Raw genomic sequence first — 57671 nt, 5'->3', positions numbered from 1 at the left:
ACCTAGTATTGCTGGTATTGTGGCAGGCTAACGAGCAGGGACAGTTGCCTTTAAGCTTAAAGGCCCTGGGTTCACGTTTGCATCTCGACTCGGGCACTCTAACGCCTTTATTAAAGCGCATGCAGCAGCTTGGCTTGCTCAGCAGAGTGCGCAGTGAACAGGACGAGCGGCAATTGCAGATTGCCTTGACGGAGCAGGGCATAGCCCTGGCACCTAAGGTTAAAAAATGGCGGGAAACACTCAGTGAAGGCCTGGCCTGCCAGCAGCAGGCGCTAACCCAGATGGCCCAGCAGCTCGATCAGTTTATCGGCCTGTTAGAAACCGAATGACCCCACTACGTCATTTAAAAAAATGAAAAATGCTGGTAGTAATGGGGCGGTGCTTACAAACTTAGGTGAACCTTGTTGTGCGTTATTTTTTTATCGGCATACTTCTTTAACGCAGCATTTAGGAATTTGTTTTGCTTTGCGCATGGAGGGCAAGGATTTGCGGCTTCCATATTAATGGAGTAGACGGTGTAATCTTGTGCACCAGAAACGAGCGGCTCCCCTAATATTTTCTCTAGTTTTTCTACGATATTCTGCGTGTCTGCAAAGTCTGATTGCTGCTTGAATTCAGTGACTATCTGCTTATTAAGCTCAGTGCTGTGGTGTACCAGCTTACCTTGTTGATTAAAGATAAGTACTTGTGGTCCACCCGGCATCAAGCCCGCTTCATACATCTCTACGGCATTAATTGTAAACTCTTTTGCAAACGAAGATGTGCTAACCAAAACAAGTGCCATGAATATTAGTTTTTTCATGCGAATTTCCCTTTTACTTTATTAACTTAAATGATGCCATGATTGGCGTATGGTGTTGTGAAACTGGTATAAAATTGTCGCGCTGAATATAAGGGCGCATATCCCGCCGCTGAAAAGAAAGTACAGCGGTACATAGGTAGCAAGATCAACTAAAAGCTCTTGCAAAAGGTGTATAAAATTCGCGAAAAGTATAAAAATCGCCGCGAATATCGGTATTGCAACAAGCATAAAACGTTTTATCTGATTGCCTAACTGACGATGAGTTGGAGCCCCGACGCTAAAACGTAGCGCCAGCTCTTGGGCGTCTTTGCGGCAGAGTTGAGCCAAACTGGTTATACAGAAGGAGATTGTCGCTAATAAGATGATGATGGTGATCACCAGCATAGTCAGCGTAATAGATAAGCGAGTTTGATTCTCTTGAGCAACGATGCGCTCTAGGCTGTCCAAGCTAAATTCATTTATGCTTGTGTCATAGCGGCCAATAGCGTCGGATAAAATATATTTTAAATCTGCCATATTAGCACCGGAGGAAATGACTAAATTAATGATGCTGTTGAACGTAGTTTGCAGCTCATAAACCCTGGGCACTGGTGCTGAATCTGCACTTTGATAATGAACATTGTCGACTACGCCAATCACGCTGTATTCTGTGTATTTTTCACTGTAAGGGTCGTATTTCAGAAGCTTGGCTTGTGCTAACGAGCTGTTTTGAAAATAACGTTGCCATAAACTGCGATTAATAATCACGGCGTTGGTATGGTTAAAAGAGAAGTTGTTGCCATAGATAAAAGGGATGTTGAGCGTTTCAAAATAGTTGGGAGAAACCAGGTTGCTATGGGTGTTACTGAATTGGCCGCTGCCAATTTTTTCGCCTGATGCTAAAAACCAGTTTGAAAAGTAATGGCGATTAGTCAGTGGAAGGTGATTGCTGCCCCGGCCTGGTTAATTTCCTCTTTAGCCATTAACATCTGCTCTAACTGTGCCAGTGAAAACTGCGAGTACATTCTTATGTCATGCTGCTCGGGAAATTCAAAACTCACATAGTATCTTTGTGTGGTGTCAAAGCCTAAATCGGTGTGGTAAATATTATATTGGCTGTGTAACAGCAAAGTAGCCGAGTAAAGCGTAACAAACGACAGGCTGAGCATCAGGGCTAACAAGGTGTGACTTTGTAATATCTGGCTTTTACTTGCGCTTGCACCCCGTCCAATGGGTGTTTTAATCCATTTGCTTTGAATTGTATAAAACACATTCATGATCAGTATGACAAGTATCAACATACCCACACCTAACCGGCTGAAAGTGAGCTTGTCCGTAGCAGATAACCCCGTTTTTAAACTGGGTAACAGCATGTCTGCGAGGGCGTTGCTCACAGGGGTGAGCAAAAACGCGATTAGCACAATCAATAAGGCCGTCGCGGTAGACTCCAGATAACCTTGCCAGGTGATCTGTTTGTACGATGCACCACATAATTGCCTGACGATTAACTCTTCTTGCTTGTAGTGGCACTGGGCATTAAAAACGGTCAAAAATGCGATAAAGCAAAACAGTAACAGCAGTGAGAATGCCGCCATAAGTATGTTCACTCGGGTGACTATCATCTCAAACTGTTGGGGATGGATCCCGAATACGGCGGTAATGCTGATTTTATCCTCTTCCAGCAGCAAGCCTTGCTCTATAAGGTGAGCGCTCAGAGATTGGGCTAGCTCTTCGTTAGAGCGCGTCGGCTCGGTAATAATATAGCTATAGGTGTCCGGGGTAAGTTGGATGTTTTCCGTATCAAGGATAAAGCTTTGTTGATTAAAAGCCATTAGCAGGTCCAATGGCACCCCTTTACGCAAAGACTCCATTTCAGGCGGCAAGATGGCAACAATCTTGACGGCCTTGCCGTTAACAGCGATATACTTGCCAATAACCTCTTCGCCGGAGAGTTGCTCTTGCCAAAAGTGATAGCCTATTGCAGCGCTGGCTTCAGCGCCTGTTTTTGGAAAGTCCAAGCTGCTGAGCGAGCCCTTTAAAGCCGTTAAATTAAGGCTTTTGTAAGCACCGGAAAAGAAACTAATGTTGGTTTGATATTGCCGCCCTAAATAGTTCAGCGACAGTGGCACCGTTCTTTCATAGAGAATGGGGTGCGCCAGCGTTTGCGCTATTTCTTCTGCTAGATAGGGCTCTAAGGGGCTTTGTGATTCGGCTTCTTTAAGCACTATGTGGTGAATCGGCGTATTCGCTTCGAGCCCAGCAAAAGTGGGGCTTAGATAAGTGGCCTTTATGCTCGAAAAACTAACCAAAATACTCAGGGGGAGCGCCACTAACACAATAGCGAGAAGTAGCTTCTTGCTTTGGTAAGTTTGCTTACTCCAATTAATGAGTAAATCGATGAGCAGTGATTTCGTCATAAACCGATTTGACCATCTTTAATGGGGATCTGCCTGTGCGCCAGTGCCGCGTGCTGTTGGTCGTGCGTTATTACACAGATGGTACGCCCTTGCTCGTTGAGCTTCTGCAAAATGTTAAAAACCAACTCACTGTTATATGAATCAAGATTTCCAGTTGGTTCATCCGCTAATATGATGGAAGGCTGGTTGATAAGGGCTCTTGCGATTGCGACCCTTTGTTGCTGACCGCCCGACAATTCACTGGGCAAACGATTATGTAGCTCTGCAATCCCCACAAAGTTAAGCGCTTCCATCACATACTGACGGTAGTCAGCGCGTTTAATCTCGTCGTTGTAGTTTAGCGGCAGTGCCACATTGTCAAAAACATTAAGTCTATTTAACAAATTAAAGTTCTGAAAAATAAAGCCTATTTCTCTATTTTTAACTTTCGATAACGACTTATTGGTTAAATTTGTCGTATCCCTTCCCAATAACAAATATTTACCGCTAGTGGGTTGCTGCAAAAGCCCCAAAATAGACATGAGTGTACTTTTGCCACTGCCTGATTTACCGACAATTGCCACGTATTCGCCAGATTGAATAGTGATATTGATGTTTTCTAAGGCTTTTTGCTTTGACTTCGTGTAGCTAAAGCAAACATTTTTCAATTCGATTAAATGTGGTTTCATCATCTGCGTTATAGCGTCAATCGTTCGTCAGTGACCACCGCTTGTGGGATCAACAGTAACTTATCTCCTGCTTCAAACGCATTTGAAGTGAGAATAAGTTGTTGGTTGCTAAGCTTAAAGTCAGCTTCTAGTTTGTCGGCCGTATTGGCACCCGGGTTCAACTTATAAACCTGCCACCTTTTATATGTTGTAAAGTTGTTCGGCTGGTCGATAAACATGTAGTTGGTGCGTTTGCTGAGGGCGATACTCGCTTCAATACTCTGTTTACTGCGCAGCCAGCTGGGCGGGGTCTGATCGAAGGCGATATATATATTGACACTTCCCTGTCTGACAACGGTATCAATATGCTCTATCTTGCCCGCTAGTTCGCCATTGGGGGTTTTGATGGTGGCTGGCAATCCCGTGCTTAATTGTTCCGATGAATACTGGGCTATGGCGACCTGAGCAATAAAATGCTGCGGTTCGATGATCTTAAAAAGAGGATCACCCTGTAATACTTGTTGGCCAAGCTCAATACTAATATCGCTGATTATGCCGTCTGATTGAGCTGTGATAGTGAGCGCGTCGAGTCGGCTTTCTAGATAGCGGATCTGCTCTTGTTTGGCTTCGTACTTTGCATCTAATGCAGCTTCATGCACTTGATACGTTCGCGAAAATTCTTCTTGTTGCTGCTCTAGCAAACTCACTTCAATTCGTTGTTGTTGTAATTGTATTTTGGCTTGCTTATACCTGATTTGCGAAACAACGCCTTGTTTTACCAGTATTTCATAGGCTTCGAGCTCTAATGCCTGGTTTTGTTTTGCGGCGATTGCTTTTGCAAGTTGTGACTCCAGACGGTATTTTTCGGTTAATAGCTCACTTTTGCGCATAGCAACATCAGATTTAAGCGTGATTAATTGCGCTTTCTCTAATTTATATTCTTGCTCTAATTCGTGATTTTGGATTTTAGCGAGCGCTTGCCCTTGCTCAACGGCTTGTCCTAAACGCACGGATAATTGCGTTATTCGCCCCGGATCCTGGGCATCAATTAAGCTGGTTTCTCTTACTGTAATAGCACCTAAGCCGTTGATCGTCTCACTTTTTATGCCTTGTTTTACTTGATGGATCAGTGAAAATTCACCGGGCACCTTGCTAGTAGCAAACCAGGTAAGTTTTACAACAAGTACTATGAGGCCAAGAGCGACTGCAATTAAGAATAAATAAGTCGTGGGTCTATTTTGCTTTTCTTCTAGATGCTGTTCCATGCATTTCTCGATAAGTGACTGCTAAATGCAATACAATAATAGGCGGCATGTCAATTATTAGCATGCCGCCAAAAACCTCTAAAAGAAGCTTTTATTTTTCTTCACAAACCCAAACACCTACACAGTAATTGTCAAAGCAAACGTATCCTGCATAGCGACAACTAGCGTAGGTGGCTGTTGAGGTTGCGACTAGCGCAAGAGCTAATATGATATTTTTTGTTTTGGTTTTTATAAAATTTCCATTTTAAGTTTATTTGATTATGTGGCAGGTACCTTGCCGAATGAAAGCGCGACCGAATTAAATCATTTAAACTATTAGTTATCAATTGTTTATATTTTTTTAACAAGTGGCCGGTGATATTACTGTGAAATTGGTAAAAGAGTGGATGAGAGAATAGACAGCATCAAAGGTCGCCAGACCCTACAAACCGAAAAGCCTGAATCTGTCATTTAACTAAATGAAAAATATGATATGTTTTTAACCAGTTGCATTGAATGAGCACTCGCTTATGAACAGCGTCTGGCTATTAATTGGTTTGGCTGTGGCCCTTATCATCATGATTACCTTCGCACGGCGTGGGCTTTGGGCCAGTCGAAAGGGTTATCCCCTGTTGCTTGCCAGCTTCCCCCTTTATTACTGGCTTTTTGCTCTCTGGGCCATGGACTTTCAGGCGTTGCTCTATGAAGCGGCCACCGCCGTGGTCTTTTTTCTGCTCGCCGGGTGGGCCATTAAAAGTCGTAATCCGGCCCGTTGGTGGCTGGCGGGGATAGGCATGCTATTGCACGCTGGCTATGACTTCTTTCACGATACCCTCTTTAGTAATGCCGGCACGCCCACCTGGTGGCCAGAATTTTGTGGCATGGTGGATCTTGTCTTGGCCCTGTACTTATGTGCGCTGGCGACCAGTAGCGGCGCGCTCAGGCTGCCGGGGCAGCGCCTGACCTACAAAGAATAATGACGACGCGCCACTACAAGGCGGCAAAATAAGCTAAGGTTAATAAGGGAAATTAACCTTAAAGAAAAAGGACTTATGATGAAAAAACTATTCCTAATTTTAAGCCTGATGGTGATCAGTCTAAGTTGGGCCGGGCAAACGCCGAGCGTGGAAGTGGCTAAATCCTGGTTAGGCGGTATAGATGCAGGTCAATATGAGCAAAGCTGGGATGAGGCTGGTGCGCTTTTTCAGGAGCAGGTCACCAAGGATCAGTGGCGGGACATTATCAAGGCGGTACGCTCGCCCTTGGGAAGGGTAATCAGCCGCGCCGAACTTGGCCGTCAAAACTTTACCTCTTTGCCCGGTGCCCCCGAAGGTGAATACCTGGTGGTGCAATTTCAAACCGAGTTCGCCAATAAGGCGGGAGCGGTAGAGACCCTGACCCTAAGCAAAACAAACGATAAATGGCAGCCGGTGGGCTACTTTATCAAGTGATCCGGTACAAGATCATGGCCCACGAATAAATCAAGGAAGGAGTATGAAGGCAATATTAAGCATTGATGGTGGCGGTATTCGCGGAGTGTTGCCGGCCTTGGTACTGGCGCAAATAGAATCTCGCGTTGGTCGCCCCATTGCCCGGTGCTTTGATCTGATCGCCGGCACCTCGACCGGAGGAATTCTTGCTTTGGGCCTGGGTAAGGATAACGGACAGGGGGTACCGCAATACAGCGCCCAGGCGCTGGCGGATATGTACGAACAGCACGGTAAGGAAATATTTTCACGCTCCCTGTGGCGCGGTGTGTCCTCGGTCGGTGGTTTACTCGATGAAACCTATACCCATAAGGGTCTGGAGCGTCTGCTTGAACATTACTTTGACGACGAGCCCCTGGGGGCGTCGCTAACCCGCTTACTGCTGACCAGCTATGATATTCATAACCGCAAACCGTTGTTCTTAAAGAGTTGGCGTCAGGAGCATCGCGCCGTACTGATGCGCCATGCGGCGCGAGCCACCTCTGCCGCGCCCACCTATTTTGAACCAGCCCATATTCCCGTCGATGGTGCCAAGCGCGCTCTGGTCGATGGCGGCGTGTTTATCAATTCACCCTCGGTGTCGGCCTATGCCGAGGCGCAGCGTATTTTTCCCGAGGAAGAAGACTTTATGCTGGTATCTATCGGCACCGGTGAGCTCAATCGACCCATTGAACTGCGCGACGCCAAGGATTGGGGCAAGGCTGGTTGGGTGGCGCCCTTGCTTAGTTGTATCTTCGATGGGGTGGCGGACGCCGCCGACTATCAAATGGATAAGATCTTGGGGGAAAATTACATTCGCCTGCAAACCACCCTGGACGTGGCCTCCGACGATATGGACGATGTTACTCGTGGTAACATCGCCAACCTAAAGTCCGAGGCCGCCAGGCTGTTAAAAACCCATAAAACAGAGCTAGACCTCGTTTGCCAGCGCCTTGTTGATAAAGTCAATTAACAGCAGGTTAAAGGCAGTTAGCTTATTCACTTTCGCTCTTGCTTTCGGGCTGCATTGAACTGCCGATGGAGGCGATGATCACCAAGGCAATGGCAAGCCATTGCAGTGGCGAGAGTAATTCGCTGAGGATCAAAAAACCCGGCCAATGCGGCGATGGCGGGCTCCATACTCATCATGACGCTAAAGCCTTGTGCCGGCATATTGCGCAGCGCCACCATCTCTAGGGTATAGGGCAGGGCACTGGACATAATCGCAACTAACAAGCCGAGTGGGATCACTTCCCAGCTGAGCAGCGCCATGCCTTGATGCGCGGCGCCATAGGGCACCAACACCAGGGCCGCCACCGTCATGCCCAAGGCCACGGTGCGTCCACCTGAGCTTTGCGTGCCGGTGCGCTTGCCAAATAAAATATACCCGGCCCAACAGGCACCGGCGATTAGCGCCAAGGCGACACCCACGGGATCAAGTCCGGTTTCAGCATCAATTTCGGGCAATAACAGAATGATACCTGTGATGGCAAAGGCCACCCACAGCAGATCCCGTTTACGTTTTGAGCTTAAGAGCGCCACCGCTAAAGGCCCGGTGAATTCCAAAGCCACGCCGATACCCAAGGGAATACGCTCGATGGCGTAATAGAAGGTGATGTTCATGCCGCCTAAACACAGGCCATAGACGATAATGCTGCGCCATTGCTGGCCCTCCGGCAGCGCCTTCCAGGGACGAAAAACAAGACACAACACTAGGGCGGAAAAACCCAGGCGCAGCGCCGTGGTGCCCTCGGGGCCTATCAAAGGAAATAGTTGCTTGGCGATGGAGGCGCCGGACTGAATGGTAACCATGGCCAGTAAAACACAGCCGATGGCGGTCAGTAGCACACGGTGGTGAGCGAAAAACATGTTGGAAACCCGTGTTTGGTGAAGTGGCGCTAGTGTAGCTAAGCCCCTTGTTTGGGTAAATACTACAAAGTGCCACTGGTCGTATTTTTATTGGTTTTGGTCTAAACCACTTATGCCCCGGTGCTTATCAAGCTATCGGCACTACCATAGCGGCGACAGCGTTGTTACACTCGTGAATTCGTTCTTGGTTTGCGCTGCGGGAGAAATTGGGTGTCGCGTCAGTTAATAAAATTTGCCACCTATTTGGTGTTGTTTGTGCTTGGCCTGGGGCTGACCCATACCTTAACGCAGGAGCAGTTACTGGAGCAAAACCAAGAGCGCACCGCCCGCCATGCAACGGCTTTGAACGATTATATTCACAGTGAATTTACCCGCTTCAGTACCATTGTTTCGTTTTTGAGTAGTAGCGCCTTGGTGCACCAGGCACTTCAATATGACCAACAGGATAACGCCGTAGATCGCTACCTAAGCGATGTGCAACGGGCCAGCGGCGCCTCCGATGTCTATCTGTTAAATGCCCAGGGTACTGTGGTGGCCAGCAGTAACTGGCACCTGCCGCACAGCTATAAGGGCAATAATTTTGCCTTTCGCCCTTATTTTGCCCGCGCCATGGCCGGGGAAACGGTGACCGATTTTGCCCTTGGCCAACGCTCCATGCGTCGCGGCTTTTATTTTTCCAAGGCGGTTGATTTTGCCGAGAATGGCCGAGGCGTGATCGTGCTTAAGGTCAACGCCAGTAAATTTGAAACCGATAAAGCCCGTTTAGATACGGGCGAAGAAAGTCATTTTGTCCTGCTTGATGCTAATGATGTGGTGCTGCTCTCCGATCACCCCGACTGGCAACTGCATGCCACTAAAGCGCTCAGCGGCGAGAAGCAGCAGCAAGTCGCACAGTCGCAGCAGTTTTTAGGGCAGACGATTAATCCCCTAGGGTGGCACTGGCTGGCCAACGATGGTCAAATTATCGCTGAGCAGCGGCGTTATTTGGTCAGCGCCTCGACCTTGGAGGGGACCTCCTATCGGCTGCTGATGCTCAGTCCTATCGTTCCCTTTAACGAGGTGCACGCGGCGCGTTTAGGTCTGGCCATGTTACTGCTGCTACTGGTGATTGCGCTTGTCGAATACCTGTCGGTCAAGGTCGCAGGCTATCGGCAACTGTTATTTAGTCAACGCACGCTGGAAGAGCAGGTGCAGGAGCGTACCCGGGAGTTAGAGCAGGCCCAGGACGCGCTGATCCGTGCCACCAAGCTGGCCACCATAGGCCAGTTGAGTGCCAGTGTGAATCATGAAATCAATCAGCCGCTCAGTGCCATGAGCGCCTATGTGGCCGCGTGCAAACGCCTGCTGATGCGCTCTGAGCCGGAGAAGGCGATGGAAAACCTGCAGTTGATAGAGCAGTTGATCCGCCGCGTGCACGCCATCGCCGGCCAGCTTAAATCCTTTAGTCAAAAGCGTCCGGTGAAGATGCAAAGCATCTCGCTGCAACAAAGCGTGCAAAATGCCCTCTTGGTAGTTGGCCCCGAGCTCAATAAACATCATGTCAGTGTGCATGAATCCGGGCTCGAGGTGTCGGTGTGGGTCGACCCTTATCAGTTTGAGCAGGTGCTGGTGAATCTGCTGTCCAATGCCTGCCATGCCATGGAGCACTGCCAGAACAAGTGGCTGCGCCTGGAGGCAAGCAGCAACGAGAGTAAGGTGTACTTGTCCATTATCGATAATGGCCCGGGCATAGACCAGCACGCCCTCAGTACCATTTTTGAGCCCTTCTATACCACTAAGTCGGAGCATGGTTTAGGCTTGGGGCTGTCAATTTCAAAACAAATTATCGAATCCTTTCAGGGTAACCTCAGCGCCCATAATCATCGTGATGGCGGCGCCGAATTTTTGCTTAGCCTGCACCAACAAGAGCCACAATCATGAGCCGAGAACAAACCATTTATGTTATTGATGACGAAGCCAGCATTCGTCATTCGCTACAACAACTGCTCGAGCTTGAGGGCTATCGGGTGCAATGTTTCGACGATGCTAGCAAGGCCTTGCATAGCCTTAATCGCCGCTTTGATGGCGTGGTACTCAGCGATATCAGCATGCCAAATATGGATGGCATCAGCTTTTTGCAGCAGGTGCAGCAATTTGACTCCGAGCTGCCGGTGATCTTTTTGACCGGTTATGCCGATGTCAGTACCGCGGTAAAGGCCATGCAACTGGGCGCCTATGATCTGTTTGAAAAGCCGATTACCGAGCAGCTCCTTGATTGCCTGGCGCGCGCCCTAGATAAGCGCACCCTGGTGTTGGAAAACCGCCAACTAAAACGCCAGGTGCAAAAACAATCGGCACCCGGGGTACGGATTTTGGGCGAGACCCAACAAATGCAGCAGATGATGCAACTACTTGATGCGGTAATAGACACTCCGGCGGACGTGCTGATTGAAGGGGAAACCGGCACCGGCAAGGAGCTGGTCGCCCGCTACCTGCATGAGCAAAGCCAGCGTGCCAATCATCACTTTGTCGCCATTAACTGTGGCGCCATTCCCGAGCAGCTGATAGAAAGCGAACTTTTTGGTGCCGCCAGTGGCGCCTACACCGGCGCCAATCAGGCCCGCGAGGGGAAGTTCACCTATGCCAATGGTGGCACCGTCTTTTTGGATGAAATCGAAGCCATGTCGCCAAGCCTGCAGGTGAAGCTGCTACGGGTGTTGGAAGAGCGTCAGGTGACGCCGGTGGGCAGCAATCAGGGCATTGAGCTCGATATTCGCGTGGTGGCCGCCACCAAGGTCGACCTGCAAACCCTGGTCGATGCCGGGCAGTTCCGCGCCGATCTGTATTTTCGTCTTAATCTGGTGAAGGTGCCGATCCCGGCGCTGCGCCAGCGTAAGGCGGATATTCCTTTGCTTTATCAGCATTTTTTATCCATCGCCGCAACCCGTTTTCATAAACCAACCCAGCCGCTCAGTGATGCGCTGCGGGCGCGGTTAATGCAGTATGACTGGCCAGGCAATGTGCGCGAGCTGCGTAATCATGCCGAGCGCACCTTGCTGCTGGGAGAGCAGTTGGCGCAGCAATCCGTTGGCACACAGGAGCAGGAAGTGTTAAGTCTGGCGCAAAAGGTGGCCTATTACGAGCAGTCACTGATCGAGGATGCCCTGGCGCAAAGTCAAGGCAGTATTAAAGAGGCGATGGCCTTGTTGCAGATACCGCGTAAAACCTTGTACGACAAGATGGCCAAGTATGCACTACAGCGCACCATGTACACCTAAACTGTGTGTGGGTTTGGTGATAAATACGTAATTCTGTGTGCGGAAATCCGCACATTTATCTTGGTCTTTTTCGCTGGTTTATTGCTAAATCATTGTAAAATAGCGTTTTAAAAAGTTGGTTAGGTTTTTGTATGTGTCTTTGTTAACAACAAGTAGGATACAGCAATGATAAAACAACTTACATTTACCAGCGCCGCCATGCTTATGGCCGGAGTCACCACGGCCCATGCGGCCGACTATGATATTTATGGCAAGGCCGAGGTGCAGATTGCCCACACCGACAAAGGGGTGATGCGCTATACCGAGGAAGGCACCCAGATAGATGCACCTTTTTCGCGCATCGGCGTCAAGGGTCAGCATGCCCTCAACGACACCACCCAATTAGTTTTTAAATACGAGGTACAGGTGAAGGGGTTTGATGGCGACTCAACCAATGATCCATTTTCCGCCCGTAACACCTATGTCGGCGTGCAATCTCAATATGGCACAGTGCTGGTGGGACGCAACGACACCCGCTTTAAATACTCCGAAGGCAAGGTTGATCAGTTTAACGAAACCCAGGGCGATATCGCTCAGGTATTGGCCGGGCAATCCCGGGTGGGCGACAGCATCACCTACAGCACGCCGAAGTTTGGGCTTTGGGCGGCAGCGGTAACCTGGGTTCCTAAAGATGACAGCAACAGCGAAGACAATGGTGTTGCGGCGCTATTAAGCTATGGCGACCGCGGCCTTAAGCGCACCCCTTATTTTGTTGCCTTGAGCTACTCCGATGCTTTGGGTGATTTACAGGCCTCTCGGGTAACGGCCGCCTATCGCTGGCAGCAGCTGCAACTGGGCGCCATCGTCCAGCGCAGTGAAAACCTGGCTGGCGATAAAGAGGGCGATGGCCTGGTACTGAGTGCGCGCTACTGGCTCAGCGACGCCTGGCAGCCCAAGTTGCAATACAGCCGCGATGACAGCGGCCTGCGCCATGAGGGCGATGCCGAGCAGTTTACGGTGGGCGTCGACTACGTGGTCGACAAGCAAACCACCTTTTATCTCCTTGCCAGCCAATTGGAACTCGATACCAGCGATGACACCAGCACCGCTTTGGGTCTAAAGTATATGTTCTAAGGGGAGCGACAAATGACCGAAAACAAACCAAATAAAATCAATCGCCTGGTCTTCTTATGGCTAGGGCCCCTGGTGATGCTGCTGACCTGTTTAATCGACCCGCCAAGCGGCATGTCGGTGGCGGCCTGGCGCACAGCAGGTTTAACCGTGTGGCTGGCCTCTTGGTGGGTCACCGAGGTGGTGCCCATTCCGGCGACCTCCCTGTTGCCTTTGGTGGTGGTACCCCTGGCCGATATTGCCTCCATTAAGGCCGTAGCCGCGCCCTATGCGCATCCGCTTATCTATCTGTTTTTAGGTGGCTTCTTGCTTTCCATCGCGATGGAGCGCTGGGGCCTGCATAAGCGTATTGCTCTAACTACTTTGTTGTTGGCGGGCAGCAAACCCAGCATCCAGATCATGGCCATGATGCTGGTTACTGCGTTCTTATCCATGTGGATGTCGAATACCGCCACTGCGGTGATGATGTTGCCCATAGCGCTTTCTGTCGTTCATTTATTGCGCGATAACGGCAGCGAGTGCGATAACTTTGGCAAGGCGCTGCTCTTATCTATCGCCTATGGAGCCAGTATCGGCGGTATTGCCACGCTGATCGGCACCCCGCCTAATGCGCTGATGGCCGCTTATTTGGCCGACAGCTATAACATAGAAATTGGTTTTGCCACCTGGATGTTGATTGGTGTGCCGCTGTCTGTGGTAATGCTGGCCTTGACCTGGCTGTGGCTCACCAAGGTGATGTACAAGGTGGATAAAACTGCGGCCCAGGTGGAAACCCGAGGCATGTTTAAGCAACAGCTTGCAGCACTGGGTAGCATGTCACGGGCGGAGAAAGGCGTATTAGCCGTGTTTGCACTTGCCGCCGTCAGCTGGGTATTGCGCCCCTTGCTGGCCAAGGCCACCGGGCTGGCTATTTCTGATACCGGTATTGCCATTGCCGCAGCGCTGTTGCTGTTTATTTTGCCCGCCAAAAAAGACAGTGAGGAGCGTATTCTTGACTGGGACAGCGCCGCCAAGGTGCCTTGGGGGATCTTATTGTTGTTCGGCGGGGGCTTAACCCTGGCTGCCAAGATTAAATCATCGGGCCTGGCCGATTATATTGCCAATATGCTCAGTGGTGCCGGAGCCATGGAACTGGCATTGGGGATTTTAATCGTTACCGCGCTTATCACCTTCTTAACCGAGATCACCAGTAATACCGCGACCGCCGCTGGTTTCTTGCCGTTGCTTGGCCCGGTGGCCGAGTCGATTACCGGCACGCCTTTGGTGTGGGTGATCCCCGCCGCCATCGCCGCCAGCTGTGCCTTTATGATGCCCGTGGCCACGCCACCCAATGCCATCGTCTTTGGCTCGGGTGAGCTGAAGATCAAGGACATGATACGCGCCGGTTTTGTGCTTAACCTGATCGCCATCGGCCTTATCACCCTGGTGACCTTAACCCTGGCCCCCTTAGTGCTGGGCTTTTAAAGGCAAAGGCTTAATAGACACATATCTTTCCTAACCAAGGGCCGCCTAGCGGCCTTTTTTATTACTTGATTTTAGGGCGTTTTTGTTGTCCTCTGTTTCTTTATTTAGCGTGACTAGTTTGATGGAAACGCCAAAATATCCGGCATGAGTGCTTATCAGCCTTTGCCTAAATACAAAAATAATCCCTTTACCTAGTGTCGACAGGAAGTTCCGTGAATATACATTTAGTTGTAGCCCATCCAGAAAAACAGTCTTTCAATTTTGCCCTGCATGAACTGGCGGTCAGGGTATTGACAGAGCAGGGGGCGACCTTACGGATCACTGATTTATATGGCGAACAATTTGACCCTGTGGCCGGCCATAATGATGTTATCAATTTGCCTGAGTTGGGAGCTTTCAACCTTGCTAAGGCTCAGCGCTGGGCCCTTGAGCATCAGGCCTTTTGCGCGGATATTTATCAAGAGCAGGAAAAACTAATCGTAAGTGATGTCCTAGTGATGCAATTTCCGCTTTGGTGGTGGTCATTTCCGGCGGTGCTCAAAGGCTGGATAGACAGGGTGCTGAGCTCAGGTTTTGCCTATGGTGAGGGGGCTAGTTTAGCGCCTAAAAAGGTAATGTATTCTATCACCACAGGCGGAGCCAGCGATCAGGCGGAGCTTGATTACTACCGCGATAAAATAGCCGGCTTATATCAGGATATTTTTGGCTTTATCGGTTGGCAGGCATTGCCGCCATTTATTGCGCACGGGGTGCAGAAAAAATCACTGCCCGAGCGTCGGTCGCTGCTTGAGCAGTACGAACGGCACTTGCTCACGCACTTAGTCGAAAGCCAAACCACAGGCGTTGCTGAGCATGCCTGACTTTTCGATAGACTTTCTCGCACCGAGGGATTGTCTCTAGGCGATAAGTTGGCGATATTGCGCCGGGGTTAGGGTGGTAACTTGCTTAAAGGTGCGCCGAAACGAGGTTTCATCGCCATAGCCCAATCGATCCACCACTTCCTTCACCGACAACCCCTGGTAGGTGATGAGATCGCACGCCTGCTGAATTTTTACCAAACGCATAAACTGCGCCGCCGACAACTCCGTGCTGCTGGCGAGACGCCGCGCCAGGGTTCGGGTCGACATATTCATGGCTGAAGCAAAATTGCTCAGGGTTAAATCCTGCACCGGCGTTTGTTCAACCCAGCGATAGGCTCGCGCCACTTCCGGAGATTTCGATTTGATCATTTCGATACGTTGCCACGGCAGGGAGGCTTTTTGAGGTCTGGCAATCACCATCAGCTTAGTGATATCGGCGAGAATAGCGGCGCCGCAATGACTTTGGATCAGCGTGTTGGCAATGGCCAAATAGCCCTGTACGCCACTGCTGGTGGATAACTGCTTGTCCTGAACCAGGGTGTCATTAAATTGCCAGTTAACGCCTGTAAAAGCGGTGCTAAGGTATTGGGCTAACCACCAGGTAGCGGTGGCGCGGCGGCCCTCCAATTGTTTGCTGGCGGCCAGCAGACACACCGCGGAGCAATAGCCCCACAGCTGGGTCGTTGACGGCAGCCGACTGAGCGTGTCGATCAGCTCGCGATTTACCGCCAGCGCTTTTGTGCAATCCTGCTCCGAGCTGGCCCAAAAGCCGGGCAATAAAAGGGCATCAAACTGGCCTTCGGCAAGGCTGGTTTCGGGCTCGATAGTGATGCTCGGGCCCTGAGAGGCTAAGGTCAGGGTAACGGCAGCGCCGTCGACGCTGGTAAAGACACATTCGAAGGTGCGCTGTTGTGTTCTTTGATTGCACGCAGTGAGTATTTCGGCAAAGGCCATCAGGCCCGAGGGGATACAGCCGGGGTAAACAACAAGACCTATACGCATAATTGGCAATAATTGTATTAATTGTGACTTAATTAGCCATATTAGGTGCCGCGATGGCGAAATACAATAAGGTCATTGTTACTTTTTCGAGCACCTCAATGAAAATTACCCAGTTACGCAATGCCACAGTGATCATTGAATATAAACAAGTGACCTTATTGGTGGACCCCATGCTGGCGCCACAGGGCAAGGCGCCGGCGCTAAAATACCTGGGGGCAAAACGGCGCAAAAACCCACTGGTAGAGTTGCCGGATAACAGCGAGGAGTTACTGGCCAAGGTCACTCACTGCTTGATCACCCATTGCCAAAAAGGTCATTTTGATCATTTGGACCGTGCCGCGGTGCGCTGGTTACGGCAAAGGCAAATTCCGGTGCTGGCCGCTAACGCCGATGAGGCGTTTTTGCAAAAACGCGGTTTGCATGTGATGCCCCTGTCGTCAAAAATGAGCAATGCTTTTGCCGGTGGGCTTATTGAGCTAGTGCCTTGTGTTCATGGTCATGGCATAGTGGGGAAGCTGATGGCCCATGGCGTTGGTTATTACATTGAAATGCCAGGGGAGCCCAGCGTGTATATCACCGGCGATACCTTGCTGACAGAGACCATTATCGATTTTGTGCAAGCCCGGCAGCCCGATGTGATTATCGCTCCGGCGGGGGGAGCGCGCTTTGATTTTGGTGGCGAAATTATTATGGGTGCCGAGGATGTGTTGGAGCTGGCATCCATCGCTTACGGGCAGGTAATAGCCAACCACTTGGAAGCGCTGGATCATTGCCCGGTAAGTCGCCTACAGTTGGGCGAAGCGGCGTTGGATGCCGACCTGGGCGAGCGCGTGCTGATCCCCGATGATGGTCAGACATTGGCATTTTAATGGCGATTAACGCCGAGCTTTATTTTTGGAGGCAGTAGGGTGACTCATATTCTTTGTTTTGGCGATAGTATTACCCGAGGCGAAAACGACGCGGCAGCAGGCGGCTGGGTCGACAGATTAAAAGCACGGGAAATTTGTCGGTTTGTTACCGGTTCACGGGCTGAAACCTGCGTGTTCAATATGGGCATAGGCGGAGAGACCAGCGATGGTCTGGTGCAGCGCTTTGCTAATGAGCTTGCGCCGCGTATGGCTTCGCCGCAGCGTACTTTTGTTACCCTGGCTTATGGCGCTAATGATGTGGCGATCACGGCGCAGCAGCGCAGCGTACCCCTAGCGCGTTTTATTAGCAATTTGCACATCTGTATCGAGCATGCCCTGGATATGGGCGTCCAGCCGATTTTGATCAATATCCTGCCCGTTGCCCAATGCTTGGATGGTGTGACCAATAACCTGGGTAAGCGCCGCCTGAATACGGATATAGCCAGTTATAATCAGGCCTTGGCGCAGTTGGCCGAGGAGACCTCGGTGCCGCTTATCGATGTTGCGGCCTTGTTTTCCAATAGTCGGGGTGGATTCGGGCTATTGACCGCCGATGGCGTACACCCCAACAGCGCCGGACACCGGCTGCTGTTTGAGTGTATTGATAGCCATCTCGAGAAAATCACCCAGGGAGAGCCTGTGGCACTAGTGGATATGCAGCTCTAGCTTATTATCCAGTATGGGCAGCAGGGCGCGCTCGCGACGCAAGTCGTCCTGTTCATGCTCAAGGCGATGACGACGGTGTTTAAGCTCGCGGCGCTGCTCGCGGGTCAGTTCTTCTGAGTGCAGTTGCCAGTGAATGTGTTTCAGTTCGTCGTCAATCTGGTTGAGTCGCGAGGAAATTTCATTGCGATGGCGATTCACCACGTATCTGTCATGGCCTTGCTGCCAGGCGAGGCGAAATTCTTCGCTGCGACAAATGGGGTTGTAGTCTCTGCCATTGAGGCCTTGGGTAAAGGCGTTTTCCGGCTCGCAATAATCTTTTAAGCCCTCCTGGTGGCCGCGCTTATAGTCTTCCAAGGTCGGGCGCACACCGTATTCGAGGCAGTCATAAATAATGTTTTTACCATTGGCTAGGGTGCGACCTTGCTGGCCATGACCAAAGCCGATATCAAACCAGTCACCCCGTTCACATTGTTGCTGCGATATGCTTGAGCAGCCGCTGAGCAAAGCCAGCATCATTATTATTAATCCGCTTTGGACTAAACCCATAGTGATATCCTGTTGTAGTTATTATTGAAATACCGACTTGAAGCAGTATCTAGCGCCGTCAAAATGGCACAAATTAGGGGTAATTTACCCAAGTTCAGTGAGTTATTAAAGAGTAGTGAGGATGAACAAGCGCTGTTTTTGAATCAACAGCGCTTGCTAGACGCGTTCCGAGTGAGGCGCCAAAACACCTAAGTTAGCGGGCAAACAACAGGCTTAAGCGTCGTTTCAGCTCGGGCTTGTCGAGCTGGCCATAATAGAGCAGCAGATCACTTTTGCCGTCGTCGTTGATATCCGTGCTGCTAATATTGCTGCCGGATTGCGGCAGGGCGAGCTTTTGTTTTTGGCTGCGGGCAAAGGCCTGCTGGCCCTGATTAAGGCGATAGACCAGGGTGTCGTTATCTTGTGAAAACAGCAGATCCTTGCGGCCATCGCCATTGATATCGGCGAGCATGACCAGGGGTTGACTGGCGCGACCCTTACTGATGCTGAAGTTCATTTCCGTTTCATAATCCAGCGACGGCTTTTTCGGGAACTGCCCTTGCTGATTTTGCCAATACAGCAGAATATCCTGATCTATGCTGCTGGCCAGCAGCGCCGAGATCACTTGCGAGACCCCGAGCTCAAAGCTGGCGACCATCACTTCCAGGCGACCATCGCCGTCGATATCTTGCAGTTGCAGGTCTGTTAAGGTGCCCTCGGCGCTGACCGTGGTATCGGCCTTATTGGCGTAGCTAAGCTGGCGCTGCTTATCCAGGCTACCGTAATAAATTTCGTAATCATTGCTTCTATCGAACACCCCGGAGCTCTTGGTGTAGCGCACCACTAAATCGGGGATGGCATCGCCATTAATATCCTCAAAGCGCTCTAATTTGCGGTATCTAAGGTCGCTTTGGTCCAGGGGCTGGCCGTCATCATCGAGCTGATCCCACCAGTCTATGCTGTAGATGCCACCGCGGATCGCCAGTTGCTGATGCTCAAAATGCCGTTTATGGGCGTAGTAAAGGTGCAACTTACCTTCATGCAAATTGGCAATATCCAGGCGACCATCCCGATTCAGATCCAGCGTAAACACCTGTGCCGGCGAGGCATTGAGTTCAACGCCTTTAAGCACGCTGTGGCTGCCAATATCCAGGCTGACCTTTTTATGGCCACCTTCGTGTTGTGAAAGCCACACGTGCAAGTCGGTGAAATCCGCCAGCATGATGTCGCTGTCGCCGTCGTTATTAAAGTCATGGATAAAATCGATTTGGCGCATAAAGTTACTGCGCTTAATGCGATAAATGGAAGACACATCGGCAAACGCAAACAGGCGCGCCTCGCCTTGTTGCTGCGGATACTGATAGCGGCCCACATGATCATGGGCTAAGAAGTAAAGCGTTTGCTCGGCCTTTTTCTGCTCACTGATATCGTAAGCAAAATACTCTTCGCCGATGGCAAAGCGGTCAACCTGTTGCAGCTTGCCATCGACCACGGCCAGCACCGCCACCTGATGGGCCTGGGCTTCATTGCGACCAAAGACCACAATTTCCTTGCCCGGATGAGGCGTGAGATCGGCGCTTAGCGGTGTGCGACTGATATTAAAATCAAGATCTATGCTCAGAGCCTGGAATGGTTCGGCCTGAACGGGCGTTGCCATCAGGCCCAAAGGCAGGCTGGCCAACAGTGCTGTTTGTAGAAATCCCTTCATGGTCAACTCTAATAGTTCGCATTATTTCTACTACAGTGCCAACAGCAGCACTCGAGTGCAAGGGTCAATATGTAAGCAAGTGTTCGTATTATGCAAGCAAGCGTTAACACCATACGAGCAAGTGTTAGCACCATGCTGGCAAGCGTTGGCACCATGCGAGCAAGCGTTGGCACCATGCGAGCAAGCGTTAGTTGCTAATCTGTGTTTTTATGAAAGTCCGCCAGCCAGCGTTGCCATTGGCTGTCATAGCCCTGCATATGGCGATGTTGTTTGGAGTTCATGTGGCCCTCGCGGTCTCGCTCGCTTTGAAATGGGCCGGCGCGGCACAGTAGACAGCAGTGCGGGTCATCAAGGTGATGGCGTCGGTGGCAATGCGTGCTCATCTCACTCTCGGCGTTGAGGGCGTAGGTGTAGGTAATGCCCAAGGTGTCTTTAACATGCTTGTCGCGGTCAACATTGCGTACCTTGTAGCCGGGAAAGCGACGTAAATCGAAGGGCTGCTCGCCTAAGAAGTTCATCGGCGTACGCGATGTTAAGGCATGGTCTAACCCCCAATGGCTATAGGGTTTAACGTCTTTGGAGGTGATATAGCACAGGCCCGCGCCTTGTGGTTCGAGGGCATAACGGGCGCTGTTAAGTAAATACCGGTGTAACAGGGCGCGATTGAGAATATTCAAGCCGCCGTTTTGTTTTGCCGCGGTAAAGGCCTGCTCTGAGCCGAGCTGGCTTAACAGCGGAAACTGGAAAATAACCAGATCGAAGCGCTTTTCACCCAGGCGCTGCCAGCTTTCGGTGGCGGTGACGTCAAACTCAAAATCAAGGCTGACCTTTGCAGCGCGCAATGCGTCTATGCCGTGGTGCTGATATTTATCGCGCAGCGTTGTTTCGCTGTCGTACACACTGCCGTGTAACTGCGACGCCGGGTAGAAATCCAATAAGGCCTTGGTGAAGGTGAGGTCACCATCGCCTACGCTTAACACCCGCCAGGTACGCTGCAAATACATGACTACTTATTCGCCTTGTAGCGTCGTCTCGTCGCGGCGCAGAGCTCCGGCGGCATACAAACGTGCCTTTAGAGATTCGATGGCGATTTGGCGAATAAGCACGTGCAGGGCAATCAGGGCGGCAATGGCAAAATGCACCGGCCCATGGGTGAAGCCCAGCTCCGGGTTGTAAATGGTGGCGCCAAACATGATAAACAGCAAGACCAGGGCAATTTCCAGCAGCTGGTTACTGTAGAAGGTCAGTTTGCCTTCGCGCTTATGGTCTTTTTTAATGTTCACAGCGCAGAAAAACGGGATCACTTTAACCTTAAATGCGGCATTCTTCTCAACATAAATCTCACCTATTTCATCCAAGGCGCGGCGCAGGGCATCTATCATAATTTTGCTCGTGTTCTGTTAGGCCGGCGCAGTGTAAAGCAAAGGCGCCGGACTGTCTAAGGGTTCAGTCGAGAAGGCTGGCGATCATCAGCAGGTGGGTGACAAACACCACGGAAGTCAGCACAAAGCGCATCTTGCGATAGTCCTTATGGTACTCCTGCCAGGCGGGCGCCTTGACCTCAAAGAGTAACACCAGCCAATAGCTGGCACTGAGCCAGGCCAGGGTGAAAATGCTGTTGCCTAACGGCAGCAGCGGAATGGGTAAAATAGGCACTATGGCGGCAATGGCGCGGCCCTGGGGCTGGTTGCCCGGGCGCCACAGCTGACCGGCTAAAAAGCTGACAATGGCGATGCTGTAATAGATAAATAAAGGCGCCACAGACTCGCCCTGGCCGGTCAACAAGGTCCAGCCCTGCATGGCCAAAAATGGCAACAAACCCAAATAACCCAGTTGAATATGATTTACATAGCGCTCAATAGCCACAAATAACTCCGCAAATTAGCAACCTACCAATTGTACGTGTCAGCGGGCATTAAGTTCAATAAACTTTCCACCTGCTTTTTTAGGGTAATTGCCTGCGGTTCGAGGTGCTGATAGCTGAAGGGTTAATCATATTCATTAAGAAGCGAGCAGGGACATGCAGGTTAAGTTCTTAACAGAGGATCAGGATCACCCCGAGGTACTCTCTGAGGTACTTGAAGTCTTATGGCAGTGCGTGGTCAATACACGCCTGAGACCCTGACCGAGCAGGTGAAAAAGCAACAGGCCCAGGGCTATCTGCTGGTTTAAGGGCTACGCTCAGGCCAATCAATGCACGCAAATCCACCTCGACTCCGGTGTGCAGCGCTTCCCCGCCCACCGTTTTTATCTGCGTGAGTGCTTTGATATTGCCAGCCATCATTTTTCTTTGCTTGATGTCTAATCGCCGCTGAGGCACTCTGTAACTAAAAGAGAAATAAGCTATTTATACCCTCATTGATATCAAACGGTGAGGGGGCTTCCGGCTAATAAGGAAAAGCGATGTACAAAGGAAGTTGTCTGTGTGGTTCAATCCAGTTTTTGTTGCATGGCAGTGTGACGGACATCATTCACTGCCACTGTTCGTTATGCCGCAAGGCCAGTGGCAGTGCCTACGCTACCAATGGCTTTATAAATGCCGATGAGCTGGAGCTGACGGATAATAACGGTATGCTGACTTTTTTTGAAAGTAGTGAGGGTAAGCGAAAATACTTTTGTAAAACATGCGGCGCGCCCATCTATAGTGCAAACGCGCAATCCCCAACAAGATACCGTCTTCGTCTAGGAGCCCTGGACAGTGCTATTTCCGAGCGTCCCATTTCCCATAATTTTGTAACTTCTAAGGCAAACTGGGAAGACTTGGATCTGATGCTTCCCCGTTATGAGAAGCACGAGCCCGGACGAAAATAGGCGCAGTTGGTAGCTTGCCAACTTAGGTGTTTGATACCCACCGTTTACTCGGGACTTTTGGTTGCAAAAGTGTGCAGTATGTCGATGCACCTTTTCGTAATAAGTTGTTTTTTCCCGCCCAGATGAGCACTGACAATGGCTCCTTCCTTCATAAGGCAAATGGCATCAAGCAATAGGCCATCGGCGCTCTTGAGGTGGCGAGCGATGATTTCGCGAGTCGCTTCTTTATGGTGATGACAAAAGCGAAGGATATCGCTGTTAACATCACTAAACTCCGCCGAGGTATTGATAAAAAAACAGCCCCTAAAGTCTCCGAGTTGGGATTCTCCATCGTTAAACCAACTTTCCAATGCCGAAAATAATTTCAGGACAACTTCCTCATCTGATTTAGCTCCCGTCAACACTGTTTCTAACCAGGCGGCAAAAGTATCGTGTCGTTGCTGCAAGGCGGCTAACACCAAAGCCTCTTTACTTTGAAAATAAGCGTAGAGTGTGCGCTTGGCAACGCCGGAAACATTCAGTATTTCATTGATACCAATAGAGTTAATTCCATTTCTATAAAAAAGCGTGAGGGCTGTATCTACCAGCAATTGACGTTTTTGGCTCATGGGATGCCTCCTTTATATGCATATTGACAAAGGTAGACCGAATTGTCTACATTAATGCGAGGTAGACAGAGTGGTCTACTTTTTTTGGGAGTTTTAAATGAACAATCTAGTGTTATCGGTTATTGCGGGTGTTGGCGCTTTCCTGGCCATAGGTTTACTTTCTTTTTTTGACGCCACAATGAGCAACGTGGCCTTGCTTATGGCTCCGTTTGGAGCGACGGCGGTACTCGTTTTTGGCGTGCCGGAGAGCCCACTAGCGCAACCAAAAAACGTGATTCTGGGTCACTTAATTACTGCATTTGTTGGTGTATTCTTCAGCCAATATCTGGAGGTATCACCCTTAACATTATCTTTAGCAACTGGCATTGCCGTCAGTGCCATGCTGGTAACCAAAACCACCCATCCGCCCGCAGGCGCTAACCCTCTGCTGATTATGTTGTCGGGGCAAACTTGGTCGTTTCTTTTTACTCCGGTGCTGGTGGGGGCGATTTTGATCGTTTTGGTCGGTAAAGGTATGCAGATGGTGCTGAAGCAATACCAAAAAACGGCTAACTGACAAAGGGGAGCTGAGGCTGGCTGACAACGGCGAGGTTATCAGCCAGTGCTGGCAAAAGGTTAAGCTATTTGTTATCAATGGAGCAATAAACGAGCAGGGAAGCTTTTAAACGCACTCACGTGATACCTTTCCCGCCACTAAGCTATTAGCTACTGCCTAATATTCGAGGTAACCCAATGAGGCATGTATGTGAAACCGAGCGCTTGACCATCAGGCAACTTGATTTAAGTGATGCCGAGTTTATTCTGCGCTTACTCAATGACGAGTCCTTTCTACGTTATATTGGCGATAAGAAGGTTCGTACCTGGGAAGATGCGATTAACCATCTGACAAATGGCCCCATGGCCAGTTACAAAAACCATGGTTTTGGCCTGAACCTGGTGCAGTTAAAAGGTGAATCAACAGCCATAGGCATGTGCGGGTTATTAAAAAGGGAAGAGTTGGATTATCCGGATTTGGGCTACGCGTTTTTACCCGAATTTTGTGGCAAGGGCTATGCTAGGGAAGCGGCCGAAGCTATGTTAAAACAAGCGGTGGTCAAGCACGGCATGCAAACAGTGCTGGCCGTTACCGCCCCAAATAATCTAAGATCCATGCACTTGTTGGAAAGTATCGGCTTTAATTTAAAAGGGACCCAGGAGCTGTATGGCTTAGAAAATAACCTCTTTGAGTACCGCAGCTTGTAAGCAAGTACCTATAAAATAACGCAAGAATATATCTTAACGTCACAGGCTTCATGGAGGCATTTTGAACGGACCAAGCCCAGAAGATAAAGAGCCCATGAAAGGGTTTCCCCAAGTAGGGTATTTAAAGAACTTTATTACGTCTGAAAATATTATTGTCGGGGACTACACCTATTACGACGACCCCGAAGGGCCAGAGCGGTTCGAAAGCAATGTGCTTTATCATTTCCCGTTTATCGGCGACAAACTCATAATCGGAAAGTTTTGCGCCATAGCCAAGGATGTAAAATTCATTATGAATGGCGCCAATCATAAGGTATCCGGCTTTTCTACTTACCCGTTTCAGATATTTGCTAACGGTTGGGATAAGGTGATGCCCAAGCCGGGCGATCTGCCTTATAAAGGTGATACCGAAGTTGGCAACGATGTCTGGATTGGCTATGACGCCACTCTTATGCCCGGCGTTAAAGTGGGTGATGGCGCAATCATTGCAAGTAAGTCTGTGGTAACGGCCGATGTTCCAGCCTACAGCGTGGTCGGCGGCAACCCAGCCAGGGTCATTAAATACCGCTTCGATGAAAGCGTAATCAAAGAGCTTTTAGCAATAGCCTGGTGGGACTGGAGCGCCGAAAAAATTACACAACACTTAGAAGCAGTTGTGGGCTGTGATCTGGCGGCACTGCGCAAAGCCAATAAGCCCTAAAGGGCAGTATTAACCAGCACCATGACCCAGGTTAAAACTCTTACCCTCGCCATCTCTGCCGGCATTGTTGCCCTTGTAGTTGGCGCGATCGCCTTCACCCTTAGTTGGAATCTGTGGGATTACTGGGGCGGCCCCATGCCTGGAATTCAGGTGTTGCTGTTTCCCGGAAATTTGACTCTGATCCATGTGTGGCACCCCTTATTCACAGACGAAGTGAGTTTTTGGCCTAAGCTCGCGCTTCTTTTTATTGGCCAGTTTGTCGTTGTTACCCTGGTGGCGGCCCTTTTTATCGGCCCGGTTAGAAAGTTTAATTGCCTCTTTGCCCATGCAAACCGCTAGCGCGCGTTTCGTATCAGGGAGATGATAACGTGTTTGCTTGCATTGAAGACTTTGATGGGGGGGTTTTGGTTGGGGCGACAAAGTACCAAAATAATTTATAACAAGGCGATCCGCCGCGTTAGCTATTTTTTAAATTTAAGGAGCTACACTTGGAAAAGGTGTTAGTCAGTGCGTGCTTGCTTGGAAACAAGGTTCGCTACAATGCGAGTTGCTTATCTGTGCCAGAGTCTGATTTAAATTGGCTGCAATCAGGTGTTGAACTTGTGGTTTGTTGTCCCGAAGTTTCGGCAGGTTTACCCATTCCCAGAGCCCCGGCTGAAATAATCGCAGGTCAAGGAGTTGACGTCCTGCAAGGTGCTGCAAGTGTTGTGGGCAATGATGGTGTTGATGTCACTCATCAGTTTATTGTTGGCGCCAAAAATGCGTTGAAGCTATGCCAAGAACAACAAATAAAGTACGCGGTGCTCGCTGAGGGCAGCCCCTCCTGCGGTAATGCAAAAATCTACGATGGTACATTTAGCGGCACTAAAGTAGATGGTTTGGGAGTAACGGCCGCATTACTAGAACGTGAGGGTATTCGCGTATTCAGTCAATATACCATAGCTAGCCTTAGAGCAGAGCTGGAACAAGATAGCTAACACGGCGTGATATGTATGGGTGAAAAAACGAATCAATTAATTGAGGTTTTAACCGAGCTTCGACAGTTAACATCAGAAGATGACCAAGAGCATTGGGTTAAATTTTTGCTCCTTGCTGAAACCAGATTAAAAAAGTCTGACTTTTCAGGGATAGAGCATTTGTTGGCTGGCTATGGCGGGCTGGGTTCATTTAATGATGTTTGGATCCAATCAAGTAAAGAAAAAGATGAAAGGTTTTGTTTTTTAAGGTCCAAGGCTTGGGACCTGGCAAATTACATTAAGGAAAATCATGAATTTATCACTTAACAAGGTGCTGAGGTCATGTCGGACTTCGCCTTCAAGGTCGATGCGGTACGCGCTAAAGTGCAGCCCCTTAGCGGCGCGTTAGGGTGAACCCAAACAACGGAGATATAAATTATGCTCGGTGTAAATGAACTTACTGCTTTTTTCGGTTGGTGTACTGTAATAAATCTGGCTTTTTATTTGCTGTCCGCATTTTTTATTTTGGTATTTAAAGATTTCACTATTAATCTTCACAGTAAAATTGCAGGCGTCGCGCCTTCCGAATTACCACGTATATACTTTAATTTCATGGGTAATTATAAACTCGGTATATTGCTTTTAAACCTTACACCCTATATCGCACTCAAGTTAATGGGATAGACAAAGCTCAGCATAATAAGGTGTTAAGGTGGAACTGTGAAACAAGCCTCTGATGCCAGGGAGTAATGATGAAAATCGTAGAAGGTGATTTAATTAAGCTCGCCCTGGCTGGTGAATTTGATGTCATCATTCATGGGTGCAATTGTTTTTGCACCATGGGGGCAGGTATTGCAAAAGCAATAAAAGCTGAATTTCCTGAAGCATTCAAAGCAGACCTTGATACTGAAAAAGGTTCAAAACAAAAACTGGGTACTTATTCTCAAGCAAATGTAGAAAGAAACGGGAAGGCCATAACTATTATCAATGCTTACACCCAGTTTAATGGGCATGGCCGCGGTGTAAAAGCAGACTACGAAGCAATCCAAAGTGTTTTTTCGCGGCTTAAAAAAGAGTTCAGTGGCTCTCGCTTTGGTTACCCTCTAATTGGCGCTGGGCTGGCGGGCGGTGACTGGAATGTCATTTCGCAAATTATTGAAACCGAGCTAGCCGGTGAAAACCACACTCTGGTGAAATTCGCACCCTAACGAACTTTGACGTGCAGTTTTTAGCGCGCCACCATGCACCTTAATATAGTCCAGTTAAAGTGAACCGTGTACCGTGGAAGGTATCAAGCTTGCAAGGTAAGCTACCTTGTAAGGAATTACTAATAACCTATTAGGCATCTGAAATGTTGATTCAAAGAGTTCTATTATTTGTGGTTACAATTGGGATTACATTATCCGCAGGTGTAGCTGGAATATACGGTGGTGAAGCTGTTGCAGTTAAGTTATTTGGCCCAGAAATATTGATTGGCCCATACACAGCTTTATCACCAAAGTTGTGGGTTCTAATTTTGTTTTTTGGATTGGGTGCACTTGTATCTGGCTTTGGTGTTATTTCCTTATTGGTTATGCCTCTTATGTTCATGTTCCCTAACCATAGAAAGCCTTTCTCCTGGATGAAAAAGCCTTCAAAGAGGCAAATACTGGTTCTAAAGTGGTACGCTGAAGGGCTTAAAAAGTATACGGATGATTTGGAAAGAAACGCCTAGCAAGGTTGTCAAGTTCTCTCCAGCCCTTCGGGCCTGCGCGTTACAGCCAAGCCGTTGGCTTGTATGCCCTTTCAACGGCGTTGATATCAGTTTTTAGCCATACCCATTCACTAAAAAACGCAGACTATCAGGCTCCTCCCGTTTGAATTTGCGCTGCGAAGCCTTGCTTTGGTCGCTCGTCGCCCAACGCGACAAGATCTATCGGCAAAGGCCTCGCCCACACCCAAAGGCGGTCTTAGTAAAGTCATTACTGAGGTAAATCCAGCTCCACCACCTTATCGATAACAAAGCGACGCATCGCCTCGCCATCGACCAGCTTGTACTGCACCTGACGCATTTTTTTCGTCGGCCCGGCATTGGTGTCGTTTTCGCCATAAACAGGGAAACGCTGCACCAGAGAGGTTTCTACAATGGCGAACTCATCATGGCCCATGTAGCCGGCGCTGATCTTAGGCTGCTCGGTCACGGGTTGAAAATAAATCTGGCTCATGGACTTTTTGTTATTCACCGAATAGCCGATCACCTCACCATAACTGCCACTGCCATCGGATTGGGTATAAACCAAGAGCTCGGGAGAGCCATCGGAGTTTAAGTCTTCAATCTCGGCGCCCACCACACGGCCATTAATTCCATGGCTGACCGCCTCGTTACTGATGGATAAACCAAAAGGCGCTATGGTTAGCCGGTTTTCACCTTCGCCCTTAAAAGACGTGACATTAAAGCCAATACCTTGTAACACCAGAGTTTTATTGAAGATGCTTTGGTCCAGCTGGCTGTTATCCAAAGGCTCACTCAGCTTGCTGTAGCCGCCCTTAATCGAGCCACCGCCGGAGCAGAAGAAATTAAGCATGCCTTCGGCTTCAGGGTGTTCTGTGTTGATTTCAATGCCTTGCTCATTGAAGTCAAAGAGTATGGCGGTGCCCTGGTTTTCGGCCTTATAGCGGGTGTCGCTTAATCGCTGTGCCGTGTCCGTGTAGGTACAGGTCGGGCGCTTTCTATCGATACGAGAGCGTATTGATACATTGATTTGCTCGGGGCCGCTTTGGCTCACCTGTACCGCCATCCAGTCATAACCTTGGTCGCGTTTGTGGTATTCGCCACTGACATAATTACCGGCCGGGTTGAATGCACTTGGCACAGGCTTGGTTTTGGCATCCTCCACCGTGTTTGCTTTGGCAGGCATTTGGGCTGATTTAGTGGCCTCAGGTTCATCCTGACAAGCCGCCACACTTATGGCTAAGGCGAGAATAAGGGTGTTCTTGATCATAAGCGGCATCTTGTTGCTTTGTTTCTAAAGAAGAGACTTGTCAATCTAGCATAGAATAATGGCTTTACCCAGCGAGCTAGCCTAGTTTGTGCTGGCTCATGGCCATGATTTGCCCTGAATTTTGTGAGTGGATAACCCTGAAAAATAAAGGGGCAGATCATTTGCACCCAATATCAATCATAAAATACGATTGAAGTAATCTAAACAATCAATTTTATTTATCGATCGCTCATCGTTATCTTAGTAATCAAGCCAGCGGGGCAAGGTACTTCCCGCACTAAATCACTTAAATCATTAAGATAAATGAGAGGATAAAATGAGCAACTCTTTAATCAACACAAAAATCAAACCATTCACAGCCACCGCCTACCACAATGGCGATTTCACCGAGGTGAGCGAGCAGGATCTACTGGGTAAATGGTCAATCGTATTCTTCTACCCGGCGGACTTCACCTTTGTATGTCCTACCGAGCTGGGCGATTTGGCGGACCACTATGCCAAGCTACAGGAAATGGGCGTAGAGGTGTACTCGGTATCAACCGACACCCACTTCACCCACAAGGCTTGGCACGACGCCTCAGACACCATTAAGAAAATCCAATTCCCTATGATTGGCGACCCAACAGGTCAAATTACCCGTAACTTCGGGGTAATGATTGAAGAAGAAGGTCTGGCACTGCGCGGTACCTTCGTGATTAACCCTGAGGGTGAAATCAAGGTCGTTGAAACGCATGACCTGGGCATTGGCCGCAGCGCGTCAGAGCTACTGCGTAAGGTTCAAGCCGCTCAGTACATCGCCACTCACGATGGTGAAGTATGTCCGGCCTCATGGCAGCCAGGTGAAGAGACGCTTGCGCCTTCACTGGACTTAATCGGCAAAATCTAAGTCGTCCGAGTTAAATAAGCCAGACTGTGGCGGTGGAGACACCGCCTTTTTCTTCTAAATTGTTGAGGCAAACCATGTTAGACACTGCAATTAAAAATCAATTATCAAGCCATTTTAGTACGTTGACGGGTGACATAGAGCTGGTTCTTGCCCTCGACGACACGAACAAAAGTAACGAATTACAGGCGCTGGCCAATGATCTTGCATCGCTAAGCGAGCGCATTCGCGTCAGTACAAATAACGACGAACAAGCCCGCCGTCCATCGATGACGGTTAAGGGCGAGCAGGATACGGCCATCGCCTTTGCCGGTGTGCCCATGGGCCATGAGTTTACCTCTTTGGTACTGGCCATACTGCACAGTGGTGGCGTTGCCACCAAGGCCGATGCGACTCAGGTTGAGCAAATTAAAGCACTGGATAAGGAACTGAATTTTGAGATTTATATCTCCTTAAGCTGTCAGACCTGTCCGGGCGTGGTGCAGGCCCTTAATACCATGGCGGCACTGAACACACGGATCACCACTACCATGGTCGATGGCGCCTTATTCCAGGAGGAAGTGGAGGCCCGCAATATTATGGCGGTGCCCACGGTATACCTAAACGGTGAAGTTTTCAGCCAGGGCGCCATCAGCCTAAACGATATCCTCACCAAGGTGGACGAAGGCGCCAGTGCCCGTCAGGCCGAGCTGTTAAATGAAAAAGCCCCCTACGACGTACTGGTTGTTGGTGGCGGTCCGGCCGGTGCATCCGCGGCCATTTATGCGGCTCGTAAGGGGTTGCGCACCGGCGTGGTGGCGGAGCGCTTTGGCGGCCAGGTTGCCGATACCCTGGCGATTGAGAACTTTATCTCGGTCAAGGCCACCGAAGGCCCTAAGCTGGTGGCCCAGCTTGAGGAGCATGTTAAAGACTATGATGTGGACGTGATTGATAACCAGCGTGCATCGCGACTTTACAGTGACAATGGCAACCACATTGAGCTTGAAAACGGCGCCACCTTAACGGCTAAGGCCGTGATCCTGGCCACCGGTGCCCGTTGGCGTGAAATGAACGTGCCCGGTGAGCGCGAATATCGCGGCCGCGGAGTGGCCTACTGCCCGCACTGTGACGGCCCCTTGTTTAAAGGCAAGCCCGTGGCGGTAATTGGCGGTGGTAACTCGGGTATTGAGGCGGCCATTGATCTGGCCAATATCGTAGAGCAGGTCACTGTACTTGAATTTGCCGATACCCTGCGTGCCGATGAGGTCTTGGTGCGCAAGGCGCAGAGCATGGCCAATATCACCATCATTAAAAGCGCGCAAACCACACAGGTGCTGGGCGATGGCAATAAGGTAACGGCGCTGGCCTATACGGATCGCAACACGGGCGAGCAGCATCAGCTCAGCATTGCCGGGGTATTTGTACAAATCGGTTTGGTGCCTAACACCGAATGGTTGAAAGAAAGCGGCGTGACCTTGTCAAAATTCGGCGAAATCGAGGTGGATAATCGCGGTGCCACCAATGTAGAGGGCGTGTATGCGGCGGGCGATGCCACCAACTCCGCCTTTAAGCAAATTATTATTGCCATGGGCTCAGGCGCCACCGCAAGCCTGGGCGCCTTTGACTACCTGATCCGTCATGGCCAGGAGTAAAGCCTAACCAGCTACTGCACCTACACCCTGAAATCTCCAGTGGTGCAGTGTCCTAGCCGCTCAATTGAGCGGCTTTTTTTGTTTTAGTTGAGCGAGCTTAGTGAAAGACCATTTCTTGCTCTTCCTCTCGCGCTTCTAACTCGCCAACATGCCAGTAAAAAGCGCCTATTTCCTGAGTCAGGCGTTTTTTAACCCAGGCCGGATAGGCGGCATCGTCCGTGGGGGTCATCTCAAAGGAGTCTGGACCCATGGCATTAGTTGCGAGCTCTGCAAACGCCTGTGCGTAAGCGCGACTGGCGCCGTCCTTGTCGCGTTTATCCACAAGCGGCAACACCAAGGGCAGGGGGCAATTGATATTCATAAAGGCTTGTAAAACGCCCCATAGTTCGGTGGCGGCGCTGACATTAATGGCGCACCAGGTGCTTAAGGGCACGCGTCGTCTAGGCGTTTTTTGTGGGTAGCGCGGGTAAATTTCTAAGGTGGTGCTTGGCGGCTGGGTTTGATTGCCCGGGCTAAAATTTGCGTAAGCGTTCAGCTCGCTAAAATGGCAGCGCCATTGCAACACCTTATTATGGTAATGCTCGACCATGCCTTTGTTGCGCTGGAACACCAAGTAGGGATAAAAGCGTGTTACCTGCATTTTGGTCTTTTTATAGATAAAGGGCAGGGCGGCGGAGGTTAGAAAAAGCGCGACATAGGCGGGAGTATTGACGGGCTCTGACAACACCTGGATCAGCATAAAAGGCCAGCCTAAAAATATCATCAAAAAGTTCAGGGCATTTAGTCCCCAGAGCAGATTGCCAAGCCAAGATCGTTTCCAACTATAGAAAGTGAGGGAATCGTTACTCCAGTAATACTTATGTTTGGCGATAAAGCCTGCTTTATCCAGCCGTTGTGACGGCTTCATGTCTAGCAAAGATAGGATATGCAGCGGCTGCAAATTGATCAGCGTGCTGTAGTCGAGCCTATGCATATTAACGTGCTCTTCGGGACAGAGTATATCCCTGCCAGCATCCAGGTATTCTTGATACCGCCAACGCAGGTAGAGGTGAGAAAGCAACCAAGGCGCTGCCGCCGCGATTGCAACCGCAAACCAATAACCGGCAAATTGCCAGGCATGGCTATCGGCGATGATGTTTTGCCAAAACAGGCCATGACTAAGAGCCAGGCCAACGCTTACTCCTGTGCCAATGAGCAGTAAGGGGACCGCAAGCAGGGCAAGTATAAAGAACACCTTGTCCAGGGTGCGATAGGCAGAGGAAGGCCGTGGGAAGTCAAATTCGTCGGCCACAGGTTCAGCCAGGCTGAGTGTGTGTTGATCTGGCCCCTGCCAGGGAGACGTCCCTCGAGAATAAGTCGATGCGGTGGCGGGTTTAGTAACTGCGTTATTCATATCTGACATCCTGTCGTATTGGCCATTAAGGCTGAGAAATGGGCGTAGAAGGCACCGTTAGGGTGTACTGATAAACGCCTGTGCGGCGTTGCGGCCCATGGCATAACCGGCATCGAGTTTAGCTAAATCCCGAGTGGTGCGGGAGATGTCAAACTCAGTCGGTGGGGCAATAATATGGATCTCGCAGTCGCTTGGCGGCTGCATAATGAAATCCAGGCTGGCATTATAATCGGCCCAGCGGGTAGCCATGCGTTTTGCCAGTGCCGGCGTATCTCTTAACAGGCGTTGAGTCAGCCAATTAAATTTCGCCGGTTTTTTACGATAGCCCAGGGGCTGAGATAGGATCACGGTGATCTTATTGGCACCCATGGCGTAGGCCTGGCGCACGGGAATGGAGTCGCCTATGCCGCCATCAGTATAGCATTGGCCCAGGTACTCGGGGTAATCCCGGTACGCCAATGGCAAGGCACAGGAGGCCTTTAGCACCTGCTCCAGATTCTCAGCCGTGCCTTGAATGTACTCGGCCTGGGCGTTGTGCACATTGGTGGCTACCACATAAAAAGGGGCACTTTGGCTGGCAAAGGTCGCCAGGTCTAAGCGAATTTCACTGATGGTTTTATGCCACAACCAGTCCAAATCAAACAGGTGGCCACCGCGGACAAAGCGTCCATAGCTGATAAATTCGGGGCGACAGGAATAGTCGGTGATCACCTTGTAGTTACGGCCGTGTTGGGCGCACAAAAAAGCGGCGATGTTGGTGGCACCGGCCGACACGCCAAAGTACATATCAAAGGGTTGGTAATTGGCCGCCAGCCAGGCATCGAGTACGCCGGTGGCAAAGATACCGCGCATTGCGCCGCCTTCTACGACCAGGGCGTGCTTAAGAGAAGAAGTTGCCATGCTAATACCAACACTTTGTTTATTAGGGAGTTTATTTTCAGAACAGCCTACCATCTAACGGTTTTACGAGCCAGAAAATGGGACCAGCGTCGGCGCTATGCTTTGTTCGGGCTTGGGAGCTGTTACGCGCCCCTCATGTCATCATGGCTGATTTTACAGCATTCGCAGCGGCGAAGTGCTGAAAACGGGTGTAATATTGTCGCAAAACAATTACAATTGCTACTATATATCATTTCTCTTCTTTAGTGACCTTGCGCCCATGACCGACATCACCACCCATCAGGCTTCACGTAAACGCTTGCTCATCGCTTTGAGCATCACGTGCAGCTTTATGGTTATTCAGCTGGTGGCGGCGTATTTTGCTAATTCCCTGGCGGTATTTGCCGATGCCGGACACCTGTTTGTGCATAACAGCACCTTGTTTATCGCTATTCTGGCTTCGTCCATCGCATTCACCTGGCGCGCAACTTTAACGATGGCTTTAACAAGGCGGAGTTGGTTGGGGGCTTGATCAACGGTAGTTTATATCTGGCCATTAGTTTGACCATTCTCACCCTGGGGACGGATCGCTTTGTCGATTTGCAACACGGTCATGAGCGTGGCGATGTGAACCCGCAAATTATGGCGTTGGTGTCCATGCTGGGTTTTGTGTTTCATGGCACCGCCGCCTGGGTGCTTTATAAGGGCCGCAAAGAAAGCATTAATGTGTATGCGGTGTTTTTGCATACCTTTTTCGATTTGCTCTCCACGGTCACCACCTTGGTGGCAAGTGTGATTATTGTGCTGACCGGCTGGCAGCAGGTGGATGTGCTCTTTAGCATGTTGATTGCGGTATTTGTGCTGGTGACCGGCTTACGCCTGATATTCCAGTGCCTACAGCGTTTGCGTGCCTCTGCCGAGGCGTTGCCTAAGGCGACCCGGGTAGAGAAGGCCTTAAGCCGACTCGATCATGTTGCCAGTGTCCATAATGTTACCGTGTCCATAGTGGATAATGCTCCCGCGGTCGGTGCGCATATCGTTTTAAAACACCATTGTACCGTGGCCGCCCATGATGCCATCTGCCGCGCCGCGGCGGAGCAGATGTTGGCGAGTAAATTTAATATCCGCCACAGCGTGTTGCAAATTGAGGCCAGTGCCAACGGCGCTCATCATCAGCCTTGTGGTGCCAGCGAGGCAAGCTAAACGGCGCGACTGTGCGAAGATCAATTCCCTTTTACCGCCTTTGGGCCATGCTTCTAACTGGCTCTGCCAGCTTCATTCAAAGCGCTAAAGAGCGTATTTCAAGAGCCTAGTGGCTACAGGCTATTCATCTTTTCCAGGGTTTTTTCCAGGTAATACTTAGCCGCCAGGGTCGCGGCATCGCACGGCTTGGCAAAGAAGAAGCCCTGCAGGTGATGGCAGCCGAGCTTATTTAAGAAGAAGATTTGCTCTCGTGTTTCCACCCCTTCGGCAATACAGTACAGTCCCAGGCTGCTGGCTAGGTTATGTATGGTGCGAATAATGGCCTCGTTGGTGGGGTTGATGCCGATTTGGCGCACAAAGCTTTGGTCTATCTTGATCACATCGATGGGGAACTGATTGAGATAGGTCAGCGACGAGTAGCCGGTGCCAAAGTCATCCAAGAATAGCTTTAAGCCGGCGGCCCGCAATTTATTGAGCTGCGCCGCCGCCTTGGCCTTGTCGTCCAACAGGGTGCTTTCGGTGATCTCCAAGCGCAATTGTGCCGGGCTGACATCATGCATGGCGAGGATGTCTACCAAACGCTCGGTCAGGTTGGACTTAAGAATATGTATGGGCGAGAGGTTCACCGACAAATAGAAGTCATCATAGGTACTAAACCATTGCTTGAGCTCACGCAGGGCGCGATGCAGCGCCTGTTCGGTGATGGCATCGATCAGGCCTATTTCCTCGGCCACCGGAATAAACTCGGCGGGCGATATAAACTGGCCCTCGCTTTGCCAGCGCAGCAGGAGCTCAACGCCGACGATGCGTTTTTGGTGAATATGCACTATGGGCTGATAATGGTTGGTCAGCAAGTCGTCGCGATAGGCATCTTGCAGGGCATTTTCCAGCATCAGTTTGTGGGTGATGCGGTTGTTCATCTGCTCGGTGAAGAACTTATAGCCGTTACGTCCGGCGTTTTTAGCGTAGATCATCGCCATATCGGCGTTACGGATCAGGTCTTCGGCATTGTCGGCATCAAAAGGAGACAGGGCAATACCGATACTGACGGAAATATTGATGGTGATGTTGCCGATTTTAATCGGTTTTTCCAAGGTCTTGGCCAGGTGCTCGGAAAGTTCACTGAGTGACTGCGGCGATTGCACCTGCTCAATCAGTAATAAGAATTCATCGCCGCTTTGGCGGGCCAGCAGTGAATTATCATCGAGTTGCTCGCTGATGCGCTCGCAGATACAACACAGCACCTGATCGCCCACCGCATGGCCGAAGGAGTCATTCACCGGTTTAAATTTATCCAGGTCTATAAACAGCAGGGCCAGAAGCGATGAATTTTCTTTCGCGTAGTCGATGGCCTGGGCTATTTTGCCGCGCATCATGGTGCGGTTGGGTAGTCCGGTGAGCGGATCATAGTTGGCCAGATAACGTAGCTCGTCTTCGGCACGCTTTTGTTCGGTCAGGTCGGTGATCACCACCACATAGTAGCTGATCTCATCGCTTTGCTCTTGCTTGTCACGGCACACCGCAGTCACGCTGATCTGCACCGGATGGCGCATATCATGCTTGGTGCGAATTTGCTCCTCTATTCGCCAGTTATCACCCGCCGCTAACTTGCCGATCAGTCCCATATAACGCTGGAACTTTTGCTTACCCAGGGCACGCACGAAGGGCTGAATACTGAGTCCCGGGCTGTTGGGATCGGAAAACGCCCGTAAGAAACTGTCATTGGCGGAAAACGGCTGCAGATGCTCGTCTAGAATTAACAACCAATCGCTGATTTGGCCTATGGCCTCACCGAGGACCGTGGCCTGCTGGGCCGAGGCCTTGGCATCGGTAATATTGGTGTAAATTCCCGATACTTCCTTGGGTTGGCCGTTGGCATCGTATTCGGTGATCCGTCCTACTTCGTGATACCAGTGCCAGGTGCCTTGTTTATGGCATAAACGGTAGGTGAAGTCCCAGGTTGCTTGTTCGCCCTGGTTTAAAAAGCGCTTCCAGTTAAGTCGGTAACGGTCGACATCCTGAGGGTGGATTAAATCGACGTACTGCTCGAACGAGCATTGATTTTGAATTTCGCGATAACCCAGCTCTGCTGCCAGGCGGCGCTGCATAAAGCGCCGTTGCTCTACCTGATAGTGCCAGATACCGCTGTTTGAACTTTGCAGTGCCAGGTCGGTTTGTTGTTGCGAGGCCAGCAACTTGCCGTGGGCGCTATGCAAGCGTCTTTGTTGGCGTCTTAGCCACAGCATCCAGGTGCCCAGGAGCAGGGCACTGATGACTATATAGAGGGTAATGGCTACGGGTGAGCGCCAGGGCGCATACGCCACTTCAATGCCCAGATGCAAGGTACGGGACCACTTGCCCGACACCGGGTCGAAGGCGCTAATGCTGAGCTGGTGTGCACCGGGATTCAAAGTAGCAAATTGCAAGTTGTTGCTGGCGTAGTTGGGGTATTTAAACTCGCTGGCGCCGCTAAGGCTGATTTTGTATCGCACCTGATCGCGATGAATGTAATCGAAGCTGGAAAATGAAATAGTCAGGCCGAGGTCGTCATGTTGTAACTGCAATGGGGTATTGGCGTATTTGCTTGGCGTGTAGTCCAAGGGCCGAGATAGCAGGTTAATGTCGGTAATTTGCGGTGCCGGGGCAATATAATGATTGGTGGCGGTAATAAAGTCGGCGGGATCGACAATCAGCAGGCCTTTGACCGTGCCAAAAGCGAGCTCACCGCTGGCCAGCTTGGTTGCCGAAAAACCGTTGAATTCCGCCGCCGAGAGGCCGTCTTTAACGCTGAAGTGACGTAAATGGCCACTGTTGATGTTATAGCGATACAAACCGTTATTGGAGCCAAACCATAAGAAACCAAAGTTATCTAACACCGGGGTAAATACACTCAGACTACGTAGGCCTTGTGCTGGGCCGATACGGTCACGCTCTTCCAGCGTTTCTAAATCCAGGGCGACCACGCCTTCACCGTCTATGCTGATCCACAGGCTGTTATTCTGATCCAGGGTCCATGAGTCGATTAAATTGTTTGACTGCGCGTTTACGTATTTGGGTTCGTAAATGGGGTGCAGGCTGTCGTTGTTGACATCGTAGCGATATAAACCGCCGCCGTAACTAATAAGTGGGTCGTCTTTGTGGGTGGGCAATGGCGGCAAAAAGTGCGAGGCGTGTTCTGGTTGCAGCTGTTGTCCAATAGACGGCAAGGCCTCAATTGTGTTGCTGGCCGGATCGAAGCGGTAAAAGCCTGACTGGGCAATAAAGTAGGTCATGCCGTTGGCCAACTGATAGAGCCCCCAACGCAGGGCTTCAGCATCGAATCCAATTGGATGGGCGGCATTTTTAAGGGGATAACTCACGTTGTTTGTGGTCATATTCAGCAGGGCACTGCCCTGGATAGCCAGCACCCAAAGACTGTCGGCAACATGAGTCGCCAGCTGCAACTGGTAAACGGTTTGTTGCCCCATGGCCATTTTTTTATCGTCAAGGGTCATCAAGGTGGTGCTTGGCCCCTCCTTGGGGATTTTATTGAGGCCATTACCGCTGCCGACCCACAGGGTGCCATTGTCTTGCTCATAAATGGCCCATGCAGCGTGACCATGTTGGTACTTGCCAGTGGCCAGGGCTTTTTGCTTAAAGCGCATGGCCAGGGGCGACCAGGAAAATACCCCTTGGGCTTGAGAGCCGAGCCAGAGCATGCCGCTTTTGTCGCGAAACATCGACATGACGTTGTTGTCGTTGACCGCATAACGAGAGTCGCTAAAGCGGATCAGGTTGGTGGTGTGGCGGGTTTGCCGATTAAATTGCAGCAGGCCATCTTCGGTGGCTACGAAATCCACGGTGCCGTAGCGTTGCAATGACCAAATATTATGATTGTCTATCAGCGTCTCGATAACCGGCTTCTGGCCTTCAAGGTTACGTCGATATAAGCCTTCTACGGTGCCCACTAAGAGGCCAAATTCGTTATCCCACTGCAGGAATTTGATATTACGCTGGTCATTACTGGCGTGCGCAGTGGGTAAATGGGTTAATGCCGAGCTGGTACCATTATGATAGCGGAACAAACCGGTGGAGGTGCCTATATACAGGCTATCTTCGTGAGGCAGCAGGGCCCGTACCATATGGGTGGGGTTGTTCAGGCTAAACACCAGCTCCAAAGAGCGATTAGTCAGGCTGTACTTATATACCTGATGGTTAATGCCGAGCCAGATAATGTCTTGGTTATTGTTATCCTGGCTTATTTCCCAAACGGTCGCGTATTTGGCATCGACTTCGGACAGGGGGTTGCTGAGTAATTGCTGTGAGCTTAGGCTCGCCGGGTCGACTAAAAACAGGCCGTTAAGCTGAGCTGAGACGAGAAAGTTGCCATTTTTCAATGGCGTGATAGCCAAAATAGCATCGCTGGCCAGGGCAGGGTCGGCACCGTTAAAGAGGTTAAGTTGATAACCATCGTAGCGATTTAGGCCGCGATCCGTGCCAAACCACAGATAGCCGAACTCATCCTGGGCTATGGTATTAACCGTCCCCTGGCTTAGCCCTTCCTCGGTCGACAGGCGTTGCAACTGATAGCCATAGTTTACTGGGGTGGCAAAAACGACATTAGCGCTGAAAAAGAAGACTAAAAAGCTAAGTAATGCGTTGAGCAAAAAACTGATATAGCGACGCAATTCTTGACTCCAATAAGGCGCTGAAACCGATCTAGTAGGTGTATCCCTTGAACTGAGCTAGGCCATCAACAGAGAATTAACATTATAATCTGTAAATCTAGCATAGAAGTGTCCGTGGTCACTATATCTTTATAATTTCACTTCTAAAAAACATGACGATATGGTTAACATTAGAGCAACTTTTCAGCCGAAGGATTGACCATATGATAAATCAGCCAGCAAATGCCGCTTTAGCGACCAGCTCCGCACCCCTGCTTATCGTTATCGATATGCAACTGCGTTTAGCCCCCGCAATGGCAGATTACCAAGAGGTATGTGCGCGCGTGAAGCTGCTCACCGAGGTGGCCGATAAACTTGAGTTAGAGCACATTATTACCGAACAAAATCCACAGGGCTTAGGTACCACAGATCCGAGTTTGGTCAGTGCCAGCGCCAAGGTGGTAGCCAAAGACACCTTTAGTGCGGTGCAAAGCGAGGCCTTTATTGGTGCCATTGAGGAGCTGGGAGAATCACACTTTTTTTTATGCGGCATGGAAAGCCATGTGTGCGTGTACCATACCGCCAATGAGCTGCTCGCCCTGGGCTATCGAGTAACGGTTCTGGCCGACGCGGTATGCTCGCGCGACCCTGAAAATAAGGCACTGGCCTTGGCACAACTGCGTCATAACGGCGCGCAAATTTGTTCTTCTGAAACTGCCATCTTCGCCTGGATGAATAGCTGTCGCCACCCTCAATTTCGCGATATCTTGGCCTTGATCAAGTAAGGCTCGGTGACAAACGTCACGCAAAAAATGTTCAGTGGCCGCTGATGGTTAAATGGTAAGCTTGCGGCCAGTGATGAAAATCAATCAACTTTTTTATTGATAACTATTTTCGTTTAGATTAAAATTGGCGGCATATTCTAACTGAGAGTGGTTTTTATTCGTGTATATCTGTCTTTGCCATGGTGTGTCCGATAAGAAAATTGAACAAGCGATCGATCAAGGTGCTCGTTCTATGCGTGATCTTAGCTCCGAGCTAAAGGTCGGCTCTCAGTGCGGCAAATGTTGTAACTGCGCCAAAAAAATCCTAAATCAAAAGCTTATTGATATCGTCGATGTCACCGACGAAGTGGCCTGATCACCACCAAATTTAGCTAATTTCTGTTATATCTCCCTGTTTTTGTTATATTGAATAGCATGATGATGGCGAACGGCCAGGGCTCATGCACGCAAAAACTCACCTTCGACTCCTGCTGATCTCGCTATGCACATGGTATTTGATTGGCTGTAGCTCGGTTTCAGATTTCGATTCGATGCCTGAACGTCCAGCCAGTTATGCATTACCAAGTGAGGATGCTGACTTGCTAAATAGGTTTTTTGAACACCAGCCCAGTGCAGACTTATCCGGCTTTTATCCCTTGATCGATGGCCTGGATGCGTTTGCAGCCCGCATCGCCCTAGCCGAAGCGGCGCAAACGTCCATTGATATTCAATATTATTTGTATCACCGTCAGGAGACCGGCAAGGTGTTGAGCGCCTATCTTCTGAAGGCCGCAGAGCGTGGGATCAGGGTCCGTATTCTGCTCGATGATATGTCGCAGGCTGAGTCGGAGCGCGACCTGGCAGCCTTGGCACGCCATGACAATATCCAGGTTCGCTTATTCAACCCCCTTAATCATCGCAAGTTGCGTTTCCTGAGCTTTATTACCGATTATTCGCGGGTGTCGCGGCGTATGCATAATAAGAGCTTTATCGTCGACAGTCAGGTGTTTATTACCGGTGGCCGCAATATTGGCAATGCCTATTTCTCCGGAGAGGATAGCTCTCAATTTGTCGATCTGGACGTACTGAGCATCGGCCCGGTGGTAGAAAAGGCTACCCAGGCGTTTGATTTGTATTGGAACCATCCCTTAGCTGAGGATATCGACAAGCTATTTACCGAGGTCGATGACGGCCACTTGGATACCCTCAAGGGCAAGCTGGCTTATTTTGTCAGCCGAGAGTATGGCGACAGCAGTCCCTATGTGAAGCGAGTAAAGGAATCGGACCTGGTGCAGTCCTTGCGTCGAGGCAAGCTTAATCTCGATTGGGCGAGGGGATATCTATACGTAGATGATCCCAACAAACTGCTGACCGATAGCCGTAATACCAGTACCCATATGGCGCCAAAGATGATCCGCGCACTCGGCGTACCGAAACAACAAGCCATTATCATCTCTCCTTATTTTGTGCCCCGGGAGCCAGGCATGGCATTATTAAGGCGCTGGGCCGAACAGGGGGTGAAGATCACAATTTTAACGAACTCCTTATCCGCCACCGATGTGCCCGTGGTGCATGCCGGTTATGCCGGTTATCGCAAGGAGTTATTAGCCATGGGAGTGAACCTGTGGGAGCTGAAACGTAACTTCGAGGTTACCCCGAAGAAGCTTAAGATCAAAAGCTTTACCGGCTCGTCCGCCGCCAGTTTGCACGCCAAGACCATGGCCTTTGATAATGATCAGGTATTTATTGGCTCGCTGAATTTAGATCCCCGTTCATTCAATCTCAATACCGAGCAGGGCCTGGTGATCACATCGCCACGTTTCAATCGCCTGTTGCGTCGTTGGGTGGAAAATGAGATGCCGAAGTTTGCCTGGCAATTAAGTCTGGATGCAGAAGGACAGCTGCAATGGCAGAGCGTTGGTAGTGAAAAGGTGTATGATCATGATCCAGATACCAGCCGTTGGCAGCGTTTTAGCGTGTGGCTGATGTCCTTGTTGCCTATCGAAGGGGTGCTATAAAGATAGATGCAACGACCATAAAAAAGCCGCTGTAGCAGCGGCTTAATGAAGTGAGTTACATCTGCGATTGCAGGTAATTCTCTATTCCGGTGACCTTGATCAGGTGTTGCTGGGTTTCCAGCCAGTCAATCTGCTCTTCCTGTTCATGCAAAATAGCATCCAAGGCTTCACGACTGATATAGTCAAGGCGCTCTTCCGCCAGTTTAATGGCTGCGTGCAGGTCATTTAGAGACGCTGTTTCAAAATGCATATTGGCGGCGATCATTTCTTCGGCATCTTCGCCGATACGCAGGCGGCCCAGGTCTTGTAAATTAGGCAGGCCTTCTAAAAATAGAATACGCTCGATTAACCTGTCGGCGTTTTTCATTTTTTGAATCGAGACCTTGTAATCGGCCTTGTCGAGCTTGCTAAAGCCGAAGTCTTTAAACATGCGGGCATGCAAAAAGTATTGGTTGATGCCAACCAGTTCGTTGGCCAGCACTTTATTTAACGCGCTGATTACGTCCTTATCACCTTTCATTATGACACCTCGGCATCGCCCATTTGCGACTGTTGATAGTTTTGCAGGCCAATTTTATCGATCAGGCCCAGTTGCTGTTCAAGCCAGTAAACATGGTCTTCTTCGGTATCGAATAACAGTTTTTCCAGTACTTCACGAGACTGATAATCTTGTTCTTCTTCGCAAATTTTGATGGTTTCTTTTACGCATTGCACCACCTCAAGCTCAAGCTTCAGGTCGTTGGCCATCATTTCTTTAACGTTAGTACCCACAAGCAAATCGCGGCGCTTGGTCATATCGGGTACGCCTTCTAAGAAAAGGATGCGTTTGATCAGCCAGTCGGCATGTTGGGTTTCTTCTTCACGTTCATGCTCAAGACGTTCATAAAGTTTATTTAAACCCCAGTCTTCATACATGCGTGAATGGATGAAATATTGATCGATTGCGGCTAGCTCATTTGCGAGCAATTTATTAAAGCTATCGATAACTCGTTGTTTACCTTGCATTTGCCACGGCCTCGTTGTGCATTGATGGGACAAGTGTAGTCTATCTTGCCAATAAATCAAATATTTTCATTATAAATCAGGTGGTTACAATTGTAACTTATTCGCATTCCAATTTATATTTGCCGTTAGATTTTATGCAAAATTGTCGCCATAAATTGGCAATAAATTCCCACCTTGTTGATCATCTTGATGACAAACAAGGTGGGGCTAACTCTGCTTAGAACTGATACTTCAATCCGGCGGTAATGCTGGTGCCTAAGCCTTTGATGTTGTAGCCACCATAGGTATAGGCTTGGGCGCGGGCAGGGTAGTAATCGCGATTAAAGAGGTTCTCAACACCGAAATATGCATTGAGTTGCTCGGTAAACTGATGCTGACCGCTAACATTGACGACCAGATAATCGTTCACCGGGCCCTGATCGCCCACATAGTCGCCATCGACATTGGGTTCAAAGCGCTTACGGTTGCCGACATACAACAAGGTCAGACTTAAACCTGTCTCGCGACTTGGTTGCCACTGCAGGTTTGCGGTGGCTTTTGGTGGGCTGATCTGTTTGGCGCCAAGGTAAATATCGTCCTGGGTGTTTTTACCCTCAACATAGGCGTAGGTCAAAGTGGTGCGCCAGGCCGGGCTAAAGCGGTAGTCGGCCAGTAGCTCATAGCCCCATATCTCCTGAGGTGCACGTACCGGCATATAGACGCCGGTGGTTTCGTCGAAGCTATTGGTGGTACCTAACTCAGAGGTACTGCGATACAAGGAGCCTTCCAGGCGCAGCCGATCAAGGACCGAGGTAAAGCCAACCTCATAGTTATCGATAACCGATGCCTCGGTGCGGATAAGCGCGATATCGTTGACCGTGGCGGTGCGCAGCAGGCGGCCAATATCCGAGATATCGGCGCCTTGTGAATAGCTGATAAAAGGGCTGAAGGTCTCGAAAGCATTGTACTTAAGGCCGACATTATAGGTGGTAGCTGTATAGTTGAGGGTGTCGCCTTTGACATCGATTGGCACCGAACACTGAGTTTCGCTGCGACACAGCTCTAGAGTGCGGTAATCGTCCACCTCCAGGTCGATATCTTCATGGCGTACACCGGCTTTAATCACATAATGCTCATCAATAACCCATTTGCTTTGCACAAATCCAGCAAGGTTACTCATATCCATTTCCGGGACCCAAACGCGGCCATCGACCAGGGGTTGTGAAGTGACGTCGTTAAGTAAATCAACCCCATAAATAAAGGTGGCTTCGGTGCCTTGCAAATCGAACTGGCTGTTAAAGGTGGCGCGTAACCCCTCTTTTTTTGATACGATAATAGATTGGCCACCATCATACCCGGCACTTGGGTTGGCCAGGTTCGGAGAGTAGAAGAATACATTTTCAATGTCTTGAGCGTACAAATCGACCGTCAGCGCGGTGTTAGTGAACACTTCGCTATCACTGTATTTGATCATAATATTGGTATTACCGCTTGGACCTTGCGGGCGACCTTGTTTTTGTTGCTCTGCGGGCACATGAATGGCGTAGGACTTGTCGCCTTGATTGATGTCGCCAAAGACGTCGCCAAGATCGGTTTTTTGTTGCGACTTATAGTAGTTATAGGTCAAGGACAGAGATTTTTCGGCGTCGAAATCATAGCCTAATTTGGTGAAGTAGTTTTCGGTTTCGACATCGCTCAGTCCGTATTGCAGACCAAGAATATCGCCTTCGGCATCACGTTGTACGCCGTTTTCCTCGTAGCTAAGGGTGGCCAGGTAAGAGAATTTATCCAGGCGCCCATTTATCGAGCCTTCTACCCGTGCGCCCAGGGTTTCGTCGCTTTTAACGGCGCTAAAGCGCGTGGAGACATCGACCGAGGCGGAAAAGTCATCACCATTACTCGGCTTTTTGGTGATGTAGTTGATCACCCCCCCGGCAGCGCCATTACCATAGACAGAGGTGGCACCCTTGATCACCTCTATGCGCTCCAGCACGCTTGGGTCCAGGCTGCGAATACCTAAGGAGCCATTACGTAGTGGTGTCGATTGCGGCACGCCATCAATCATGATTAACGGCGCCCGACCGCGCAGGGTCTGTCCGGTATTACTTGAGCTATTGGTGCTTGGCGCCATGCCCGGCACCAGTACTTCGAGCAGGTTTTGTAACTCGGGACTGACCTTGAGCTGGGCCTGTATCTGTTCTCGGGTGATCACAGTGACCGACGCGGGCACTTCATCAATATTCTCCACCACGCGGCTGCCGGTGACTATGATATGTTCTAGGCTTTGAGCTGTTTGTTCGGCATGCAGGGGAGCGCTAAGGGCTATGGTCAAAAGAGAAAGTGAAAAACGCACGGAGATTACCTTTACTATTAAATGATTGCGCGAATGATAATGAAAATAAATCTCAATAACAATATTTCAGGTTGCTTTTGTTGTTAACAGGAGTGTTGTTTCAATAGAAACTATTAGTGCTCGGGAGCTGTGTATGTGCGACTGCACGTGCAATTGGACTGCAGAGCCCACGATGGCAGTGATAATGTCAGGGCGTAGGGTGATATGTGGAGGTGAGCCGACAAAGGAAGTCCCCGGGAGCAGACCCGGGAACTCGTTACTGTGTTATAACAGTTCTTTAGGCTTTTCTATAAAGTAGCCTTGGGCACCATCGAGACAAAGCTGCTCGATAATCTGCTTTTCTTCCAGGCTTTCGACCCCTTCGGCAAAGACGCGTACGCCGATACGGTGTGCCAGGTCGACCATCAGACGCATAAAGTATTGGTTGTTTTTATCGTCTTCGAGGCCGCGGGTGTAGCTGGCATCCATCTTAATGTAGTCGGGTTTGATCTCGCGGAAAAACTTAAACGAGGTCAGGCCAACGCCAAATCTCTCCACCGTCAGGCGGGCACCGGTGCGATGCAGCATGCCGACAAAGCGCTTACTGGCGGCGATATTTTGTTGCAAGCCTAGCTCAGATATCTCAAAGACCAGGCGTTGAGCAAAGTCACCTTCTCTGATTAAACGACGCTCCAGCCAAATAACGAACTTATCGTCATGGGCGCTGGCGGCAGAGACATTAATACCAAAATATTGGGCGCTGAGATTTCTATTCTTAATAGCATTTAACGAGTGCTCTATGATCATCTGATCAAGCTCAACCGATTTACCCAGTTGGTCGGCCATCGCCATAAAGGAGGATGTCGGCAATAAATGATCTTCTTCATCGCGAAAACGCGCTTGAATTTCTGAATAAGCCACGCTGCTTTTGCCCAGTGGCATTATGGGTTGAATGGCCAGGTTAACCGACTGCTTTTCCAACATGTCATTAATTACCTTGCGCCAGTTTTGTGTGCCTTGCACCGCACTTTCGCTGATGTCTTCCGGGCGCTGTACATGCCAAGCATTAGCATGCTTACTTTGTGCTATGTTCATGGCGACATCAACATTGGCAAGCAATTCACCGAGCGGCTTATGTTGATCATAAGGCACTATGCCGGTGTATGCGACCGAGGCGAGTTCATGCAGCTTTTGATATTGATTGAATTTGGTTTGAATTTGCGTGGCGAAGCGTTCGACTTCCTTAGGCGGTGTATTAGGGAGCACCACGGCAAAGTCTGAGCTGTTAAGACGAAATACACTGGCGGAACCATAGTTTCTAATGCCGGCCGTTAAGATATCGGCAATACTACGAATGTACTCATCCCCTTGTTGGTAGCCCTTGCTCTGGTTGATATGTTGCAACTCGGTGCCACGCACCAAGGCAATACAGCCAAAACATTCGCCATTGGCGTGCTCAATATGACGTTCGTAATATTCAACAAACATGTTGCGGTTACCCAGTTCGGTGACCACATCCTTATAGGCCTCTTTTTTAATCTCCTGTGCCGAGCTGGCAATGTTTTCCATTTGCAAGCCCAAGTGAGCCTGTAAGCGATTTAGGGCAGGGGAGATCTGAGTGGCGAGTTTGAGTTTTAATTTGTTATCGGCAAAGGCACGGTTAATCGGCTCGGGCATATCATTGCTAGTAACGAACTGATCGATAATGTTGGCAACGATATCGGCAATGCGGCGGCGATATCCACGAAATGCAGTTTTTAAGCTGGCGATGGGAATAAAGCAGATAAAGGTGATCACCAGTACGAAGTAGATCAGACCTTGTTCAAAGGCGTCAGCCATATCATTTAAATCGGCAATAAACTCAACTCGCAACTCGGCATCCTGGCTGACGGCGAATTGGCTACGTATGGTATCAAACTGTGCTTGGGCGAGTTGCGCAATAAAGTTCTCTTCGGTGCGTTGCGCTTTGGCACTGAGTACCTCGCCATTACCATCGCGTAACCAGAGTTTGTGTACCGGCATGATGGCAACCAATTGCTCGGCTAAGGCTGGAGCCTGTGCAGCAACCTGCTCGGTGGTCATGGCCGGCTGGAGATCTAAGAAGCGTTGCAGTTGCGCCTGCATTGCATCCTGCTTATGCACGCCATATGAATGAAAGACCATTATATTGGCGACAACACCGGCACAGAGGGCCAGCAGCCATAATGTAAACTGCAATAGTGTGAATCGTTTCACGGTAGCTTATCCTTTACCCTTATTGTTATTAAGTTGAAGCATGTGGTTAGGTGTGCTCACACCTGTGCAACAACAACTCAACCTCCAGCGCCCGGCACCGTGATCGTTTTGCGCACTTACATCCATGTTTAATTACCATACACCACAATAAGTTAGCGTTATAAGTTCGCTTTGCGTTTTCGCGGACATATTATCATGCAGTGGCGTGCTAATGGCAATGCACGGATACATTTTGTAATAATACAGGGCGTTTATTTACATTTAGTAGTGTGTTGAATATTAAAAACAATTATGAGTAGAGACTAGTTCAAGGAGAAAATCTTGTCTAGAAAAGGGTTGTTTTAAAATTGGGTAAAAAGAGGGGAGGATTTGAAGTTATTTTGGCTCCCCCTCCCCGACTCGAACGGGGGACCTGCGGATTAACAGTCCGTCGCTCTAACCAACTGAGCTAAGGGGGAACAAAATAATACTAGGAAGTGGCTCCCCCTCCCCGACTCGAACGGGGGACCTGCGGATTAACAGTCCGTCGCTCTAACCAACTGAGCTAAGGGGGAACAACCTAGTGCTGAAAGATATTGGCTCCCCCTCCCCGACTCGAACGGGGGACCTGCGGATTAACAGTCCGTCGCTCTAACCAACTGAGCTAAGGGGGAAGCGCCTGTCTCTCAACGGGGCGAAATATTAATGACCGCACCTGCCAGTGTCAACTAATAAAATCGGCAAAAATAAAAAAAACGACTCGTTCGCCGTTTTTTCACTCAAATTGTCTGCTAAGCAGACAAAAATGGCCTCAATTAGAGGGAACGCCATCAAGCCGGTCGGCCTCTTGCTAGTCAATCAGGCCTCTCAACTAGCAATCAATGGCTTATATAAATTCTACCTAGGCTATAAATGGGGTAAATATGAGCTCAGGTACATCACCCTCTTAAGTCTTTTTTGCCTATAGTGATCAAACCCTTATATTTAAAGGCCTCGGTTAACTTATCCACGAAATCTGTGGATAAGTCTGTTTATGAATGGGGGGAAGGCAGCAGTGGTAGGCAACAAGGAGCACTTGGGAAGAAAGCAATAGGTAAAATATAAAAAATATTATTCATATTTATCAATTAGTTAAGTTTATATGCTTAAAAGTTACAAAAACCGACATTCTTATAATTAGAAGCGTAAGGGTAAGATCGTCGTTGTGCAAAAATACAGCGTTAATTTGTACTGATGTTTAAAAGGTGTAAATTAATTGTTTTTTGACGGGTTTCATTTGTTTAATTCGATGAACAACGAAAAAAGAACATTTTTTATGCACTAATTAAGCGTGGAAGGGGGCGCCCTGATGCTTTAGAATAGAGCGCTTGTATCAGCAGCAATAAGCGTTGTTATGGCTAAAGCCGAACCTGCAATGATCCTCAGTGCGCCTATCGTGCCGACCTTACGCAAAATGACCATTCCGATGATATTCGGCATGATCTTTTTAATGCTGTTCAATCTTGTAGATACCTTCTTTATCAGTATGCTGGGTACCGAACCCCTGGCGGCCATTAGTTTTACTTTTCCCGTTACCTTTACCTTGATCAGTTTGGCCATAGGCTTAGGCATTGGCACCTCTGCCGTTATCGCTACCGCCCTGGGATCTGGGCAGCAGGCACAAGCCCGTTTTGATGGCGCGGTGGCCTTGATGGTGTCGGCGGTTATGGTCTTGGCCCTGGCCTTGGTTGGTTATTTTTGCAGTGGGCCCATATTTCTCTTGCTCGGGGCCGAGCCACAACTCTTGCCTTTAATCAATGAGTACATGCATGTATGGTTTTTGGCGAGCGTGTTACTGGTGACCCCTATGATAGGTAACGCCGTGCTGCGTGCTAATGGCGATACCAAGACCCCAAGCCTGATTATGGGGGCTTCGGGGTTGGTCAATGCGGTACTCGATCCCATATTAATATTCGGCTTTGGTCCAATTGAGGCCATGGGAGTGCGCGGTGCAGCCATCGCCAGTGCCATCTCCTGGCTGATCGGTGTCGCCGCGATTTTATACATTCTTATTGTCCATCGTCAGTTAGTTGGTATTCGTTGCCGTACTCAGTCCTTTGTAGAAGCGACGCGAAAAATCCTTAAAATTGGTTTGCCTGCCGCCGGTGCGAATATGCTTACGCCTTTGGCCATGGCGGTGATGACCGCAATTGTCGCTCACTTTGGTGCTCCTGCGGTGGCCGCCTTTGGGGTCGGCAGTCGCATTGAGTCCATTGCTTCTTTGGTGGTGTTGGCTTTGTCTATGACCTTGCCTCCTTTCATTAGCCAAAACTTCGGTGCGGGCAATACGCAAAGGGTGGAGCAGGCCTATAAGCAAACCCTGAAGTTCGTGATGATTTGGCAATTTGCCATTTATCTTGTGCTCTTGATGGTGGCTCCCTGGATAGCCAGTGCGTTCGCGACTGAGGCTCAGGTACGTGAGTTAATCCAGTTGTTTATCTATATTTTGCCCTTGTCCTATGGCCTGCAGGGAGTGATCATCCTCACCAATTCGTCGTTTAATGCCCTGCATAAGCCCATGCATGCTCTCGTGCTTAGTGTCGTGCGCCTGTTTGTGTTTTATGTGCCGATTGCCTACCTAGGTAGTCTAATTGGTCAATTAACAGGCTTGTTTATCGGCGCCACTGTGGGTAATTTATTAACAGCCATCGTCGCTTATATGTGGTTCAGCCGCGAGCTCGAACGCCAAACCGTTTAAGAAAGGGGTGTCATAGTGAAAGATGTTTTTGAACTGTGCTCAAGTTATTCGCCCGGTGGCGACCAACCCACGGCGATTGCTAAATTGGTGGACGGGTTGGAATCGGGCTTGGCGCATCAGACTTTATTAGGTGCTACGGGAACGGGTAAAACCTTTACCATGGCCAATATTATCGCTACCTTGAACCGTCCCACCATTATTATGGCCCACAACAAAACCCTGGCGGCGCAGCTGTATGGCGAGATGAAAGAATTCTTCCCCAATAACGCGGTGGAGTATTTTGTTTCCTACTATGACTACTACCAGCCCGAAGCCTATGTCGTGGCCAGTGACACCTTTATCGAAAAAGACGCATCGATCAACGAGCACATAGAGCAGATGCGACTGTCGGCCACCAAGGCTCTGTTGGAACGGCGCGATGTTGTTATCGTCGCCTCGGTATCGGCCATCTATGGTCTGGGCGATCCCGACTCCTATATGAAAATGATGCTGTTGCTTAAGGTCGGCGACACCGTTGACCAAAGGCAAATGCTGCGTCGTTTGGCGGAGTTGCAGTACACCCGAAATGATATAGACTTCAGTCGCGGCACCTATCGGGTACGTGGTGAGGTGATCGATATATTCCCCGCCGAATCGGATGATGTTGGCGTGCGGGTGGAAATGTTTGACGATGAAATCGAGCGCCTAAGCCTGTTTGACCCGCTTACCGGTCAGGTGCAAAAAAACCTGGTGCGTGCCACCATTTATCCGAAAACTCACTATGTAACGCCGCGCGAGAAGATTTTAGGCGCCATCGACAATATTAAGGTTGAGCTTAAGCAGCGTCGCCAGCAATTGCTCGATGCCAACCGCTTGGTCGAGGAACAGCGGGTGGCGCAGCGTACGCAGTACGATATCGAAATGATGCAGGAATTGGGCTATTGCTCCGGCATTGAAAACTACAGCCGTTACCTCTCAGGACGCGCGCCTGGCGAGCCGCCACCGACTCTCTTGGATTATCTGCCCGATGATGCGCTGATGATCATCGATGAGTCTCATGTTACCGTGTCGCAAATTGGCGCCATGTATCGTGGCGACCGCTCGCGTAAGGAAAATCTGGTTGAGTACGGGTTTCGTTTACCCTCGGCCATGGATAACCGCCCACTAAAATTCGAAGAGTTTGAGGCGATTATGCCGCAAACCATATATGTATCGGCGACGCCGGGCGATTATGAACTGGATAAATCGGCGGGCGAGGTGGCCGAGCAGGTTATTCGACCCACCGGCTTGCTCGACCCTCAGCTTGAAGTGCGTCCGGTCAGTACTCAGGTTGATGACCTGCTTTCTGAAATTTATCAACGCGTGGAAATAAACGAGCGGGTTTTGGTGACCACATTAACGAAACGCATGGCCGAGGATTTAACCGACTATTTAAGCGACCACGACGTCAAGGTGCGCTATTTGCACAGCGATATAGATACGGTGGAGCGGATGGAAATTATTCGCGACCTGCGCGCCGGCGTATTCGATGTGTTGGTGGGGATCAATCTATTACGTGAAGGTCTGGATATGCCCGAGGTCTCTCTGGTTGCCATCCTTGACGCCGATAAGGAAGGTTTTTTACGTTCCGCGCGCTCACTGATCCAAACCATAGGCCGAGCCGCGCGTCATATTAACGGTAAGGCAATCTTGTATGGTGATGTGATCACCAAATCCATGCGCAAGGCCATAGACGAAACCAACCGTCGTCGCGATAAACAAATCGCTCATAACGAAGCGCACGGCATCACGCCGCAGGCTTTGAACAAGCGGATCACCGATGTGATGGATACCGGTGAGACGCCGAAGCAGCAATCAGGTCTTGTCCGTAAGGGGAATAAAGGTCGCAAGGGTGCCAGCACAGACGTTGCTTTGGACGCCACGCAAATCGCCAAGGAGATCACTCGCTTGGAGGCGCAGATGCATGAATTTGCCCGAGCGCTGGAGTTTGAAAAGGCGGCGCAAGTACGGGACCAAGTCCACCTGCTACAGCAGCAACTGATCAAGAGCTAAGTCCGAGAACAGCTCTCTAGAGTTAACCTAAGCGGTGACGGTTCTTTTACCGCCCAATTTGTTGCTCTGTTTGTCTTCGTACATGCGTTTATCGGCCTGAGCCAACAGGGCAGCGATATCCAGGGTGCACTCGGTATAGCAACTAAAGCCACAACTGATCGACGGATACACGATATGGCCCTTGTAGTTTAGCGGTGAACGCTCGATATGCAGCCTTAGTTTGTCGACAATGGCGGCGACTTGCTCATCACTGCTGATTCGATGTAAAAGTACTAAAAATTCATCGCCGCCGAGGCGGGCGATAATGTCCGAATCGCGCAAGGTGCGCTGTAACTCCCTCGCGATATGCACGAGCAAGGCGTCACCACAATCATGGCCATAGCTGTCATTCACCGCCTTAAAGTCATTCACATCGATATTAATAATGGCAAAGTGCTTGTGCACTTCGGCACCGCGAGTGAGATCGTTCAGATGTTGCATAATGGCTCGGCGGTTTGCCAACATGGTGAGGTCGTCTTGCAGTGAAGTGGCCTTCACCAGGTAGTAGGCGCGCACCAAGATGGCGACACTTACAAATAACACCAGGCACAATAGCGCACCCAGTGCGCGAATTAGCGTGGCATGAGGCTGGGGAGCGGCATTAAATTTAGCCGCCAGTGCCCAGCGTCCATTGGGGAGGTGCAAGGGTAAAATCACGTCCGCCTGCGCAAAGGTGTTGGCATTGCCATAAAATACCTGCGATCCCTTGGCGGTGTTTTTCAGAGCGTATTGCACCTGCTCCTGAGCGTCGAGCTCGAGCAACTGGTAAAGCGTTGTAATGTCCAATACTAGGCTGAGGGTGCCCCAGTAACTGGTCTCGTCGGCGGGGTTGGCAAACAGTGGAAACTGCACCAAGAGAGCCTCACCGCCTTGCACTAAGGTGAGTGGTCCGGCTAGCACCACGGATTGCGTTAGTCGTGCCTGCTCAACGGTGGCAAATTGTTCTTCATCGGTACGATAGTCAAAGCCCATGGCCCTTTGGTTGCCTTCCAAGGGGTAGACATATTGCACTATGTTATCCGGTGCCAAAGAAATATTGCGGATCAATTGCGATCGGGCCACCAATTGGGCGGCGATGTGTTGCCAATGCTGGGCGATAAATTCGCGATTGATATTGGCGATGACCACCAGGCTTTCGGCGGCAAAGATCTCTTGATTCAGGGTGGTTTCAAGCTTGGCCCGCAGCAGTGCAGATTGCTTACGCAGGTAAAGTTGTTCCTCCACAAGCTCTTGTTGTCGGTAAAGGTGGGCGAAATATTCGACCACAAAGACACTGGCCCCCACATAAAGGGTACCGAGCAAGATGAGCAGGAGTATGGAACGTCTTTTCATATTATTATCGCACTGCGCGCGCTGACTTAGAGATTATCTATCTCTTGTTCGACGCTAAATCCTTTATCTGTGACTATGGCCTCAAGCACTTGTATACGCTCTTTAAGATGGGCTATTTGCTCTGTCATGGCTTGGGTTTGCTGATTTGCCGTTTGACACTGTTGTTGTAACTGGGACAGTTGCCGACCCTGTCGACGTTGCGCGCGTAGGCCGAGGCCAAACGCGAGGGCCGCGATAATAAGCAGTAATATCATGTATATAAGCATGGCATACTCTTGCTGGCGAGAATAATCTCAGTATAACTGCAAAATGCCACAAGGCCACTGATGGTGCAAAATTATCAGTGGCTTAGGGGGAACAGGGAGGAAATTAAGCTTCGTAGGGCAGGGGATCGACGGCGTTATTAAGGGCGAACGCTTCTAAACGTTCCTGACAGGCACCGCATTTACCACAGGCTTGCTCGCGGCCGTTATAACAGGTCCAGGTCTGGCTGTAATCCAGGCCCATCTTCAGGCCATCGGTTAGGATGTCAATCTTGCTGTTATCAAGATAAGGGCAAACGATTTCAACTTCATCGTAGTTGGCGATGCGACAAACATCGTCCATTTTCTTCACAAACTCAGGGCGACAATCCGGATAGATGGCGTGATCGCCAGAATGCGCGCCGTAAAATACCTTGCTGGCCTTAAGCGACACCGCGTAGCCCACCGCCAGTGACAACAAGATCATATTACGGTTAGGCACTATGGTGCTTTTCATGCTTTCTTCTTCGTAATGCCCTTCCGGTACGTCGATATCATCGGTCAGCGATGAACCGCCAATCAACTGATTGATTGCGGAAATATCGACTATCTTATGATTAACGCCGAGTTGCTCGCATACCTGCTTTGCTACTTCCAGCTCTTTGACATGGCGCTGACCGTAGTTAAACGACAGGGCGTAGACCTCGTGACCTTGACGAAGTGCCTTGTTTAGCACGGTAAAAGAGTCCATGCCACCGGAATAAATTACAACGACTTTTTCTGCCATTTGCCTGCGAGCCTTTTAATCATAGAGGTTTACGTTAGGGCGCGGTATACTACAGGGTTTGAGCTTGGATCACAATTATTCGCCGTTGGCATTTGCTCTGGGCCTAGGTATTTGTGAACAGCGATTGTTAAGTTTTAGCAGCAGGTTAGATTTTTGTACCAAATAAACGAGATTTTTGAAACCATCCAAGGGGAAGCCAGTTTTACCGGCACCCCCTCAATTTTTGTGCGTTTGCAGGGGTGTCCTGTGGGCTGTTCCTGGTGTGATACCAAACAAACCTGGGATGCCAAAGACAGCTATGTGGTGTCCTTGACACAAACGGTGGAGAAAAAGTCCGACTCTGAGCATTGGGCCAAGGCCGATGCCGAAGATATTCTGACGTTGTTTCAAACCCGAGGTTATCGCGCTAAGCATGTGGTGATCACCGGCGGCGAACCTTGTTTGTTCGACCTTAACCCCCTGTGCGAGCTGTTGCATCAACATGGTTACAGCACCCAAATAGAAACCAGCGGCACCTTTGAGATTAAAGCGCCGGCGCAAACCTGGGTGACGGTATCGCCAAAAATCAATATGCGCGGCGGCTATGAGGTTTTGGCCAGCGCCATGAAGCGCGCCAATGAAATTAAGCATCCGGTGGCGATGCAAAAACATGTGGACGAGTTAGAAGCCCTGTTTAAGGCAACGGGTGTGCATCCGCGACTTGTGTATCTGCAACCTATCAGTCAAAAAGCCAAGGCAACGAAGCTGGCCATAGACACCTGTATTAAGAAAAACTGGCGTTTATCTGTACAGGTACACAAGTATCTGGGGATTAACTAGGCCTAACTGGCGCATTAAACATAAAAAAACGCGGCTTAGGCCGCGTTTTGTATTCTTAAAGCATTAATTAAGCATTATCTGCCAAATAATCGATCACTACCTGGTGGTGATCCTTGGTCTTAAACTTATTGAAAACATGTTTAATGCTGCCGTCTTGGCCGACTAAAAAGCTGATGCGGTGAATGCCGTCGTACTCTTTACCCATAAACTTCTTTAAACCCCACACGCCAAAGTCGTCCGCTACCTTATGATCTTCGTCGCTTAGTAATTGAAAGTTTAGCTCTTTTTTGGTTTCGAAGTTTTTAAGCTTTTTCACCGGATCCGGGCTAATGCCCACTGCAATGGTGTTGTATTTAGCCAGCTCGGCCTTATGGGCGCTGAGCTGTTCCGCCTGTACGGTACAACCAGGGGTTAGAGCCTTGGGATAGAAATACACTAAAACCTGATGGTCTTTTAATAGCGCTTCGAGGCTAACCGTTTCGCCGTTTTGATCCTCAAGGGTGAAAAGTGGCGCTTTATCGCCCGCTTGCAAAGTGTTCATAATGCTGCGTCCTTATCTGATCCGTTTAAAAGTATAATCTATGTTCAGGCGCTGAGATAACGCCTCAAAGGCCACCTTAAAGGCGTCAATATCAAGTTCTTGCGGCACATTAAACTCGAGTTCACAGCGCATTTGAATATCGCCGTCTTGTTCGTAGGTGTCTGATTTAAGAGAGCAAATGCTGATATTGTACTCGGCAAAATAGCCGGTGATCTGGCTCAGAGTACCGGGTGTGTCTATCCCCACGTATTCCAGGGTATAACCGCCACTAAAGAGCTCTTCGGTGTGGCTTGAAGTGCGCTTCATCATCGTGAGTAGCCCCAGCTCCATGCCCTTATTGGGCAGCAGGTGCTCGACCCGGCTAATGGCGGCCATGTCGCCGCATAACAACATGATAAAGGTTAATTCATTGCCCAAAATGGCAATGCGGCTGTCGGTGATATTGCAGTGACAATCGCTGACCAATTGCGTTAAGGCGCTGACCACCCCGGCTTGGTCTTCGCCAATTGCGGTGATCACTAACTGTTGTTTGGCCAATTCGCCCATGGATGTGCCCTTGCTGTGATAAAACAATCTTTTGGCGGCGCAGTGTAGCATAAACCGGGTTTTAAAGCGCAACTTTTAGCCGTGCCTCGCTTTATTGCCTTTTCGGTACCGACATTCTTGTTTTTAACCTCGTGTAAAAGTACCATAGTGAAAATTTTTGTAAGCCATTGCTGTGCTTGAGCACAACAGTGGTTTGGGTGTCGACACTCGGGTTTAACGCCGTTGTATGATAGGCAAAACAACAAAGTGGTCGTTAAGTTGAATCTGGCACTGAACCAATTACCACTCACCGACTCAAAGACCGTACAATAATAACGGTGAGCAAAGGAGAACAACAACGTGCAGTATTGGATCCCTAAAGTATTGATCTTGATTGCTTTAGTCACTTTGAGTGGCTGTGGCATTTTCACCAACGAGGCACACCACAA

The 57671-nt window shown here is 49.7% G+C and carries 55 protein-coding genes, 3 tRNA genes and 2 pseudogenes (2 of these 60 only partly in view); 30 read left to right on the top strand and 30 right to left on the bottom strand.

Going from position 1 to position 57671, the window contains the following annotated elements; genetic code table 11:
* Positions 1 to 329 carry the 3' portion of a MarR family winged helix-turn-helix transcriptional regulator gene (locus C2M29_RS16835; protein ID WP_105189170.1) on the top strand. Its footprint begins 124 nt before the window's first position, so only the last 329 of its 453 coding nucleotides appear in the window; the start codon falls outside the window, past its left edge; the stop codon is at positions 327 to 329.
* Positions 330 to 382: 53 nt separating this feature from the next.
* On the opposite strand, the gene C2M29_RS07565 is transcribed toward C2M29_RS16835, so the two are convergent.
* The 5 genes from C2M29_RS07565 to C2M29_RS07545 all read right to left on the bottom strand — a co-directional run bounded on the left by C2M29_RS07565 (position 383) and on the right by C2M29_RS07545 (position 5110).
* On the bottom strand, positions 383 to 802 hold the full coding sequence (locus C2M29_RS07565) for a hypothetical protein (protein ID WP_105189169.1): 420 nt from the start codon (positions 800 to 802) through the stop codon (positions 383 to 385).
* A gap of 21 nt (positions 803 to 823) precedes the next feature.
* The gene (locus C2M29_RS07560; protein ID WP_105189168.1) at positions 824 to 1549 is read right to left on the bottom strand and encodes a hypothetical protein; all 726 of its coding nucleotides are present in this window, start codon (positions 1547 to 1549) and stop codon (positions 824 to 826) included.
* Positions 1550 to 1713: 164 nt separating this feature from the next.
* A complete protein-coding gene (locus C2M29_RS07555) occupies positions 1714 to 3198 on the bottom strand; it encodes an ABC transporter permease (RefSeq protein WP_105189167.1) in 1485 nt (494 codons plus the stop codon).
* Positions 3195 to 3869, bottom strand: a complete 675-nt coding sequence (locus C2M29_RS07550; protein ID WP_233998377.1) for an ABC transporter ATP-binding protein — start codon at positions 3867 to 3869, stop codon at positions 3195 to 3197. The genes C2M29_RS07555 and C2M29_RS07550 overlap by 4 nt, the downstream gene beginning before the upstream one ends.
* A 5-nt stretch (positions 3870 to 3874) precedes the next feature.
* A complete protein-coding gene (locus C2M29_RS07545; protein ID WP_105189166.1) occupies positions 3875 to 5110 on the bottom strand; it encodes an HlyD family secretion protein in 1236 nt (411 codons plus the stop codon).
* A gap of 509 nt (positions 5111 to 5619) precedes the next feature.
* Here C2M29_RS07545 and C2M29_RS07540 point away from each other — a divergent pair.
* The 3 genes from C2M29_RS07540 to C2M29_RS07530 all read left to right on the top strand — a co-directional run bounded on the left by C2M29_RS07540 (position 5620) and on the right by C2M29_RS07530 (position 7528).
* Complete coding sequence (locus tag C2M29_RS07540; protein WP_105189165.1) at positions 5620 to 6066, top strand: hypothetical protein; 447 nt, start codon at positions 5620 to 5622, stop codon at positions 6064 to 6066.
* A gap of 75 nt (positions 6067 to 6141) precedes the next feature.
* A complete protein-coding gene (locus C2M29_RS07535) occupies positions 6142 to 6540 on the top strand; it encodes a DUF4019 domain-containing protein (RefSeq protein WP_233998376.1) in 399 nt (132 codons plus the stop codon).
* A gap of 43 nt (positions 6541 to 6583) precedes the next feature.
* Positions 6584 to 7528: a patatin-like phospholipase family protein gene (locus C2M29_RS07530; protein WP_105189163.1), complete on the top strand. Its 945-nt coding sequence runs from the start codon at positions 6584 to 6586 to the stop codon at positions 7526 to 7528.
* A gap of 22 nt (positions 7529 to 7550) precedes the next feature.
* Here C2M29_RS07530 and C2M29_RS07525 read toward each other — a convergent pair.
* Positions 7551 to 8424 (bottom strand): annotated as a pseudogene (locus C2M29_RS07525) (EamA family transporter).
* Positions 8425 to 8634: 210 nt separating this feature from the next.
* On the opposite strand from C2M29_RS07525, the gene C2M29_RS07520 reads away from it, so the two are divergent.
* The 5 genes from C2M29_RS07520 (at position 8635) to C2M29_RS07500 (ending at position 15115) form a co-directional block, all read left to right on the top strand.
* Complete coding sequence (locus C2M29_RS07520) at positions 8635 to 10344, top strand: sensor histidine kinase (protein ID WP_158684671.1); 1710 nt, start codon at positions 8635 to 8637, stop codon at positions 10342 to 10344.
* The gene (locus C2M29_RS07515; protein WP_105189161.1) at positions 10341 to 11681 is read left to right on the top strand and encodes a sigma-54-dependent transcriptional regulator; all 1341 of its coding nucleotides are present in this window, start codon (positions 10341 to 10343) and stop codon (positions 11679 to 11681) included. Before C2M29_RS07520 ends, C2M29_RS07515 begins: the two co-directional genes overlap by 4 nt.
* A gap of 165 nt (positions 11682 to 11846) precedes the next feature.
* A complete protein-coding gene (locus C2M29_RS07510) occupies positions 11847 to 12794 on the top strand; it encodes a porin (protein WP_105189160.1) in 948 nt (315 codons plus the stop codon).
* Positions 12795 to 12806: 12 nt separating this feature from the next.
* Positions 12807 to 14255 carry an SLC13 family permease gene (locus C2M29_RS07505; protein ID WP_105189159.1) on the top strand — a complete coding sequence of 483 codons (1449 nt, stop codon included), beginning with the start codon at positions 12807 to 12809 and terminating at the stop codon, positions 14253 to 14255.
* A 212-nt stretch (positions 14256 to 14467) separates the two neighbouring features.
* Positions 14468 to 15115, top strand: coding sequence for an NAD(P)H-dependent oxidoreductase (locus tag C2M29_RS07500; RefSeq protein WP_158684670.1), 648 nt, complete (start codon positions 14468 to 14470; stop codon positions 15113 to 15115).
* 36 nt (positions 15116 to 15151) lie between these two features.
* Here C2M29_RS07500 and C2M29_RS07495 read toward each other — a convergent pair whose 3' ends face one another.
* Complete coding sequence (locus tag C2M29_RS07495; protein ID WP_105189157.1) at positions 15152 to 16117, bottom strand: GlxA family transcriptional regulator; 966 nt, start codon at positions 16115 to 16117, stop codon at positions 15152 to 15154.
* Positions 16118 to 16170: 53 nt separating this feature from the next.
* Here C2M29_RS07495 and C2M29_RS07490 point away from each other — a divergent pair, with 53 nt between their 5' ends.
* Both C2M29_RS07490 and C2M29_RS07485 read left to right on the top strand, forming a co-directional pair.
* Complete coding sequence (locus tag C2M29_RS07490) at positions 16171 to 16986, top strand: MBL fold metallo-hydrolase (RefSeq protein WP_199774868.1); 816 nt, start codon at positions 16171 to 16173, stop codon at positions 16984 to 16986.
* A gap of 39 nt (positions 16987 to 17025) precedes the next feature.
* A complete protein-coding gene (locus tag C2M29_RS07485; protein ID WP_158678888.1) occupies positions 17026 to 17691 on the top strand; it encodes an SGNH/GDSL hydrolase family protein in 666 nt (221 codons plus the stop codon).
* Here the strand turns inward: C2M29_RS07485 and C2M29_RS07480 are convergent.
* The 5 genes from C2M29_RS07480 to C2M29_RS07460 all read right to left on the bottom strand — a co-directional run bounded on the left by C2M29_RS07480 (position 17671) and on the right by C2M29_RS07460 (position 21784).
* On the bottom strand, positions 17671 to 18237 hold the full coding sequence (locus C2M29_RS07480) for a DUF2799 domain-containing protein (RefSeq protein ID WP_105189155.1): 567 nt from the start codon (positions 18235 to 18237) through the stop codon (positions 17671 to 17673). The genes C2M29_RS07485 and C2M29_RS07480 overlap by 21 nt on opposite strands.
* Positions 18238 to 18430: 193 nt before the next feature.
* Complete coding sequence (locus C2M29_RS07475; RefSeq protein WP_105189154.1) at positions 18431 to 19924, bottom strand: FG-GAP repeat domain-containing protein; 1494 nt, start codon at positions 19922 to 19924, stop codon at positions 18431 to 18433.
* A 194-nt stretch (positions 19925 to 20118) separates the two neighbouring features.
* Positions 20119 to 20928 (bottom strand): Rossmann-like fold-containing protein, encoded by an 810-nt coding sequence (locus C2M29_RS07470; protein WP_105189153.1) that lies wholly within the window; start codon positions 20926 to 20928, stop codon positions 20119 to 20121.
* Between the two features lie 6 nt (positions 20929 to 20934).
* Positions 20935 to 21306: a hypothetical protein gene (locus tag C2M29_RS07465; RefSeq protein ID WP_105189152.1), complete on the bottom strand. Its 372-nt coding sequence runs from the start codon at positions 21304 to 21306 to the stop codon at positions 20935 to 20937.
* A 64-nt stretch (positions 21307 to 21370) separates the two neighbouring features.
* The gene (locus C2M29_RS07460) at positions 21371 to 21784 is read right to left on the bottom strand and encodes a DUF3429 domain-containing protein (protein WP_105189336.1); all 414 of its coding nucleotides are present in this window, start codon (positions 21782 to 21784) and stop codon (positions 21371 to 21373) included.
* Between the two features lie 543 nt (positions 21785 to 22327).
* Here C2M29_RS07460 and C2M29_RS07450 point away from each other — a divergent pair.
* Positions 22328 to 22735: a GFA family protein gene (locus C2M29_RS07450; RefSeq protein ID WP_105189151.1), complete on the top strand. Its 408-nt coding sequence runs from the start codon at positions 22328 to 22330 to the stop codon at positions 22733 to 22735.
* Positions 22736 to 22779: 44 nt separating this feature from the next.
* Here C2M29_RS07450 and C2M29_RS07445 read toward each other — a convergent pair whose 3' ends face one another.
* Positions 22780 to 23343: a TetR/AcrR family transcriptional regulator gene (locus tag C2M29_RS07445; protein WP_105189150.1), complete on the bottom strand. Its 564-nt coding sequence runs from the start codon at positions 23341 to 23343 to the stop codon at positions 22780 to 22782.
* Positions 23344 to 23440: 97 nt separating this feature from the next.
* Here C2M29_RS07445 and C2M29_RS07440 point away from each other — a divergent pair, with 97 nt between their 5' ends.
* From C2M29_RS07440 to C2M29_RS07430, 3 genes are all read left to right on the top strand, one after another.
* Positions 23441 to 23899, top strand: coding sequence for an HPP family protein (locus tag C2M29_RS07440; RefSeq protein ID WP_105189149.1), 459 nt, complete (start codon positions 23441 to 23443; stop codon positions 23897 to 23899).
* A 176-nt stretch (positions 23900 to 24075) separates the two neighbouring features.
* On the top strand, positions 24076 to 24585 hold the full coding sequence (locus tag C2M29_RS07435; protein ID WP_105189148.1) for a GNAT family N-acetyltransferase: 510 nt from the start codon (positions 24076 to 24078) through the stop codon (positions 24583 to 24585).
* Between the two features lie 61 nt (positions 24586 to 24646).
* Entirely contained in the window at positions 24647 to 25285 is a 639-nt protein-coding gene (locus C2M29_RS07430; RefSeq protein WP_105189147.1) for a Vat family streptogramin A O-acetyltransferase, read from the top strand.
* 9 nt (positions 25286 to 25294) lie between these two features.
* On the opposite strand, the gene C2M29_RS16575 is transcribed toward C2M29_RS07430, so the two are convergent.
* Positions 25295 to 25471 carry a hypothetical protein gene (locus C2M29_RS16575; RefSeq protein WP_158684669.1) on the bottom strand — a complete coding sequence of 59 codons (177 nt, stop codon included), beginning with the start codon at positions 25469 to 25471 and terminating at the stop codon, positions 25295 to 25297.
* Between the two features lie 302 nt (positions 25472 to 25773).
* On the opposite strand from C2M29_RS16575, the gene C2M29_RS07420 reads away from it, so the two are divergent.
* From C2M29_RS07420 to C2M29_RS07400, 5 genes are all read left to right on the top strand, one after another.
* The gene (locus C2M29_RS07420; protein WP_105189145.1) at positions 25774 to 26262 is read left to right on the top strand and encodes a DUF523 domain-containing protein; all 489 of its coding nucleotides are present in this window, start codon (positions 25774 to 25776) and stop codon (positions 26260 to 26262) included.
* Between the two features lie 15 nt (positions 26263 to 26277).
* Complete coding sequence (locus C2M29_RS07415; protein WP_105189144.1) at positions 26278 to 26568, top strand: DUF6966 domain-containing protein; 291 nt, start codon at positions 26278 to 26280, stop codon at positions 26566 to 26568.
* A 111-nt stretch (positions 26569 to 26679) separates the two neighbouring features.
* Complete coding sequence (locus C2M29_RS16830; RefSeq protein WP_105189143.1) at positions 26680 to 26925, top strand: DUF6868 family protein; 246 nt, start codon at positions 26680 to 26682, stop codon at positions 26923 to 26925.
* Between the two features lie 65 nt (positions 26926 to 26990).
* Positions 26991 to 27449: a macro domain-containing protein gene (locus tag C2M29_RS07405; protein ID WP_233998375.1), complete on the top strand. Its 459-nt coding sequence runs from the start codon at positions 26991 to 26993 to the stop codon at positions 27447 to 27449.
* A gap of 143 nt (positions 27450 to 27592) precedes the next feature.
* Entirely contained in the window at positions 27593 to 27955 is a 363-nt protein-coding gene (locus C2M29_RS07400) for a hypothetical protein (RefSeq protein ID WP_105189141.1), read from the top strand.
* Positions 27956 to 28202: 247 nt separating this feature from the next.
* On the opposite strand, the gene C2M29_RS07395 is transcribed toward C2M29_RS07400, so the two are convergent.
* Positions 28203 to 29222, bottom strand: coding sequence for a PliI family lysozyme inhibitor of I-type lysozyme (locus tag C2M29_RS07395; RefSeq protein WP_158684668.1), 1020 nt, complete (start codon positions 29220 to 29222; stop codon positions 28203 to 28205).
* A 316-nt stretch (positions 29223 to 29538) separates the two neighbouring features.
* On the opposite strand from C2M29_RS07395, the gene ahpC reads away from it, so the two are divergent.
* Positions 29539 to 30108 carry an alkyl hydroperoxide reductase subunit C gene (gene ahpC, locus C2M29_RS07390; RefSeq protein ID WP_105189139.1) on the top strand — a complete coding sequence of 190 codons (570 nt, stop codon included), beginning with the start codon at positions 29539 to 29541 and terminating at the stop codon, positions 30106 to 30108.
* A gap of 74 nt (positions 30109 to 30182) precedes the next feature.
* Positions 30183 to 31736 carry an alkyl hydroperoxide reductase subunit F gene (gene ahpF / locus C2M29_RS07385; RefSeq protein WP_105189138.1) on the top strand — a complete coding sequence of 518 codons (1554 nt, stop codon included), beginning with the start codon at positions 30183 to 30185 and terminating at the stop codon, positions 31734 to 31736.
* A gap of 97 nt (positions 31737 to 31833) precedes the next feature.
* Here the strand turns inward: ahpF and C2M29_RS07380 are convergent, their stop codons facing one another.
* Positions 31834 to 33129 carry a hypothetical protein gene (locus tag C2M29_RS07380; protein WP_158684667.1) on the bottom strand — a complete coding sequence of 432 codons (1296 nt, stop codon included), beginning with the start codon at positions 33127 to 33129 and terminating at the stop codon, positions 31834 to 31836.
* Positions 33130 to 33186: 57 nt separating this feature from the next.
* On the bottom strand, positions 33187 to 34029 hold the full coding sequence (locus C2M29_RS07375; protein ID WP_105189335.1) for a patatin-like phospholipase family protein: 843 nt from the start codon (positions 34027 to 34029) through the stop codon (positions 33187 to 33189).
* Positions 34030 to 34288: 259 nt separating this feature from the next.
* Here C2M29_RS07375 and C2M29_RS07370 point away from each other — a divergent pair.
* Positions 34289 to 35211 (top strand): annotated as a pseudogene (locus C2M29_RS07370) (cation diffusion facilitator family transporter).
* Positions 35212 to 35324: 113 nt separating this feature from the next.
* Here C2M29_RS07370 and C2M29_RS07365 read toward each other — a convergent pair.
* Positions 35325 to 39878 (bottom strand): EAL domain-containing protein, encoded by a 4554-nt coding sequence (locus C2M29_RS07365; RefSeq protein ID WP_105189136.1) that lies wholly within the window; start codon positions 39876 to 39878, stop codon positions 35325 to 35327.
* A 203-nt stretch (positions 39879 to 40081) separates the two neighbouring features.
* On the opposite strand from C2M29_RS07365, the gene C2M29_RS07360 reads away from it, so the two are divergent.
* From C2M29_RS07360 to C2M29_RS07350, 3 genes are all read left to right on the top strand, one after another.
* Positions 40082 to 40642, top strand: a complete 561-nt coding sequence (locus C2M29_RS07360; protein WP_158684666.1) for an isochorismatase family protein — start codon at positions 40082 to 40084, stop codon at positions 40640 to 40642.
* Positions 40643 to 40802: 160 nt separating this feature from the next.
* Positions 40803 to 40997 carry a (2Fe-2S)-binding protein gene (locus C2M29_RS07355; RefSeq protein WP_105189134.1) on the top strand — a complete coding sequence of 65 codons (195 nt, stop codon included), beginning with the start codon at positions 40803 to 40805 and terminating at the stop codon, positions 40995 to 40997.
* Between the two features lie 223 nt (positions 40998 to 41220).
* Positions 41221 to 42639 (top strand): phospholipase D family protein, encoded by a 1419-nt coding sequence (locus C2M29_RS07350; RefSeq protein WP_158684665.1) that lies wholly within the window; start codon positions 41221 to 41223, stop codon positions 42637 to 42639.
* 55 nt (positions 42640 to 42694) lie between these two features.
* Here the strand turns inward: C2M29_RS07350 and bfr (C2M29_RS07345) are convergent, their stop codons facing one another.
* From bfr (C2M29_RS07345) to C2M29_RS07315, 7 genes are all read right to left on the bottom strand, one after another.
* Positions 42695 to 43159 carry a bacterioferritin gene (gene bfr / locus C2M29_RS07345; RefSeq protein WP_105189132.1) on the bottom strand — a complete coding sequence of 155 codons (465 nt, stop codon included), beginning with the start codon at positions 43157 to 43159 and terminating at the stop codon, positions 42695 to 42697.
* The gene (bfr, locus tag C2M29_RS07340) at positions 43159 to 43644 is read right to left on the bottom strand and encodes a bacterioferritin (protein WP_105189131.1); all 486 of its coding nucleotides are present in this window, start codon (positions 43642 to 43644) and stop codon (positions 43159 to 43161) included. Before bfr (C2M29_RS07340) ends, bfr (C2M29_RS07345) begins: the two co-directional genes overlap by 1 nt.
* Positions 43645 to 43861: 217 nt before the next feature.
* Entirely contained in the window at positions 43862 to 45982 is a 2121-nt protein-coding gene (locus C2M29_RS07335) for a TonB-dependent receptor (protein ID WP_442792544.1), read from the bottom strand.
* A 258-nt stretch (positions 45983 to 46240) separates the two neighbouring features.
* Positions 46241 to 48190: an EAL domain-containing protein gene (locus C2M29_RS07330; RefSeq protein ID WP_233998374.1), complete on the bottom strand. Its 1950-nt coding sequence runs from the start codon at positions 48188 to 48190 to the stop codon at positions 46241 to 46243.
* 381 nt (positions 48191 to 48571) lie between these two features.
* Positions 48572 to 48648 (bottom strand) — tRNA-Asn (locus C2M29_RS07325).
* 19 nt (positions 48649 to 48667) lie between these two features.
* Positions 48668 to 48744, bottom strand: a tRNA-Asn gene (locus tag C2M29_RS07320).
* Positions 48745 to 48766: 22 nt separating this feature from the next.
* Positions 48767 to 48843: transfer RNA gene (locus C2M29_RS07315), tRNA-Asn, on the bottom strand.
* Positions 48844 to 49562: 719 nt separating this feature from the next.
* Here C2M29_RS07315 and C2M29_RS07310 point away from each other — a divergent pair.
* On the top strand, positions 49563 to 50906 hold the full coding sequence (locus tag C2M29_RS07310) for an MATE family efflux transporter (RefSeq protein WP_105189129.1): 1344 nt from the start codon (positions 49563 to 49565) through the stop codon (positions 50904 to 50906).
* Between the two features lie 15 nt (positions 50907 to 50921).
* A complete protein-coding gene (uvrB, locus tag C2M29_RS07305) occupies positions 50922 to 52937 on the top strand; it encodes an excinuclease ABC subunit UvrB (protein ID WP_105189128.1) in 2016 nt (671 codons plus the stop codon).
* 27 nt (positions 52938 to 52964) lie between these two features.
* Here uvrB and C2M29_RS07300 read toward each other — a convergent pair whose 3' ends face one another.
* The 3 genes from C2M29_RS07300 to queC all read right to left on the bottom strand — a co-directional run bounded on the left by C2M29_RS07300 (position 52965) and on the right by queC (position 55337).
* Positions 52965 to 54308 carry a diguanylate cyclase gene (locus C2M29_RS07300; protein WP_105189127.1) on the bottom strand — a complete coding sequence of 448 codons (1344 nt, stop codon included), beginning with the start codon at positions 54306 to 54308 and terminating at the stop codon, positions 52965 to 52967.
* Between the two features lie 26 nt (positions 54309 to 54334).
* Positions 54335 to 54574 (bottom strand): hypothetical protein, encoded by a 240-nt coding sequence (locus C2M29_RS07295; RefSeq protein WP_105189126.1) that lies wholly within the window; start codon positions 54572 to 54574, stop codon positions 54335 to 54337.
* Positions 54575 to 54677: 103 nt separating this feature from the next.
* Positions 54678 to 55337: a 7-cyano-7-deazaguanine synthase QueC gene (gene queC / locus C2M29_RS07290; protein WP_105189125.1), complete on the bottom strand. Its 660-nt coding sequence runs from the start codon at positions 55335 to 55337 to the stop codon at positions 54678 to 54680.
* 153 nt (positions 55338 to 55490) lie between these two features.
* Here queC and queE point away from each other — a divergent pair, with 153 nt between their 5' ends.
* Entirely contained in the window at positions 55491 to 56156 is a 666-nt protein-coding gene (queE, locus tag C2M29_RS07285) for a 7-carboxy-7-deazaguanine synthase QueE (RefSeq protein ID WP_105189124.1), read from the top strand.
* A 67-nt stretch (positions 56157 to 56223) separates the two neighbouring features.
* Here the strand turns inward: queE and bcp are convergent, their stop codons facing one another.
* The gene (gene bcp, locus C2M29_RS07280; protein WP_105189123.1) at positions 56224 to 56697 is read right to left on the bottom strand and encodes a thioredoxin-dependent thiol peroxidase; all 474 of its coding nucleotides are present in this window, start codon (positions 56695 to 56697) and stop codon (positions 56224 to 56226) included.
* 12 nt (positions 56698 to 56709) lie between these two features.
* Complete coding sequence (locus tag C2M29_RS07275; protein WP_105189122.1) at positions 56710 to 57243, bottom strand: glycine cleavage system protein R; 534 nt, start codon at positions 57241 to 57243, stop codon at positions 56710 to 56712.
* A 339-nt stretch (positions 57244 to 57582) separates the two neighbouring features.
* On the opposite strand from C2M29_RS07275, the gene bamC reads away from it, so the two are divergent.
* A protein-coding gene (gene bamC / locus C2M29_RS07270; protein WP_105189121.1) for an outer membrane protein assembly factor BamC crosses the window boundary here: on the top strand, positions 57583 to 57671 show its start. Its footprint extends 964 nt past the window's final position; only the first 89 of its 1053 coding nucleotides appear in the window; its start codon is at positions 57583 to 57585; its stop codon lies off the right edge, out of view.

This window comes from Pseudoalteromonas sp. T1lg48 (genome assembly GCF_002964785.1).
In the GTDB taxonomy this organism is placed as follows: domain Bacteria; phylum Pseudomonadota; class Gammaproteobacteria; order Enterobacterales; family Alteromonadaceae; genus Pseudoalteromonas.
Note: the sequence above shows the minus strand (reverse complement) of the source record. Positions and strands in the feature narration are given on the sequence as shown.

Bases quoted from the DNA above. Each gene is read 5' to 3' on its own strand.
- C2M29_RS07565 (WP_105189169.1), bottom strand. From the start codon at position 802: ATGAAAAAACTAATATTCATGGCACTTGTTTTGGTTAGCACATCTTCG.
- C2M29_RS07555 (WP_105189167.1), bottom strand. From the start codon at position 3,198: ATGACGAAATCACTGCTCATCGATTTACTCATTAATTGGAGTAAGCAA.
- C2M29_RS07550 (WP_233998377.1), bottom strand. From the start codon at position 3,869: ATGATGAAACCACATTTAATCGAATTGAAAAATGTTTGCTTTAGCTAC.
- C2M29_RS07545 (WP_105189166.1), bottom strand. From the start codon at position 5,110: ATGGAACAGCATCTAGAAGAAAAGCAAAATAGACCCACGACTTATTTA.
- C2M29_RS07540 (WP_105189165.1), top strand. From the start codon at position 5,620: ATGAACAGCGTCTGGCTATTAATTGGTTTGGCTGTGGCCCTTATCATC.
- C2M29_RS07535 (WP_233998376.1), top strand. From the start codon at position 6,142: ATGATGAAAAAACTATTCCTAATTTTAAGCCTGATGGTGATCAGTCTA.
- C2M29_RS07530 (WP_105189163.1), top strand. From the start codon at position 6,584: ATGAAGGCAATATTAAGCATTGATGGTGGCGGTATTCGCGGAGTGTTG.
- C2M29_RS07515 (WP_105189161.1), top strand. From the start codon at position 10,341: ATGAGCCGAGAACAAACCATTTATGTTATTGATGACGAAGCCAGCATT.
- C2M29_RS07510 (WP_105189160.1), top strand. From the start codon at position 11,847: ATGATAAAACAACTTACATTTACCAGCGCCGCCATGCTTATGGCCGGA.
- C2M29_RS07505 (WP_105189159.1), top strand. From the start codon at position 12,807: ATGACCGAAAACAAACCAAATAAAATCAATCGCCTGGTCTTCTTATGG.
- C2M29_RS07495 (WP_105189157.1), bottom strand. From the start codon at position 16,117: ATGCGTATAGGTCTTGTTGTTTACCCCGGCTGTATCCCCTCGGGCCTG.
- C2M29_RS07490 (WP_199774868.1), top strand. From the start codon at position 16,171: ATGGCGAAATACAATAAGGTCATTGTTACTTTTTCGAGCACCTCAATG.
- C2M29_RS07480 (WP_105189155.1), bottom strand. From the start codon at position 18,237: ATGGGTTTAGTCCAAAGCGGATTAATAATAATGATGCTGGCTTTGCTC.
- C2M29_RS07475 (WP_105189154.1), bottom strand. From the start codon at position 19,924: ATGAAGGGATTTCTACAAACAGCACTGTTGGCCAGCCTGCCTTTGGGC.
- C2M29_RS07470 (WP_105189153.1), bottom strand. From the start codon at position 20,928: ATGTATTTGCAGCGTACCTGGCGGGTGTTAAGCGTAGGCGATGGTGAC.
- C2M29_RS07465 (WP_105189152.1), bottom strand. From the start codon at position 21,306: ATGATAGATGCCCTGCGCCGCGCCTTGGATGAAATAGGTGAGATTTAT.
- C2M29_RS07450 (WP_105189151.1), top strand. From the start codon at position 22,328: ATGTACAAAGGAAGTTGTCTGTGTGGTTCAATCCAGTTTTTGTTGCAT.
- C2M29_RS07445 (WP_105189150.1), bottom strand. From the start codon at position 23,343: ATGAGCCAAAAACGTCAATTGCTGGTAGATACAGCCCTCACGCTTTTT.
- C2M29_RS07440 (WP_105189149.1), top strand. From the start codon at position 23,441: ATGAACAATCTAGTGTTATCGGTTATTGCGGGTGTTGGCGCTTTCCTG.
- C2M29_RS07435 (WP_105189148.1), top strand. From the start codon at position 24,076: ATGAGGCATGTATGTGAAACCGAGCGCTTGACCATCAGGCAACTTGAT.
- C2M29_RS16575 (WP_158684669.1), bottom strand. From the start codon at position 25,471: ATGGATCAGAGTCAAATTTCCGGGAAACAGCAACACCTGAATTCCAGG.
- C2M29_RS07415 (WP_105189144.1), top strand. From the start codon at position 26,278: ATGGGTGAAAAAACGAATCAATTAATTGAGGTTTTAACCGAGCTTCGA.
- C2M29_RS16830 (WP_105189143.1), top strand. From the start codon at position 26,680: ATGCTCGGTGTAAATGAACTTACTGCTTTTTTCGGTTGGTGTACTGTA.
- C2M29_RS07405 (WP_233998375.1), top strand. From the start codon at position 26,991: ATGATGAAAATCGTAGAAGGTGATTTAATTAAGCTCGCCCTGGCTGGT.
- C2M29_RS07400 (WP_105189141.1), top strand. From the start codon at position 27,593: ATGTTGATTCAAAGAGTTCTATTATTTGTGGTTACAATTGGGATTACA.
- C2M29_RS07395 (WP_158684668.1), bottom strand. From the start codon at position 29,222: ATGATCAAGAACACCCTTATTCTCGCCTTAGCCATAAGTGTGGCGGCT.
- ahpC (WP_105189139.1), top strand. From the start codon at position 29,539: ATGAGCAACTCTTTAATCAACACAAAAATCAAACCATTCACAGCCACC.
- ahpF (WP_105189138.1), top strand. From the start codon at position 30,183: ATGTTAGACACTGCAATTAAAAATCAATTATCAAGCCATTTTAGTACG.
- C2M29_RS07380 (WP_158684667.1), bottom strand. From the start codon at position 33,129: ATGAATAACGCAGTTACTAAACCCGCCACCGCATCGACTTATTCTCGA.
- C2M29_RS07375 (WP_105189335.1), bottom strand. From the start codon at position 34,029: ATGGCAACTTCTTCTCTTAAGCACGCCCTGGTCGTAGAAGGCGGCGCA.
- C2M29_RS07360 (WP_158684666.1), top strand. From the start codon at position 40,082: ATGATAAATCAGCCAGCAAATGCCGCTTTAGCGACCAGCTCCGCACCC.
- bfr (WP_105189132.1), bottom strand. From the start codon at position 43,159: ATGAAAGGTGATAAGGACGTAATCAGCGCGTTAAATAAAGTGCTGGCC.
- bfr (WP_105189131.1), bottom strand. From the start codon at position 43,644: ATGCAAGGTAAACAACGAGTTATCGATAGCTTTAATAAATTGCTCGCA.
- C2M29_RS07310 (WP_105189129.1), top strand. From the start codon at position 49,563: ATGGCTAAAGCCGAACCTGCAATGATCCTCAGTGCGCCTATCGTGCCG.
- C2M29_RS07300 (WP_105189127.1), bottom strand. From the start codon at position 54,308: ATGAAAAGACGTTCCATACTCCTGCTCATCTTGCTCGGTACCCTTTAT.
- C2M29_RS07295 (WP_105189126.1), bottom strand. From the start codon at position 54,574: ATGCTTATATACATGATATTACTGCTTATTATCGCGGCCCTCGCGTTT.
- queC (WP_105189125.1), bottom strand. From the start codon at position 55,337: ATGGCAGAAAAAGTCGTTGTAATTTATTCCGGTGGCATGGACTCTTTT.
- bcp (WP_105189123.1), bottom strand. From the start codon at position 56,697: ATGAACACTTTGCAAGCGGGCGATAAAGCGCCACTTTTCACCCTTGAG.
- C2M29_RS07275 (WP_105189122.1), bottom strand. From the start codon at position 57,243: ATGGGCGAATTGGCCAAACAACAGTTAGTGATCACCGCAATTGGCGAA.